The sequence below is a fragment of the Clostridium sp. C8-1-8 genome, assembly GCF_009928445.1.
Lineage (GTDB): Bacteria > Bacillota > Clostridia > Clostridiales > Clostridiaceae > Clostridium_AR.
On the sequence record NZ_JAABNO010000011.1, the window covers coordinates 57,672 to 115,342 of the forward strand.

Sequence of the window (57,671 nt, forward strand, 5' to 3'; positions counted from 1 at the left end):
TATGATAGCTCCATCACTTTATATAACATATCTTCTTTCAACTGCAACTTCAATAAAGAAGAGAATAATAAACCTGATAGTAAGTACTTTTATACTTATAGCAGTTTCTTTATCCTGGGCAGTAGTTGTAGATTTAGTACCTGCAAGCAATAGACCATATGTGGATAGCAGTACTAACAACACTGTTATGGAACTTATAGTAGGGCACAATGGATTAGAGAGAGTTAGTTTAAGTAGCAGTAGCAACGGAAATGGTGGTCCAGGAGGTGGAACTGGCAGAAAAGGAGAACGACCTTCAATGCCACAGGGTAATTCAAATTCATCTTCAGGAACAACCAACAATCAAAGTGGAAATACTACAAATTCTACACAAAACAACCAAGGTGAAAATACTTCAAGCAGCAATAATCAAGGTGCCGATAGTAATGATCAGGACGGCAATGGTCAGATGGGGCCAGGAGGAAATGGACAGTTTACACCGCCAAGTGGAGGTATGGCACCAGGAGGTAACATGCAAGGTGGAGGAGGAATGGGCGGAAGCTCAGGACTACAAGGATCTTTCGGAGGTCAAACTACCTCTAGCATAACAAGATTATTTTCAAAGAACATACTTTCAGATCAAATAGTTTGGTTTATACCACTGGCTATATTTGGATTCCTAGCAGCTGCTATCAAGGAAAAGTTAAGCTTCAAATTAGACAACGATAAAAAACAACAACTAGTTCTATGGGGAATGTGGTTCTTGCCAGTGTTTGTATACTTTAGCTTTAATACCGGAACTTTTCATCCATACTACTTAACTATGTTAGCGCCACCAACAGCTGCTTTAGCTGGAATTGGAATAACTTATATGTGGAAGATGCATAAAGAAGGCGGATGGAAATCTTGGTTCCTGCCAATAGCACTTCTTGCTAATGGATTGGCTCAAATGCTTATGCTTTACTACTTTGTAGATACCTCAAGCATAATAAAGATATTGGCAGCAGTAGTTATAGTATTATGTTTTGGCTCTTCAATAGTACTTCTAATATTGAACCTTATGAACACAGGTAAGAAGGAATTAGAAGATGAAGCTAGCAGTAAAAAGCATAGCAAGGTGCTTAAGTTAAAGAAAGTTTTAGTGAGTTTAGCAGTAGCAGGTCTTATGGTGACGCCTTTTGTAGGGTCGGCAGCAACTTTGGTTTATCCTGTAAACAACTCCTTCCCAGCAGCAGGCTTAGAGCTTTTATCTGGAAGTTCATCAGGAGAAGGAATGATGGGTAAAGGTATGGAAAACAGCAAGGATTCATCTTTAGTTAGCTTCTTAGAAAAGAACAAAACAGCTAATCAAAAATACTTACTTGTTGTAGCTAATGCAAATTCAGCATCTGAGATAATAATTCAAACTGGAGAGCCTGTTATGGCAATAGGTGGCTTCTTGGGCAATGATAAATCAATCACTCTAGATCAATTTAAGGAATTGGTTAAGAAGGGTGAAGTAAGATATGTAATGACTGGTGGAATGGGTGGTGGAGGAAACTCAAGTGCTAGCAGTGAAATAATGAGCTGGGTACAACAAAATGGTACAGTAGTTTCTTCTAGCGAATACAGTAGCTCTACCGATGAAAATGCACCGATAGACAACAATTCTACTGTTGATCAATCAAGTAATTCAAAAGCTAGTAGTGAAAATAACAGTGCTTCATCAACTCAAGATGACCAGACTAGTCAAAGAGATGGAGGTTTTGGAAGAAACTCTGGAACTCTATATGACTTAAAAGCGTATACAGATAGCGTGTCATCAAAATAATATAAAGAATATAGTGACATAATAAAAATAAAACATACATGTAATAGCAGTAAATTGCTACTTGCATGTATGTTTTTTTGATGTTTTAGCATATATTCTGACATGAATCATAGTAATTACTAAGTATTTTTCAGATAATAATTTGGCGCCATTAATGTAATTTATAAAAATTTTAATGGGCTATATGAAAAAATATGTCTAATAGTGTAAGAAAATGTTAGTATATAATAAGGTAGAAAGGTAAGCTTATCTACAATATAATAAATTACTAAATTACATGCTATGATTTTGGAGTACAAAGGGATGAAAATACTAATTGCAGATGATGAGAGTTTAGCGGTAGAATTACTTAAAATGATATTGAGTGATTTTGAATTTGTGGAGCTAGTTGGGGCGTATACTGATATTATTAAAGCTATTGAGTTTACAAGACATAATGAGGTTGATGTTGTATTTTTAGACATAGAAATGCCTCAGATTACAGGAATTGATGCAGCTAATGCCTTTAGGAACATTAACCCTGATATAGAAGTGGTTTTTGTAACAGGTCATAGCAAGTTTGCAGTAATGGCTTATGAAATAGATGCCATAGACTATATATTAAAGCCAGTATCAGAGTCAAGAGTTGAGAAAACCTTAGAGAGGATAAATCGTAAAGTTAATTTAATCTCAAGTATCTCCTACAGGAGATTAAAATCAATAAGATGTTTTGGAGACGTAGGTATTATCTTTAATAAAGGTACAAATGATAATGTAAAGTGGAGGACTTCAAAGACTAAAGAACTATTTTGTTTTTTAGTCCATAACCGAGATACTATGGTTTCAAGAAATAGAGTATTAGAAACTTTATGGCCATATATGAGCAAAGATAAGGCAGCAGCCTTATTATCTACAACAATTTATAACATGAGACAACTTATAAAAAACTTAGAGATTGATGATTACTTCGAGTTTTCAAGTAAGGGGTATAAGTTCTTAACTAATAATGTTAAATGCGATTTTATTGAGTTTGAGGAAGTTATAAGTAGTTTTGATGAAGTTGATAATAACAATATTAATGCTCTAGAGGATGCTATAAAGTTATATATTGGTGATTATTTCGAAGATAATGATTTTGTATGGGCGATTTTTGAGAAGGAAAGGTTAAAAAACTTATATATTAATACTTTGAAAAAGATGGCTTATTATTATGTTAATAAGACAGATTATAATAAGGCCTTAGTTAGCTTAAAAAGTATACTAATCAAAAATCCGCTTCTAGAAGAAGTTAATGAACTTGTTATGGAAGTTTACGCCTTAATGGGAGACTTTAAAGCGGCGGAGAATCAATACAGAAGTTATTATGATATTTCTATGGAGGAACTTGGCATTGAGCCAAGTCTAAGAATGAAGAAGTTATTATATGGATTGTTTCGATAATTTACAAGAGCATTACTATAATTTGATATTAAATATCAAGTTACAGTAGTGCTTTTTTACTATCTAGAAAGTTATGTTTTTTAATTAAGTCTAATAAGGCCAAGGCTTTGGATTAGCTGTTTGGAGCCAACATTAAAAGATAATGTTATGTAGCTTGCCATAGTTTTCTAATATACATTGCTAAAGTCATATCCGCAAAAAGTTCTGATGAAGGAGGTCACTTTATCAGAAAATTTAGTTGCTTTTTCATATGTTTAGATTTTGTTTAGATGAAGTTGATAAAATTTATGTATTAATTATATTTTTTGTAAATTATTAAATGGGGGGAGAAATATTATGAAGAAAAGACTTAAACCAATAAGTGTCTTTTTAAGCTTCTTATTTGCTTTTCAGATTATTTTATCAAATGCAAGTACTGTTGCTTATGCACTTACAAATCAATTGATAAGTTTTGCTTATCAAGATTTCAATGCCTTAGCTAAGAACAATATGCTTACCTTACAAAGTGATGCAGCACTTGTAAATGGACAAATAAGACTTACTAGAAACGCTGGCAATTTAGCAGGAAGTGCTTTTTATAAGCAAAAGGTTTCGGTAGCTAATGATAAATCCTTTAGCTCATTCTTCACTTTTCAGATGAAGAGCACTGGGTCAAGAGCAGACGGAATAGTATTCGTACTTGATACAAATACAAATAGTATAGGATCTACTGGAGCAGCTATAGGATATGGAGGTATTCAAAATAGTATAGGTATTGAATTTGATACTTATCAAAATACTGGCTATTATGATGTAACAAAAACTGCAAACATGAATGATCCTGACAATAATCATATAGGCATAAATGTAAATGGTAGTCCTGTATCAGTAGCTTCCAAGAGCTTAGGACCATTGGGGATAGATTTAGCTGATGGTGCTACCAAGTATGCTTGGGTTGACTATAAAGGAGATACTAATCAGTTGGAGGTCAGAATAAGTAAGACTAATTCAAGACCAGAACTACCAACACTAGCTTATACAATAAATCTATCTCAGACTCTAGGGTCTAATGAAGTTTACTCTGGCTTTACAGCAGCAACTGGTGGAAGTTATGAAGAACATGACATAGTATCGTGGTATTTTGATTCAAAATATAATCCTATAGATACCACTAAAAATACATATATATCAGCACCTACAACTGTTTCTGTTTCTGCGACACCTTCTACAGCGGTTACTAATAATAGTACTGTAAATATAAATGTAAAGAATGCAGATGGAAGTAATGCTGCCAATATACCCGTTACTCTTACTGCTGACTACGGAACATTAGACAGGTATGAGGTTATAACAGATGGCAATGGAAATGCTACAACTATATTTAATAATAGTAATTATAGCCCAGGAAATGCTGTAATTAAGGCAGTAGCTCAAGGAGGAGCGTATAATTATTGTACTATTAGTTACACAGGGGTTCCTAGAATAAGTAACTTCACCAAAAATGGTGTTGGAGATACATTAATGAACTTTACTAAAAATGATTTTTCAGTAACTTATACTGGAATGTTTAGTAGTTTGACTAGTGTAATAATTAAGTCACTTCCAGACAATGGTGTACTTGTTTATGATGGAATACCTGTAGGTGTATCACAAGAAATACCTATTTCATACATAGACAAGTTAACCTTTATGCCTAATAAGTATTGGCATGGAAATACATCATTTAACTGGGCAGCTAGAGGTTCTCAAGGAGCTATCTCTAATACAGCTATAGAAACTTTGGCTATTTCAGCTGTAAATCACGCACCTGAAACACCAGAAGGGTTTACAACAAGTCTTTTTGATCAGCATCATAAAGCAGGGGATATTGTAAAACTTAAATGGGCAGCTTCCGTTGACCATGATAATGATCAATTAACTTATGTTTTAGAATATGGTGATGGGGAAAATTGGAGTCAAATATATTCTGGTAATGCTTTAGAGTATAATTATACATTACCTAGTGGATATTCATCGCAATTCTCAATGTTTAGAGTAAAAGCAGTGGATCCAGGTAAGCTAGAATCTGGTTATACATATTCGGAACCATTTGCACAAGATAGCGAAAAGCCTGTTATTAGATTAATTGGAATGCAGTCTAGAACAATACAAGTTGGATTAACCTATACGGAAGAAGGTGCTACTGCCTTTGATAATTTCGACGGAGATTTGAATGATAAGCTTGTTAAAACAGGATCTGTTGATACCAGCAAGATAGGCGATTATGCTATTACATATACTGTGTCTGATGCTGCAGGAAACACTTCTACTGTAGTAAGAGATGTTCATGTAATAGATATAACTAAGCCTATAATATCCTTAAAAGGTGATTCAGACGAGACATTGGAAGTTAATCATGATTACATAGAAAAAGGTGCAACTGCCACTGACAACTACAATGGAGATGTTTCTAAGGATATAGCTATTAGTGGAACTGTTGATACTCATAAGCTTGGTGATTATGTTATATCTTATGATGTTAAGGACTCATCAAACAACAGTGCAGACACTGTAAAAAGAACTATACATGTAGTAGATACAACTAAACCTGTTATAACTATCAATGGTGACTCTGAAGTAACTTTAGAAGTTCATAATGACTATGTGGATGCAGGTGCTGTGGCAAGTGATAATTATGATTCGGAAATTGCTTCAAGACTTTCGGTAACAGGAACAGTTGACCCAGATAAGCTTGGAGATTATACGATTTATTATAACGCAAAAGATGGATCAAATAATACCGCTGACACAGTAAAAAGAATAGTGCATGTAGTAGATACAACTAAGCCTGTACTAAGTATAAATGGTAAGAAAGATATTACTGTAGAAGTTCATAGTAATTATTTGGATGAAGGTGTAACAGCTGAAGATAATTATGATTCTGATATAGCATCAAAGGTAATAAGATCTGGTGAAGTTAATACAGACAAGCTTGGAGATTATGTTATATCCTATGATGTTAAGGACGCTTCAAATAACGTTGCTACTACAGTAAAGAGAAACATACATGTGGTAGACACTACGAAACCTACTATTAGTTTAGTAGGAAAGTCTGATATAACCTTAGAAGTTCATAGTTTATATGTAGATCTAGGGGCTGTTGCAAGTGACAACTATGACAATGAATTAAGTTCAGCAATAGATGTAAATGGAAACTTAAATACGGATAAGCTTGGAGATTACACTATAGCTTATAATGTGAAAGATAGCTCAGGAAATAAAGCAGATACAATATTAAGAACTATCCATGTAGTGGATACAACAAAGCCTGTTATAAAGTTAAAAGGTGAGGAAAGCCAAACTATAGAGGTTCATAAGAGTTATGAAGAAGCTGGATTCATGGCTAATGATAATTATGACAATGATTTGACTTCTAAGGTTTTAGTTTCAGGAGCAGTTAATACAGATAAGCTTGGTGATTATACTTTAAGTTATGATGTTAAAGACAGCTCAAATAACTCTGCTATAACTTTAAAAAGAATAGTACATGTAGTAGATACAACAAAACCTGTAATTACCTTAAAGGGTGAAGCTGATATAAATGTTGAAGTTCACAAGAGTTATACTGATGAAGGGGTAAGTGCAACTGATAACTATGATAATGATATAACTCCAAATGTAACTACTAGTGGAAAAGTTAATGCTGATAAAATTGGACAATATGTTATAAGCTATGATGTTAAAGATAGCTCAGGTAATGTCGCTGATACAGTAAAAAGAACTATACATGTAGTAGATACTACTAAGCCTATTATAAGCTTAAAGGGAGAAACCGATAAGACTATTGAAGTACATAATTCATATGTAGACCCAGGGGCTACTGCCGCTGATAACTATGATGAGGATATAACCTCTAAGATAACTAAAACTGGAGAAGTAAATACAGATAAGGTTGGAGATTATAGTATAAGCTATGATGTTAAGGATAATTCAAATAATGCTGCAGATACAGCTAAAAGAGTTATACATGTAGTTGATACTACCAATCCTATAATAGCCTTAAAAGGTGATTCAGATGAGATTCTAGAAGTTAATCATGATTACGTAGAAAAAGGTGCAACTGCCACTGATAATTATAATGGAAATATTTCTAAAGATATAGTTATTAGCGGAAGTGTTGATACTCATAAGTTAGGTGACTATGTTATAACTTATAACGTAAAAGATGAAGCTAACAATAGTGCTAGCACTGTAAAAAGAATAGTACATGTAGTAGACTCAACTAAACCTGTTATAACTGTCAAAGGTGATTCAGAAGTAAGTTTAGAAGTTCATAATGACTATGTGGATGCAGGTGCTGTGGCAAGTGATAATTATGATTCGGAAATTGCTTCAAAGCTTTCGGTAACAGGAACAGTTGACCCAGATAAGCTTGGAGATTATACGATTTATTATAATGCAAAAGATGGATCAAATAATACCGCTGACACAGTAAAAAGAATAGTGCATGTAGTAGATACAACTAAACCTGTATTAAGTATAAATGGTAAGAAAGATATTACTGTAGAAGTTCATAGTAATTATTTGGATGAAGGTGTAACAGCTGAAGATAACTATGATTCAGATACAGCATCAAAGGTAATAAAATCTGGTGAAGTTAATACAGACAAGCTTGGAGATTATGTTATATCCTATGATGTTAAGGACAGCTCAAATAACGTTGCTGCTACAGTAAAGAGAAACATACATGTGGTAGATACTACGAAACCTACCGTTAGTTTAGTAGGAAAGTCTGATATAACCTTAGAAGTTCATAGTTTATATGTAGATCTAGGGGCTGTTGCAAGTGACAACTATGACAATGAATTAAGTTCAGCAATAGATGTAAATGGAAACTTAAATACAGATAAGCTTGGAGATTACACTATAGCTTATAATGTGAAAGATAGCTCAGGAAATAAAGCTGATACAATATTAAGAACTATCCATGTAGTGGATACAACAAAACCTATTATAAAGTTAAAAGGTGAGGAAAGCCAAACTATAGAGGTTCATAAGAGTTATGAAGAAGCTGGATTCATGGCTAATGATAATTATGACAATGATTTAACTTCTAAGGTTTTAGTTTCAGGAGCAGTTAATACAGATAAGCTTGGTGATTATACTTTAAGTTATGATGTTAAAGACAGCTCAAATAACTCTGCTATAACTTTAAAAAGAATAGTACATGTAGTAGACTCAACTAAACCAGTTATTACTCTAAAGGGTGATGCTGAGCAAACAATAGAAGTTCATAGTAAGTATGTAGATCCTGGAGTAACTTTAATTGATAATTATGATAATGACATAAATTCAAAATTAGTGATTTCGGGAGCGGTTAATACTGATAAGCTTGGAGATTATACAATAGTTTATAATGTTAAAGACGGATCAGGTAATACTGCTGATACAGTAGCAAGAACAATTCATGTAAAAGACACAACAAAGCCAGTTATAGATATAGTAGGAGATTCAGTCGTTACAGTTGAAGCTCAAAATACTTATACTGATAGTGGTGCTACTGCTACTGATAACTATGACAGCAATCTTACAGCAAGTATTAAAGTTAAGGGATCAGTTGATACTAATAAAATTGGTGAATACACCATATCATACGATGTGTCTGATTTATCTGGCAATAAAGCCGATACAGTTAAGAGAACAGTAAAAGTTGTAGATACGAAAAAACCAATCATAGAGATGAAGGGTGATTCTGATATAACTTTAGAGGTAGGAACTGAATACAAAGAACAAGGTGCCACTGCTAAGGATAACTATGATGGAGATATAACTGGTAAGATAGTTATGGATAGCAACATTAACACAAATGTTAAAGGAAACTATTTTGTAAAATATAATGTTATGGACACAAGTGGTAATGCTGCAAAAGAAGTTGTAAGAAACATTCATATTATAGATAAAATAGAGAGTATTACCCTATCGGGTCAAGTATTTAAACAGGAAGATAATTCGTTAATTGCAGGCGCAGATATAAGTCTTTATGATTTAGAAGAAAAACTTATATACAAAACTACTTCTGATTCAAAGGGGATTTACTTATTACCTAATGTTAAGTTAGGTCAGTATATATTAGAAGCTCATGATAGTAATAACAACGTTACATCAGTGCAAATTGATGCTAAACCAAACAGCGTTTTGGATACTACTATGAAAAAGGATATAGCTCTAGTTAATTACAAGATAGAGATGGATTCTAATCCAAATACAATAGTTGGAGATGGTGTTTCAACAACGAAGCTTAGCGTAGTTGTTAAGGACAAGAATGGAAACACTCTAAAAGGTCTAAAGGTTGATTTTGATGCATCAAAGGGTAGCTTCCCTAATGGAAACTCAGCTGTTACAGATAACAATGGTACAGCTTATGTAGATTATAAATCTGATAAGATAGAAAGCACAACAAGTGAAGTTATACCTGTAAAGGCTACTATCACAGATGCTAAAAATGGATTAAGCACAAGCAGACAGATTCTTGTAACCTTTGAACCTGGAAGTATTCAAGGTATCGTTGTGGACAATGAAACTGGAACTCCTATAAGTGGAGCAGTAATTGTTGTTTCTAAGGACTTCAATAATGATGGAATAGTAGACTTCTATGCTAAAATGGTTACTGATGAAAGTGGAAAGTATAAGATAGCAGTACCTAAAGGTAATATTAGCTATGATGTTAATATTACAAAGCCAGTAAAGATAGGCGATACTGTGCAATTAAAGACTTTTAAACAGAATTGTGTTGCCGGCGACATAAATGGAGATAAAAAGGAAACTTATGCTTCAAACAATACTGTAGCTGGACTATTACTTACTAAAGATACTAATGGAAAAACAAGTGTACTTACATCTTATAATGGTTTAAGTATGGCTGTGTTTGACAGTTCTAAGACTGATGTAAAAAAAGGACAAGATATATCAAATGTTAAGCCAGAGATGCTAGCAAACATAGATAGTAGTCAAAATGGAGGAGCATTCCAGGCTGAAGGACTTTCTGTTGGGAAGGAATATGTTTTAGCAGTTTACTATACTTTTCCTAGTGGTCAAAAGTTAATTGTGGGTACAGCAAGTGTTAATGTAGCAGAAAGTGGACAGATTAATATAACAAATGTATTAATTGACCCATATGGAACAATCACTGATAGCGCTACAGGAAAAGCAATTGATGGAGTACATGTTGTACTTTACTATGCAAATACGGCTAGAAATATTGCTCAGGGAATAAAGCCGGATACAATAGTAAATCTGCCAGAAGTTAAGGGCTTTAAACCAGCAGACAATGCTAATCCACAAGAAAGTACTGTAGATGGTGAATATGCATTTATGGTATTCCCAAATACAGATTATTATGTAAAAGCAGATAAAGCTGGTTATGATACATTTAAGAGTCCTACTATATCTGTAAATAATGAAATAGTAAGATTTGATGTGACCATGAATAAAACTACTAAACCTGTGGTGCCTACAACACCAGATAAAAGTGAAGTAGTTAAAGATACACCAAATACAGTTGTAACTAACAAAGCTGGTACAGATAAAACTATAACACCGGTTAATACACCAGATAAAGCTGTTAAGCAAACTAACCTTCCTAAGACAGGTGGTTTAGTAGATTCTAATCTGCTATTTGTTATAGGAGCAATTGTTATTGTTATCGGTGGAGTTGTACTAGCAAGAAGAAAAAGAAGATAAGAGTATATATTAGAAATTACTTTTAAAGAATTATAGCTATAACATAAATATATTAAGAGGTTGAAGTTAGATGTAAAAATCTATGCTTCAACCTTTTTAATATATTATGCTTAAATAAACTTAAACCTCAAATATTTCTATCACATTTATTTGTATATAGAAGAGGTAATCTATTTTAAAACTCTAAGAGCTTCAGCTACTTTCTTGGCAAAAGCTAAGGGATAATCTATAGATTCAAAGTGAATATACATGAGTCTTGGGTCCTCAAACAACCAGTGATTGTGTAAGGCTGTTACCATTATTCCATGCCTTCTAAGAACACTGATAAAATCATTAATTTCTTTTTGTAAGATAACTGTTTCACCTAGGTTAAGTGCTTTACCTTCTCTATCCATAGATTCGAAAGAGAACAGGGCAGATAGAGCTAATGGTGAATGAGTTGGTCTTCCTAGTATTTCTGCATCTATATCTCTCATAAAGGTTACAGTACACAATCTCCTATTAGATACTAAGATTTCTGCACCAAGAGTTTTAGCAAATTCTTCACAAAGATTGCATTTTTCCATAGTATTTAAATCCTCCTATAATTTTTTAGGAAATCTAATTAAGTAATTTTTAGGTCAAGGTATTACTTAAGATGGATTCCCTATGTAACATAGGAGTTTATATAATATTATATGAAGGATAGCAGGATATTGGTACAAGCGTTTTGAATAAAAGCAAATTAAAATCAATCTATAAATATTTAATGAGTGTAAATTAATACATAAATTTTCCTAACTAGTAAATTATAAATGTAGTTTATTAATATTAAGATATTAGTTTGGAGGATTAATATGAGTAACAATAATATGGATGTATTTTTAAGCAATCATGAGCCTTATTGGATTGCGTCAGTTGATAAAACTGAATATCCAGCTTTGGCTGAAGATATTAATGTAGACATTGCAATAATAGGAGGAGGTATGGTTGGGATAACCTCTGCATTTCTTTTAAAAAGAAAAGGCTTTAAGGTAGCTATTTTAGAGGCTAATAATATTGCACATGGTACTACTGGGCACACAACTGCTAAAATAACTTCACAACATGGATTAATTTATGACAAGATTACAAAAAGTGTGGGGCATGATAAGGCTAGCCAGTATGCAGAAGCAAATGAGTATGCTATTCATTTCATAGCAAATTTAATTAAGGAAAAGAATATAGACTGTGATTTTGAAAAAAAGCAATCTTATATCTATACTCAGTCTGATGAATATATAAAGAAAATTGAGAATGAAGTTAAGGCAGCTTCAAACTTAGGAATAAAAGCCACGTATCTAGATAAAGCTCCATTACCTTTTGATACAAAGGCAGCTGTTCGCTTTGATAATCAAGCACAATTTCATCCATTAAAATACTTACTTACATTAGCTAAGGATATACCAGGAGGTGGAAGTAGTATCTTCGAACACACAAAAGTTGTTGATGTTGATGATAACAGTGACAAATGTATACTTAAAACAGATGCTGGCAAAAAGGTTTTTGCATCTAAAGTTATAGTGGCTTCACATTTTCCTTGCTATGATGGACTTGGATTGTATTTTGCGCGAATGCATTCTGAAAGATCATATGCAATAGGTGTTAAAGCAAATGTACCATCGCCTGATGGAGTGTTTATAACAGCAGAAAAGCCGCTAAGATCTATACGATCTCAAAGGTTTGAGAACAGTGAAATATTAATAATAGCAGGGGAACACCACAAAACAGGTGCAGAGAATAAAACTAATATTCACTATGAGAACTTAGGGAATTTTGCAAAGGATAACTTTAATTTGCAAAGTATATTATATAGGTGGTCCACTCAAGACTGTATAACCGTAGATAATTTGCCATACGTTGGTTTTATCAATTCTAACACCTCTAGAGTTTTTGTTGCAACAGGCTTTGGTAAATGGGGTATGACTAACGGCACAGCTGCAGCAATAATTATTACAGATTTAATTGCTGACGGAAACAATAAGTGGCAAGAGGTATATAGTCCTTCAAGATTTGATATATCTTCAGTACCTAAGATAGTAGAAACAAATTTAGATGTGGCTAAGAATCTTATAAAGGGAAAGCTTGAACAATTACCTGAAGACCTTGAAGTGAAGAATGGAGAAGCTAAGGTAGTAAAGGTGAAGGGTGAAAGATTAGGTGCATACCGTGATGAAGATGGTAAACTGCATGTAGTTAATACAACATGTACTCATCTAGGCTGCGAATTAGAGTGGAATGAAGCGGAAAAGACATGGGACTGCCCTTGTCATGGTTCTAGGTTTAATTATGATGGGGATAATGTTGAAGGTCCTGCTTTTAATAAGCTAGGTAATAGTTATAAAAATGAGAACAAGGTAGATGCAGATATACTGTGATATAAATATAAAGAATAAAAAATAAGAAATAAGAAATAAGAAATAAGAAATAAGAATGTATGTCCTACCAGAAGTTTTTCACATAGGTTCGGAAAATGGAGATACATAAAAAAATTACTAAAGTAATTCCCTTTAGTAATTTTTTTATTAAAAAGTCTATAGATTAAACTCTTCTCCTCTACGGCTAATTGTTTTTACATCAACAGCAGAGTCAGCCATTTTTTCTTTGAACTTGTCAGTTGTAGCATAGTCTTCACCAAAGTGCATTGGGATAAAGACTTTAGGTGAAAGTTCTTTTATAAAGTATTCTCCACCTGCACAGTAGTTGTGTTCTAGTCTTGGATCTACTGGGAAGAAAGCTATATCTATCTGATTGCCTTTTATCTTAGAAATCTCTTCTTTAAATAATCTTTCTCCTTCAGCTATATCTTCCTTAGTGTCATCCCACCAATACCACCAGTTTAAGTCTCCAGAGTGGAAGATACTTACTCCATCTACTTTAATTAGGAAAGATATTCCAAGGTCTGTAGAACCAAAACTTTTTATTTCTAGTCCTTGAAGGCTTAAGTTTTCATAAGGATTCATAATATTTATATTTTTACTATTGCTATTTGGTTGGATGTCACTGCTTAGTACGTATTTTATATCTGGTCTTATTGCTTCCCATTCGAGGATTATTGGATTGAAATGATCTGCATGGCTATGGGAAGAAAAAACTATTAATTTTTTTGAAATTTGTAGATCTTCTTCACTTATAGCTCCAGTGGTTCTGTTTTTCACATCACTATCTACTGTGTCTTTAAAGTAGTCAAAGATTAGAAAATAGTTTTCTGTTTCTACTGAAAAACCACTATTATAAAGGTAATTTGCTTTTATATTAAATTTATCCATATATATCACTCTTTCCTATAAATTTTGCTTTAATTTTATTATGCATAAAAATTTTTAAATTAAACACATTGTGTACCATATTATAACATTGTGTATAATATATGTAAATAAGTGCATGCTACTAATTATCGAGTAATACCTAATGTACAAAAAGAATAACTTCAGTGATTTTTTGTACAAAAAATTTAGATTTTAAAGCAAACAAAAATTAATAATAAAAGATAATTAGTTATTTTTACTCATCATAAATATTTATTACCATTAATTTTTATAATATAATTATAATTAAGAAAGTAAATTTATATATTGAAATAGTTATTATTTTAATTTTGGGGAGGTTAACATAATGAATTTTAGATTTGATCATAATAATATAAATGTATTAAATCTCGAAAAAAGCTTAGCGTTTTATGAAGAGGCATTAGGATTAAAGGAAGTTAGAAGAAAAGTTGCAGCAGATGAAAGCTTTATATTAGTTTATCTAGGTGATGGAGTTTCAACTCATACTTTAGAGCTTACATGGCTTAGAGATTGGAAGGAACCATATAATCTTGGAGATAATGAGTTCCACCTTGCATTAAAAGTAGATGATTTTGAAGCTGCTCATGCACTTCATGAAAAAATGGGATGTATATGTTTTGAAAATAAAGCAATGGGTATATATTTTATTAATGACCCAGACGAATACTGGATAGAAATAATTCCAACAAGATAAAATAGAACTTCAGGTTTATTAATATAAATCTGAAGTTTTGTTTCATGATTGATATAAACAACTTATTTGCTAAAGAGCTATGTTGAAATTAAAAACAACATAAATTTTTGTTGAAGTTAATATTCTAGATAACTTTGATTATTGTGAAATAATAAGGCTTTAATTGAAAGAGTTATATTAGCTGATTTCACCATGCTTATAGTAAGGAGGATTAATAGATATGTACGAATTAACTAAAGAATATGAAACTGGAATAGATAAAATAGACAATGAACATAGAAAGTTATTTGAGATAGCTGATAAATGCCATCATATCGTCAATGGAGATTTCTATGAGGATAAGTATAAGGAAATACAATCAGTAATAAATGAATTAAAATATTATACTAAATTCCATTTTTCTGAAGAAGAGAAGTTTATGGAAAGTATAAAACATAAACAGATATTTACTCACAAATTACAGCATGATTATTTTATTGAAAAGATAGAGAGTATAGACATTAACGAGGTAAAAGATAATCAAGATAAATATATAGCAGATATTTTAGACTTTATTGTTATATGGATAAAGCAGCACATACTTCACAAAGACAAACAGTATGTTAAGGATGTTCAATAAAGGACTTTTTGTATCGATACACTTTACAAAAAATAACAATCGCCTATAATTGTGTATAAGTATACTATTAGAGGTGATTTTATGAAAACAAGAAATGTAGTTTATATAGGTCTATTAGCTGCCTTATGTTTTGTAGCTACTTATATCAATATACCACTGAACTTAGGTGGGGCAAAAACTATGATACATCTAGGAACTACAGCTATTTTTATTTCTGCAGTAATAATAGGGCCAGAAGCAGGCTTTGCTGGAGCTATAGGGTGCGGCTTGTTTGACTTATTAGATCCTGCCTATGCATCTTATGCAATATTTACGTTTATAATAAAGGGGCTTCAAGGTTATAGCGCTGGGAAAATAGCCTTTTTAGGCAGCAAAAAGGGTGGGAGTCCTATCCAAAATCTTTTTGCTTTCCTTGTAGGAGCTATAGTTTCTTTAGTAGGATATTTCTTTGTAGACTGGCTAGTTTTTTATAACCTTCCAGTAGCCCTTCAGCATACGGTAACATCTATTGCAACTTCTGTAATAGGAATAATATTTTCCATAGTGGTAACATCAATAATAAAACCAATAACCAAGAAAGCTAATATTGGGATATAAGTTTAAGGAGTACAAGTGATGAGAAAAAGGATAGCTGTAATACATGATTTACCATCCTTTGGCGGTGCGGCTTTAATGAATACAATTCCTATAATGTACAATATGGGCATTGAGGTTAATCCTATTCCAACAGCACTTTTCACAAGCCATGGTGGATTTAAAGGTGTAAAGAATGTTGTAAATGATACTTTCTTAGAGGAATATCTTAATCAGTGGGATAAACTAAAACTAAGCTTTAATGGCATATACTTAGGATTGTTCACTACCTTAAATCAAGTTGTTTTCGCTAAGAAGTTTTTGAATAGGTTCAAGATAGAGGATAATATTGTTTTATTAGATCCTATAATGGGGGACAATGGAAGATCATACAGCTTTATAAGCGATGAAAGTATAGAAAATATAAAGTCTCTTCTGCCATATGCAGATATCATAACTCCTAACCTTACAGAAGCGTATCTTTTGTTAGGAAGGGAATATAATGAAAATCCAAAGGATAGTGATATTTTAGAGATTTTAAGCAGACTATCTTTATTAGGTCCTCAAAAGATTGTTTTAACTTCAGTGTTAAGGGGAGAGAAGATAAGTACCTTCTTATATGATAGTAATTCAGAGTCGGTAAAAGAATATCTCAGAGATGCTTTAGATGGATACTATCCTGGAACAGGAGATGCTTTTGCATCTGTACTTATAGGAAGTATTATTCAAGGAAAAGATTTAGAAACATCTGTTTATAAGGCTATAAACTTTGTAGAGAAAGCTATAAGTATAGTAATTGGACAGGGTCTGAATCCAATGGAAGGTTTGCCTTTAGCAAGTGCTGATTTGATTAGAGAACTTCTCTAAACTTAATTTAACAGTGCCTAAGCCTAAATTAGAGCTAGTAAAAAGATTTTATTAGGTTACGGAATAAATTATTTCCTGAAAAATAAAGAAAGTAAGCTTATTATATTAGCCCAGATTAGTTTAATTAATCTGGGCTAATATGCTATCATATGTGAGCGCTTTGTTTAACTTGGTTAATTATATCAGGGTTCTCCACTTCTTCTAGAGATTCATTCCAATGTTTATCAAAGTTTATCTTATATATCTCTACACTACTTTCATCATTAACAGGACACATAAGAACATACTCAGCAGAGTTTACTAGAACTTGATCTAAGATTTTATACTCTACCTTGTTGCCATCTTCATCAGTAAAGCTCATTATTCTATGTTGTGGCATAATAAAATGCTCCTTTCTATATAAAGTTATAAGATTATTATTTACATAAATCCGATTTATATGAGAGATATAAAAATAAAATAGAATTATATATTGTTATAAAATTTAGACTAAACCATGATTTTTATGACTTAAATATTAATATTTAGGGCATCATTATATTGAAACTTATAATTGAAAAGAAATAATTTATTTTAAAAATATGGTCAATAAGTTTGAAAGGAGCTGAAAAACCGTTGAAATAAGCACACATATTAAATAATGCTTATATGTAGGGTGAGTTTCATCCGAAGTTACGCCTTTGGAGTGTCAGACCATACGAAAATAGTATTAAGAATACTAAATCGGGCACGTTGAATAAGGAAGTAAAATTGAACTCTATAAGTTGTTTACAGAGTGTCTTGGTTTTGCAAAACGGTAGATATGAATAGAAGTGTAGGAGTAAATCTTAATAAAGAATTTAGACATCTTATGAAGTATAAGAGAGCACCTTTTCCAAAAGAGGATTTAGAATCAGCATACATGGAGTATGATCATTGCGAACAAAAAGAGTATGATCATCATTCCAATAATGCAAAGCCTCATAATATGTTTGAAGATTGGGGAATGAAGGAGTGCATATACGCTAGTGTTGGTTTTGCCGTATCAGTGGCTTCATTGGCCTACGTGCTTACAAAATCTAATCACAAGAAATTCGGAATGTTTTAATAATATATTAAAAAAAACTTTCTTTTTTAAAAGTTGACTGATTGTTTATAAATTATTAGAATTTGGAGATCTTCAGATATATTATCATTTTCAATAAAAGCCTGTGTGATTATTAAAGAGATATACCGTCTCATTGTTTGAGGCGGTATATTTCACCTAAGGGGTGATTATATGGAGTATAATATTTTATTAAGTTTACTGGATACCCACAATGAAGCTAGCATAATAGCAACTAAGAAATTTAAACCTAAAGAAGTTGTCTTTATTTGCAATAAGGATAAGGATACTGAAATTCAGTTAGAAGGGTTAAGAAAATATTATTCTCAGAACTTTCCAAGTATAATATTTGGAACTAAAGTAATAGAGAATGTCCATATAGAATCAATGAAAACCATAATTGAAAAATATAAAAATAACAAGGTGATAGTAAATGTCACAAGAGGGGAAAGACTTAATTCATTAATGCTTTTACATTTGGCAAAGCAATATAATTTACAAAGCATATATTTAGATATTGAAAATAAAAAGCTTATCAGCTTTAATGGAGAAACCATAAATATAGTAGATGAAGAATTTGAAGATTTAAATATAAAGGATATGATTGAAAGCATAGGTGGATCAATAATAGTTGATTCTACTGAGAATAATGGTAATGAAGTGGTAGAAAAGTTAATAGATTTAATATCAAGTAATCTAGATATCTGGGAAAGGTTAAAGCAAAGGCTTTATGATCCAAAGGCTTTTATCCACAATGAAGCGGATCCTATGCTTATGGGCCTGGATATGAGCGTTCTTACAGAAGAAGAAATAAATATATACAACTCAATATTAGAGCTACTTAAAAGTAAAAAACAAATCGAGTATATTGTGGAGAATAAACAGTATGTAAATATAAAGTTTTTAAATAATTATATAAAAACATTTATTTTTAAAAGCGGATCTTGGCTAGAGAGCTATACTAGGAAGGTAATAGAGAAAATTCAGCAAGTTAATGATGTTAAGAGTGGTGTTTTGTTTTTATGGGACGATGAGCAGATAAAGGTAAAGAATGAATTAGATGTGGTTGCAGTAAAGGATACTGTTTTGATTTGTATTTCTTGTAAGGATTCAGAAAAGTACGATGAAGTTGCTTTAAATGAACTTAATGTTTACGCTCATCATCTCGGTGGGGAAGAGGTTATCAAGATTTTAGTTGCCACAAAGGTGCCATTTAAAAAGCCTGTACTAGAAAGGGCTAAGGATATGGGGATTTCGGTAGTGATATTTGATGGACATAAAGATAAGTTTGAAGAGAAACTAAGAAAGATTATTTTAAGATAAAAAACCTCTCATATATTTTAGTGAGAGGTTTTTATGTTCTTTAGAAAGTTATATTTTACATAAAGTTGTTGATAACTATACGAAAATGGCTTAAATACATCTGTTTATATGTTACAGCTTTATGCCTATAGTTTCACCCATAGTTATCTTAGTTTCAAAGCCAAGTTTAGTTTGTTCTATTATATCGTTATGAACTTTAGCTACACCTTTCTTTAAGAAGAGTATAGTAGTAGAGCCACCAAACTTAAAGTACCCTTTTTCTGCTCCCTTTTCTACCTTTTTGTTAGGAACATAGTTTTGAATTATCGTACCAACACAGGTTGCACCAACTTCTATATGAAGTATGTCATCGAAGTTTTCAGATTTAAATAAAGACCATTCCCTCTTATTTTGACAGAATAGTTTTGGTATTTTTTCTAGAGCTATAGGGCTTACTGAGTAGTAAGTACCATCTATTTTCTTTGTTTCACCGCAAGTTCCATAATCTATAAAGTGAAAGCGATGATAATCGGTAGGACATAAACGAAGCAATATACAGGTTCCGCCGTCATACTCCTTTGCCACAGCATCATCACTTATTAATTCCTTTAAAGAATACGTAAGACCTTTTACTTGAACTAAATTATCTAAGTCTATATTTTCATATACAAACAGTCTTCCATCGCCTGGAGATACTAATGCATCTTTATTCATATCTATTGGACGAGCCTCTGACGTTAACTTTCTACAAAAGAAGTCGTTGAAGCTTGTAAATTCAGATTGTTTTTTTACTGCCAAGTTAGTATCTATATTAAATTCATCTATAAATTCATTCACTTTTTTCTTGCTTAAAGGTGAATCACAATAATAACCATATACTTTTGAGAAAAGCTTTCGTTTTATGAAGAGCTCAGTTAAGCTTTTTCCTACAGGCGATTCATAGCACCATCTCAAATAGTTTAATCCAGCTACCTGTTCTTCCTCATAGTTTTTTGTTTTTCTATCATAGATCTTAATCATATTTTTACCTCACCTTTTAAATATATATTTGATATACATTTTTAGCTAAATATATACCATATATTTTCACTTAATTGTATCATATCAATTTTTTTGGTCAACAATAATATCTTGAAATAGATATTGTTAATGCTATCTAAATATTGTATATTTAAGATAAATAAGTATGTATAGAAAATGTATAAGATGTTTAGATATAATTAGTTTACCTAAATTTATATATTTTTATTGGCTGGTCAATAAAAATTACGGAGTGAGTTAATATGAATAAAACCAAAAGAATAATCTTTGAAGCTGCAATAAGTATATTTTCAAAAGCTGGGTACAATGGTGCTACCATGGATGAAATAGCACTAGAAGCAGGAGTTGCAAAGGGCACATTATACTATCACTTTAAGAGTAAAGAAGAGATATTTAACTTTATAATCACTGAGGGTATAAACCTTATGCACGAAGAAATAGATCAAGTTAAAGACTTGGAAGGGGACGCATTATTTAAGCTTAAGGAGGTCTGTAAGATACAACTTTCCTTCTTATATAAGAATAAAGAGTTTTTTAAGGTTATAATGAGTCAACTATGGGGGCAAGAGCTGAGACAGTTGGAATTGAGAAATCAACTACAAAAGTATGTATATAGTATTGAAATTTACATAAAGGAAGCATCAGATACAGGACTGATAAGAAAGGGAGAGACAGCTTTCTTAGCATATGCTTTTTTTGGAAGTTTAATATCTGCTGCTATATATGAGATATTGAATATAGATAAGATAAATTTAGAGAATATTATTGATAACTTAATTGATTATAACTTTAGAGGATTACAAATCAATAAATCTTAAATTAGAATAGTTATTGCTGTTTAAGGCTGCTGACACTTGTCAGCAGTCTTTTTTTACTGTCTAGGAATACGTCGTGAAGACTAAAGCCATAACAAAAGTATAATGAAAAAACTTGTCTTTTTTGTAGCAAAGTATAAAGGTTTTTATTAGCTCAACCTAGCAATTTCAAGAGATTAGTATTGTTGTTTAAGGTGAAAAGTAAAAAATAGAATTACGTCACCTGCCAGAAATTCTTCACATACGTTCAGAAAAGTTAGATGCTCAAAAAACTAATTAGACAAACGTTAGAACTGGATCTTATTGAGCAACTAGATTTTTTGGCATACCTTATGAAAGGCTGATGGGTAAAGAACTCACTAAAGATTTAATATAGATACAAAATAGGTATATTTAGGATATTTGGAGTTATACTGAGATTTACGTAGTATAAGTGACTTAATCTTATATGGATAAAGATAATGGACTTTGAAAAAAGTTATACTATATAGTATAAATAAAACTGACCAGTCAGTACAAAACTTATGAAAAGTGGGGTGGAAATATGAAATTTGCTAAAATTGCTTGGAAAGACATTTCTAGCATATTTAGAAACAGGCTGATAAGAGTTTCTGTAGTAGCAATCATCATAGTACCTTTATTATACAGCTTACTTTATCTAGCAGCTTTTTGGGATCCGTATTCAAGATTAGAAGATCTTCCAATAGCTGTTGTCAATTTAGACAAGGGTTCTGAAAATGATGGTAAGGCTGTAAACTATGGTGATGATATTGTAAAACAACTGAAGGATAACAAAGAGGTAGGGTGGAACTTTACTACTTTAAAGGATGCAAAGGAAGGCCTAAGTGGAAGCAAATATTATTCAATGTTTGTAATTCCAGAGGATTTTTCTAATAAGATAATAAGTTCCAAGGATCACAAACCAGAAGCACCAGAGATTAAGTTTGTGCCTAACGATAAAAAGAACTTTCTTGCTTCACAAATTGGAGGAAAGGTTGAACTAGCAATTCAACAAAAAATTTCATCTAATATATCAAAAGAATTTACGAAGGTTACTTTTGATAGTATGTATGAACTAAAAGATGGGATGCAACAAGCTGCAGATGGAAGTAAGAAACTTTATGACGGTATAAATACTTTAGGAAGCAGTGTACCTACTATGAAAGAAGGAATTACTCAACTTAATGATGGGTCTACTGCACTAAAGAATGGTATAGGTCAATTAAAAGATAAGACATCTGCTATGCCAAGCGGAGTATCTCAACTTTATAATGGATCAAATCAAATAACAGATGGTCTTGGACAGTTAAAAGCATCAGCTGGAGTACCTAAGTTGCTTGATGGTTCAAGCCAGATAACTAATGCACTAGGACAAATAAATGATAAGGTTAAGCAAGGACAAGAAACAATTGTAAGTCTAGGTCTTGATAAGCTTGATCCTAGCAAGGTCCTAAATGTTGAAAATCTACAAAAGGTTAGAGCTGTAATAGCAGCAGGAAAAAAGGTATCTAATGAAGATCTTTCAATACTTAACTCTCTAAATGCTACTAACGTTAAGTTAGTGCAAAGCACTATGGCTGATGTACAGCAACTGGCTAGTGATGAAGGCATAAAGACTATAATGAGCAAACCTTCAATACAGCTTGTCTTATCTCAAATGGACTTCTCAAAGGCTGAAAATCAACAAGCCTTACAAACTAGAGTTGCTAATGCTACAAAGTTAGTTAATGATGCAAACAAGCTTCAAGCTATGCTCACTGGAGTACAAAGCAAATTGCCTAAAGAACTTTTAGGTGTCATGTCATCAAGTGATGCTATGAAGAAAACTTTCTCTGATTTGAGAGCTACAATAGACAATGTAAACAAGCTAAATACAACAATAAACTCTTTTGGAACTATAAACACTGGTGCAGTAAGTCAAGCACTAGGTAATGTAGCTTCAAACAAAGCACAATTAAGCTCTCTTCTACAAGCTTCAGCTGCCTTTGGTAAAGATACTAGTGCTCAACAAGCTTTACAAAATACTATGAATGACTTACCAAACTTAGAGCAAAGCTTAGAAGACATACAAAACATGCAAAGCCAAATTAATGCAGATACATTTAAACAACAAAAGGATGGTCTTTTAAATGGACTTGATGCGTTAGTTACAGCAGGAAAGTTAACTGATAGCCAAGCACAACCATATAAAGACTATATAAACAAGACTGCTCCAGCAATCCTTAAGATGAGCAGTATGAATGTAAAGCCTTATATAGATAATATAAACGCTTTGAAAAAGTATAGCCAATTGGTTCAAGGATTAGCACAAGCTTCTGCTCAAAATGCTAACAATTTACTTAGCCTATCTAGTTCACTAAATAATATTAGTGCGCAGCAAGTTCAGGCTATTCAGGGGCTATTGTCTAATTATGGAACTTTAAAAGTTGATTTAGATAAAAATTTAGCTTTAGCAAATAATATTAAGCCTTTATTGACCGATGATAATGCATTAGCTTTATATGGGCTTACTCAAACAGCTAATGAACTTCAAGGTGATTTGGCAAAGAATCAAGATAACTTAAACTTAATAAATGATTTAATATCAAGCACTCAAGATCCTAAGGTTCAAGCATTACTTCCAAAGCTAGCAAAAGTTAAGAATGATATTGACACAGCTAAGCCTCTTATAGCTCAGCTTAGTACACCTCAAACTTTAGCTATGCTTGAAAAAGCTCCTGAGCTTGCAAACCAAGTTAAGGGACTTCAACAGGATTTAAAGAACAATGCAGATATATTGGAAATAGCTAATAGAACTTTAACAGAGGGAAATCTTGAAACAGCACAAAGCTTGATAGCTTCACTTCCACAGCTAACACAAGGTATCCAAAAGTTATATGATGGATCTACTCAAGTAACTGGAGGTATCCAAACTGTAGATGGAGCAGTAAATAAATTATATGATGGATCAAGCCAAGTAGCTGGAGGTCTAGGTCAACTTAATGGATCAGTTCCTACATTAATAAGTGGTGTAGGCCAATTATATGATGGTTCAGTTAAGCTAAATGATGGATTAGGACAGCTAAATGGTAAGATGCCAGAGCTTTCAGACGGTGTTACTAAACTTACAGATGGTTCTAAGGAATTATCAGACAAGTTAGGAGAAGGTTCTGAAAAGCTAAATACTAAGCTTAAGAATTCAAGTGAAGATATGGGTGCATTTGTATCAGAACCAGTTAAGGTGAGCACAGATGCTATAAATACAGTTAAAGACTACGGTAGTGGATTTACCCCATACTTTATCCCATTATCCTTATGGGTTGGTGCAATCATGATGTTCTTTGTAATATCACCTAAGGTTGCCGATGGAATGAATGCAGGCTCTGCTTCAAGAGTTTTGGGTAAATACTTCTCATATACCTTTATAGGTTTCCTACAAGCTGTATTAGTAAGTGTTGTAGTATTATTCTTGGGTCTTAAGCCAACGAATATGATAGCTTATTTTGGATTCAATATACTATTATCCTTTACCTTTATAGCCATAATACAAGCACTTATTTCCTTACTAGGAGATGCAGGAAGATTACTTGCAATAGTATTGCTTATATTTAACTTAACAACTTGTGCAGGTACATTCCCATTAGAATTAGTACCTAAATTCTTCTCAATACTAAATCCATACCTTCCATTTACTTATGCGATTTCAGGCTTAAGAGAAGCTATAGCAGGATCAGATGTATCAGTTATAATCCATAGTTCCTTAGCCATGTTAGCATATCTAGTAGTATTTATAACAGTAGCTGTTCTCTTCATAGAAAGAGGAGAAAAGTTCGTTAAGCTAATAGAAGGTAAAAAGGAAGAATTAGCAGCATAATAATCTTTAATATAAACTGCTGATGGAGTTTTCTATCAGCAGTTTTTTTCATATCTTGACTTTAATGTTAGAAAGGTTTAAAATTAGTATGTATTTTTCATATAACTAAATATGTCCTCATAGTTAAATGGATAGAACAGTCCCCTCCTAAGGGACAGATGTAGGTTCGATTCCTACTGGGGATACCATGTATGGTGAGAAAATGGCTTAACTGTTAAGGTTAAGCCATTTTTGCTTACTTTAAATCTTAGTATAAAGCTAAAGTTAGAGCTTAATTTAAATAGCCACATGATTAAACTCTATAATAAATACTTAAATTTATATAAATATGAAAAGTTATAAATAAAACTTTAAAACAAGTAAACTTGTTAAGAATTTATAGTAATAATGCCGTATTCCTAACTTTTTATTAAGATATATTACTTTGAGATAAGTATATACTTTACTTAAACGCTGTGCTATCATATTTATGTGAAAGTAATCATGTTAGTAAGTAAGAGGTGATGGTATTGAAATTAAGATTAGCTCCAATTTTTTCTGACAATATGGTCCTTCAGAGAGATTCTGAGGTTGTTGTTTGGGGTGAAGCTGATGAGAATGAAGTAATTTATGGTAAACTATGCGGACAAGAGGTAAAGACTTTAGCCAAAGGTGGAAGGTTTAGATTAACTTTTAATAAGCTTGAAACAGGAGGTCCTTATGAGCTTAATGTTTTATCAAAGGATTATGAAATAGTTTTAAGAAACATCTTAGTAGGCGAAGTTTGGATTGCTGGTGGACAATCAAATATGGAGTTCAATTTGAAGGACTCTATAGGTGCAGAAGAAGAAATTGATGAATCTAGTTATTCAGATATAAGGTATTACAATGTACCAGATATAACTTATGAAGATGAAAAATGTACAATCCCTGAGGGAATTGTTGATAATGGTTGGAGTATAGCTTCACCAGATACATCAAGATATTATTCAGCGGTTGCATATCATTTTGCTAAGAGCTTATATGGTGATTTAAAGGTTCCAATAGGTATAATCAATTGTAATAAAGGGGGAACCTCTGCTTCTTGCTGGATGAATGAGAAGTATCTAATAGAAGATAAAGAATTATCTGAAGCATATCTAGAGCCCTACAAAAAGGTTATAGATAATCTTTCAGAGGAAGAAGAAGAAAAATTAATAGCTGAGTTTCATAAATCTCAAGAGGATTATGTAATAAAAGAACAGCAATATATGAGAGATTACCCTGAGAGATCCACACAGCAGTTGCAGGCGGATATAGGGTTTGCTCCTTGGGAACCTCCGTTTGGCAGAAAGTCATATCTAAGACCTAGTGGGTTATATTATACAAAGTTCAGGAAGATAACCCCATTTACAGCAAGAGGCGTTATCTGGTATCAAGGAGAACAAGACTCTTCACATGCTAGTCTATATAAGAAGCTTTTTAGTTCCTTAATAAAAAGCTGGAGAGAGGATTTAGAAAATCCTGAGCTTCCTTTTGTATTCGTCCAATTACCTATGTTTAATGAAGAAAAGGTTGATACTTGGCAGATTCTAAGGGATGCTCAGCTATATACTTATAAGAATGTAAAAAATACTTCTATGATAGTAACGGTAGACTGCGGGGAGAAGGAAGATGTTCATCCTAAGAATAAACAGCCTGTAGGTGAAAGATTGGCTTTAGTTGCAAGACAGGATATATATAAGGAAGACATAAATGGATACTCTCCTATATATAAATCTTATAGTATCAAGGGTAATAGGATAGAAATAAGTTTTGACCATGTGAAAGCTGGGGATTTAGTTATAAAGGACGATGAGGAACTTAAGGGATTTGAAATTTGTGGAGAAGATGGAGTATTGGTTGCTGCAAAAGCTGAAATAGTAGAAGATAAGGTTGTAGTTCATAGCGATAAGATAGATAATCCTATAGGTGTTGCCTATGGGTGGAAAAACTATGTAGAGATTAATTTATTTAATTCAAAAGGGCTACCAGCATCTCCTTTTAATACCCTTAACCAATATTAGAAATAAAATATATATCTTATTAATCAATAGGGGAGTGTTGTGTTATTTGGCTAATAACATAGTGCTTCCCTATTATAAAAGTATTCTATTAATAAATCCTTATATATGAAGATACTGGAGTATATTTAGAGATGATAAATACTTCATAAGTATATATGTATAAGTTATGTATTGAGCCTCAAGGCTAGTAATTTGGCTAATCTTATAATTATACTAATTGATTAATATGAAATATGCTTCAAAATATAATATATTTTTTAAATAAAAGTATAGACATTTAATTAATATATTTATATAATGAAACTGTGAAACGTATACAAAAATATTAAATGCTTAATTTAAAAAAATAATAGTTTAGAATAATAATAGAGATGGGGGATATAATTTGAAACATAAGTTTCCAGAGAACTTCTGGTGGGGGGCAGCTACATCCGGTCCTCAATCAGAAGGTAGATTTAATAAAAAGCACAGAAGTGTATTCGATTATTGGTATGATATTGAGCCAGATGCATTTTTTGATAGAGTAGGGCCTAATGTAGCCTCAAATTTCTATAACAGCTTCCGTGAAGATTTTAGGCTTATGAAATCAATAGGCTTTAATTCCTTTAGAACATCAATTCAGTGGACACGTCTTATAAAGGATTTTGAGACAGCAGAGGTTGAAGAAGATGCAGTTAGATTTTATAACGAAGTAATTGATGAATGTATAGTTAATGGTATGATACCAGTTATGAATCTTCATCATTTCGATCTTCCTATAGAGCTTTACGAAAAGTATGGTGGATGGGAATCAAAACATGTAGTTGACCTATTTGCTAAGTACGCTAAGGTTTGTTTTGAGCTTTTCGGTGATAGAGTAAAGCATTGGACAACCTTTAATGAGCCAATAGTAATCGTACAAGGTGAGTACTTGAATCAGTTCCACTATCCTAATATAGTAGACGGTAAGAAAGCTGTACAAGTTTCTTATAATTTGAACCTTGCATCAGCTAAGGCTATAGATGAGTTTAAGAAAAGCGAAAACAGTAAGGGTGGAAGAATAGGAATAGTATTAAATCTTACTCCTGCATACCCAAGATCTAACTCACAAGAGGACTTGGCTGCATCAGAGTTCGCTAATAAGTTCCATAACAGAATGTTTTTAGACCCAGCGGTTTTAGGATACTTTCCAGAAGGCTTAGCAGAAGTTTTTGAAAAGGATGGAGTACTTTGGGAGTCAAGTGCAGAGGAAATGGATCTTATAAGAAATAATAAAGTTGATTTTCTTGGAGTAAACTTTTATCAGCCATTAAGAGTTAAGGTTAGAGAACATGAATTAGATGAGTCAAAGACTGGCTGGCTTCCAGATAAGTACTATGAGTACTATGAGATGCCAGGAAGAAGAGTGAATCCACATAAGAATTGGGAGATATATCCTGAGGCTATGTATGATATAGCTATAAATATAAGAGATAATTATGGTAATATTCCATGGTATGTATCCGAAAATGGTATGGGTGTTTATGGAGAAGAAAAGTTCAAAGATGAAAATGGAATGATCTTAGATGATTATAGGATTGAGTTTGTAACAGAGCATCTAGAGTTTCTTCATAAAGGCATCGAAGAAGGTTCAAACTGCTTTGGATACCATTTATGGACGCCAATAGATTGCTGGTCATGGATGAATGCATATAGAAATAGATATGGATTCATATCTTTAGATCTAGCAACTCAAATAAAGACCATAAAGAAGTCAGGTTATTGGTTTAAAGAAGTAGCTGAGAATAATGGCTTTTAAGTAACTGTAATATAGTACTTAAATATTTCTGATTAATAGTGCCTAGGTAGCAGTGACTAAAATTATAATAATATTTTTATATAAAGGTTAAAACTAATTTAACACATATTAAGCACATAATTATAAATAGTCCCAAAAGTTGATTACTTTTGGGGCTAATATAAAATAAAAAGATAATTATATATTAGTAGAATTATTCCTATGTGCAAGTATATCTTACAAAGACTATGATAGAAGATTAAGTTGATTATTTTTATAAAGTAGGTGAAATAATGCATATATTAACCTTTGATATAGGTGGAACAGCGGTAAAGTATGGAGTTTTAGATAGGTCTGGAAATATACATGAAAAAGGAAGGTTTAAAACTCCAAGTGATGACATTGATGCACTGATTTCTAAAATAGTAGAGGTTAAAGATAGTTATAAAGATAAATATGAATTTGAAGGTATAGCTATGAGCTGTCCTGGAGCTGTTGATGATATAACTGGAGTTATAGGTGGAGCTAGTGCAGTGCCTTGTATACATGGATTTGATATCAAGAAAAAGATAAAAGAAGCGACAGGCTTAAGTAACATAAGAATGGATAATGATGCAAACTGTGCAGCTTTAGCAGAGGTTTGGATTGGAGCAGCAGAAAATAATAAGGATGTTTTATTTGTAATATTAGGATCTGGTGTTGGAGGAGCTGTAATAAAGGATAAGAAAATACATAAAGGCGCAAATCTTCATGGTGGAGAATTTGGTTACATGATTATATCAGAAGATTATGCCACTTTAAGCACAGTGGCCACACCTGTCCATATGGCAAATAGCTATGCAAAAGTAAAGGGACTTAGTGAAGGTTCTATTGATAGTGAGCAGGTATTTAAGCTAGCAGAGGCTGGAGATGAATTGGCTTTACAAGCAATAAAGAACTTCTATAAAAATATAGCTATAGGCATATATAATATTCAGTATGTGTATGATCCTGAAGTCATAATTATAGGTGGAGGAATAAGTGTAAGAGAAGAACTTCTTCAAAACATAGAGTTAGCTATGGATGAGCTTATGAATTCTATAAGTATAGCAAAGGTTAGACCTACTATAAAGAGATGTAAGTATTTGAATGATGCAAATCTAATAGGTGCAGTTTATAATTACATTAATTAATTTAAGGTTAGTTAAATGATACAAATACCATTTGTTCATATATGTGGATTTTATAATTATTGAGAACTGTTATAGATCAGTCATATAACCAGTATGCGAACTAATAAGATTATTATTCTGTTAACATATATCTAAAATAAATAAAAGTATATATTTTTATTAAAAAGTATATAGACATTTAAAAGAGGCTAGTATATAATAATGTTGTAAGATATATGTAAACGATATTAATAAATCTACTAAGGTATAAAAACTATGGAATTATGATTTTAAATCATAAAATCAAAGGGGGAATTTATAAATGAATAAAAAGACATTAGCTTTAGTGATGAGTTGTGTTCTAGCTGCAGGGGTATTTACAGGCTGTGGTTCAAAGGGAGATTCTAAGGATGGAGATAAGATAACACTTACGATCCTTAGCCAGAAAACAGATTTTGTTAACTCAAAGTTTAAGGACTACGCAGAAGCTTATAAAAAGGATCATCCAAATATAGAATTAAAGTTTGAAGCTTATACAGACTATGATGCTCAAACTCAAACAAGAATAACTTCAAATGAATATGGCGATGTATTAATGATTCCTAATACACTTCCTATAAGTGAAAGACCAAACTACTTTGAATCTCTTGGAAATGAAAAGGATTTAGCTAGTAAGTACTATGGACTTGATGGTGTTGGAGATGAATTTGGCGGTAAGATATATGGTATACCATCAGATATGAATGTAAGTGGTATGGTTTATAATAAAAAAGTATTTAAGGATGCAGGGATTACAGAATTACCTAAGACACCAGATGAATTCTTAAGTGATATGCAAAAGATTAAGGACAAGACACCAGATGTTATACCATATTACACAAACTATAAGGATGGATGGCCACTAGTACAATGGGAGCCTGATACGTTATCTGTATTCGGAAAGAACACATATACTAATCAGGAAATGGTTAATTCAGATGACCCGTTCTCAGCTGGAAAGCCTCACTATATAGTGTACAAGCTTATGTATGATTTAGCTAATAAGAAGCTTATAGAAAAGGATCCAACTACTACAGATTGGGAACAATCTAAGACTCTTTTAGCAAAAGGAAAAATAGGAGCTATGGAACTTGGAAGTTTTGCTATAGCTCAAATACAAGCTCAAGCTTCAAATGCAGATGATATAGGTTATATGCCTTTCCCTTATCAAGTTAACGGTAAATTCTATTCTAATCTATCTGCTGACTATCCAATAGCAGTAAATAAGAACAGCAAGCATGTTACTGAAGCGAAAGAATTCCTTACTTGGTTTGTAGAAAAATCAGGATATGCTCAAGATTGTGGTACAGTGCCAACACTAAAGGGAGCTGAGATGCCAAAATCATTACAAGCATTTAAAGATCTAGGAGTAGAATACTTAATGCCAGCTTCTGCTAAACAAGGTCAAGCTGGATGGAATGATAAGATAGATAAAGCTGCTGAAGTTGGTTTATGGCAAGCTGATTTTAGAAGAAGAATTATTGAATCAGCTATAGGAAACTCAAAGGAAACTTACGATCAAATAATGAATGATTTAAATTCTAAGTGGAAAGCAGCAAGAGCAAAAATTGCTTCAAGCAAGTAGGCAATAAAATTCGATCTTAGTAAAACCCCGTAATGTAGGGTTTTATTAAGATAATTACAATAGAGTTAGAAGATAGGTTTTAAATATTTTATTAAAATAGGAACTTTGTAGTAAAGAATACAAAGTTCTTGTTTTAATAGATTATTAGAAGGGGGATATATTATTGTTTAAAGTCAGCAAGATGAGTTATAGTGCTCAGAAAAAGTTAATAATTGTACTATTTTCAGTCATACCAGTGGCTCTACTATTGGTTTTTTGTTATTATCCTCTAGTTAGAATGTTTGAATATAGTTTTACTGATTGGAATGGAATCTCAAAGGACTTTAATCTTGTAGCCTTTGATAATTATAAAACTATTTTTTCCAAGCCAGAGTATTTTAAAGTTTTCAAAACTAGTATTTACTACTTCCTAGCTACATTTATCCAAATGGGGGTTGCCCTCTACTTTGCTACAGTTTTAAGCTTTAAGGTTAAGTTCAAGAACTTCTTTAAGGGTGCAATCTTCTTCCCATATCTATTAAATGGCGTTGCCATAGGATTTATATTCTTATATTTCTTTCAACCAAACGGAACTTTAGATACTATACTGAAAGCTGTTGGATTGGGTAATCACACTCAATTGTGGCTTGGAAACCCTAATATAATAAACATATCATTAGCATTCACTTCTATTTGGAGATATATGGGCGGTAACTTTATCATATTCCTTGGTACTATCCAATCTATAGATGGAGAAATATATGAAGCTGCAGAAATAGATGGAGCAAATAGATGGAGACAATTTATAAGCATAATACTACCAAATATAAAGAGAATAGTTGTACTTAATATAGTATTAGGTATAAATGGAGCATTAAGCGTATTTGAAATACCATATATAATGACTCAAGGAGCTAATGGAAGTAAGACTTTCGTTATTCAAACGCTTGATACTGGATTTAAATATCAAAAGCTAGGTCTTGCTTGTTCCATGGCAATAGTATTATTAATCATATCAATAAGTGTAACTTTGATCCAAAAGAAGTTTTTAAGTGAGGAGGATTAGTTTATGGTAAATAATAAAGCTTTAAGCACAGCAACAAAATCACCTAAAAATGGAATGGACTTAAAATACAAAGTTAAATATATTGCTTCAGACGTATTTAAGTATGCAACGTTGATTTTAGGAGCAGCTATGACTATAGTTCCTATATTAGTAGTACTTTTTACGTCATTTAAAACAAGTACAGAATATCAGACTACAGGACCTCTTACATTGCCTTCAGGACTAAACTTCAGTAATTATGTTACTGCTTTTACTAAAGGCAATATGATTACAGGATTTAAAAATACAGCTATAATATTGATTGTTTCATTATTCGGTAAGATACTACTTGGAACTATGATAGCTTATGTATTACATAGGTTTAAGTTTAGGGGTAAAGGCATAATTTTAGGCTTGTTTCTTTTTGCTATGCTAGTGCCAACAGTATCTAATCAGGTAGTTGTATTTAAAATAATTGCTAAGATAGGATTATTTAATAAATTAGGTTCAATACTATTACTCAACCTTGGAACAGATGTAATATCAATGTATATATTTCTGCAATTTTTGGATAAGATTCCAGTAGCTTTAGATGAATCTGCTATGCTAGATGGAGCATCCTACTTCACAATATATACGAGAATAATATTACCTCTTCTTAGACCAGCTATTGCTACAGTAGTAATACTAAGTGGAGTAGGTATATACAATGACTTCTATACACCATTCTTGTACATGCCTGATCCAAAGCTTAGGACGATATCTACAGCATTATTCAACTTTAAGGGGCCAATGGGGTCACAATGGGAGATAATTGCTGCTGGTATAATGATAGTTATAATACCAACATTAATCATTTTTATATCATTACAAAAACATATCTATAATGGAGTGCAAGGATCCGTTAAGTAAGGTAGGTTAACCAAGTTAAGTCTATGCATGACTTTTCTCTTTAAAATAAGGGACATGAGTGTATAGACTTAATTTATTCTTCACAAAGTATTATGAAAAAGGCCTGTTTATTTCGTGGACAATTATATTTTAGATGAAGCTGAGAGGAAGTATGAGTAGATAGCTTAAATGAATATATAGTGTAAATAAGGACTTGGATAATATATATCAAAAAGTATAAGGAGATTAGTATGGATTACATAAAGGGCTTTACCTTTGGATTTATGGATAAAAGTTCAGATTTATCCTCTAGTAAAGGAAAACAATCATTAAGATTACTTAAAGAAAGAACAAATGCAAGTCATGTGATTTTAGCAGTAGGAGCTCTTCAAGAAAACCCACAATCAACAAATATTTACTACAATGATGACGAGACTGTAAGAGATGCTGATTTATATAATATAATTCACTATGCTATGGAGTTAGGACTTAAGGTTATTTTAAAACCCATACTAAACTGCAAAGATGGTACTTGGAGGGCACACATAAACTTCTTCGATATAGAAGCTCCGTGTGAGCCTAAGTGGAGTGATTGGTTTAGAAGCTATAGTGAGTTTATGCTTCATTATTCAAAAATAGCGGAAGAAACCAAGTGTGAGATGCTAATAATAGGCTGTGAGATGGTCCAGACAGAAAGAAAAGATAAGTACTGGAGAAATCTAATTAAAGAAATTAGAAAACAATATAATGGACTAATTTCATATAATACTGACAAGTATCAAGAAGGGAATGTAAGTTGGTGGGATGCAGTAGATGTTATTTCATCAAGTGGGTATTATCCTATAGATAAGTGGGATAAAGAACTAGATAGGATAGAAGCAATAATAGGTTCTTTTAATAAGCCATTTTTTTTTGCTGAAGCAGGATGCTCAAGTAGGAAGGGGGCAGCGTTTTTGCCTAATGATTGGACTCTTAAAGGCGATATAGATCTTAAAGAACAAGAGACTTTTTATAAGATTATGTTTGAAAAGGCTGGTAAGAGAGACTGGGTAAGAGGATTCGGCTTATGGGATTGGAAAGCTAGACTTTATGGAGAAAATGATGCTATTTATAATGCTGATTATAGTGTTTTTGGAAAGCCATCAGAAAAGATAATATTTGACTTCTATAAAAGAAAATAAAATATCTTAAACTTGTTAGAAGCGTAAGTTTAGATGCTTCTAACAAGTTTAAAATGTTAAGCTATATATCATCAAGCTTAATACTTTAAACAATTGCTATTAAAATGAGGTTAACGAACGATTACTGTTTCAAAAGCAAAACCATCATATCTATGGATAGAGATTGAATATTCAAATGCGCTACCGCTTTCAAGGTAAGCAACTTGTTCAACTACTGCTACAGGATCATTTGGTTCTAGCTTAAGATGATCTTGTTCTATATCGCTTGCTTTTCTAACCCTAATTGTTCTGTGTGAACTTTGAACTTTTAACCCGAGATCATTTTCTATGTAGGAATATATGGAATCTAGCGCGTGCTGCCTCTTAAGTCCAGGTATTAGACTAATAGGCATATATGTATTTTCCATTACAAAGGGCTTGTTATCAAGATATCTTACTCTTAATATGCTATACACAAACTCTTCGTTATCAAGATTAAGCTTTGACTTTATTTCTTCATTACTGGCTATGACCTCGAATTTTAGAAGTTCGCTTGTAACCTTTCTATTACTGTATAATGCTGTAAGCCCTCTAAATTGGTTCGAAACAAGAAGCTTACTCATATCAGTACTGCTGATACTTTTTACAAAGGTACCAGAGCCTCTTCTTTTAACGATTAAGCCTTCAGCTACCAAGATATCTAAAGCTTTTTTTACAGTCATCTTACTAGCTTCATACTTTTCGCATAAATCTTTTTCAAAAGGTAGTTGTTCGTTGGCTTGAAGAGAACCTTGAACTATTTGATTTCTTATATCATTTGCTATTTGCATATATTTAGTCATAATACTCTCCTAAATTATAAAAGTTTATAGGTATATACTTATATGATAACACATTATACCTAGTTAATATATACTTATTTAATGAAATTTTAACAGGTATGAAGCCTAGTGTTTGTAGTGCTTGGCATCTATGTGGTGAAAAACCCCGTTAGTTTTATGAGTATACTTTTCTATTGTAATAAGATACAAATTTGCTGTTGAAAATGTGTGTAATAGATACAAATTTGTATTAATTAATACTCTATGTTTTAAGTGGATTATGCAAGGTTGAAGTATATTTTATATTATATAGAAAATAATTTATATGCTTATAGATATTTTTTTATTCATTAAGTATAATGAATTTAATAGAAAAGAAGGATAAATAAGGGGAAATTTAAGCTGGATAATATTTTTTCAGACTTATGGGAGGAAATATGTCAAAAAAAGAAAAAGTTTTGATAGCAACAAACATAGTAGTTGGAATAGGTATAATTTCAACTATAGCTATAGGAGTACATAAATATAAGAAGGAATCGAGCATAGAAGCTAAGGCAGCTAAAGTAGAAACTACATCAGTAGAAAAAGAAGAAAGTAAAGAATCATATGAAAGAGTAGATTTAGAATCAAGTAAAAGTGACCTATCAAAAAGTAGAGAAGCTACTAATCAAGCTTCAAACAACAAAAAAGATGATAATGTAATAAACCCTGCTTCTACAGATACTAGTACTCAAAATACATCTACTACTAAAACATCAAGCAACAATAAGAAAAGTACAAATACCAACAAAGCTACTTCAAAAACGAACACAAGTACAGCCAATACAAGCAAAACTAATAGTTCATCAGATACTAAAGCAAATGCCGATCCTAAACCAAATAATCAGCAAAGCAGTACTATAGAGAACTCTAATAATAATGTGAGCAAGGAAATAGAAACAAAAACTGAATCTGACCAGGCTATTTTAAATCAGACAATGGAAATAAAGACTGAACCGCAACAAACTACTCCAGAAAAGATAGCAAATCCCAAAACTGATATTCCAGCAGGCACAACTTCTAGCAACAGTGATACAAAAGCAGATCAGCCAACTAGTACTAACACTGACACTAGTTCCCAAGGACAGGATAATAAAAGCCAAACTTCTGATCAAGGAAGTACACCTTAGAAAAGGCAAATGCTCAAAAAGGGGCACTGAAGAAATTAACTTCAGTCCCCTTTTTTCATATTAAATTATAAATTAGCTTTAGATATAGACTTTTTCTTTGATAATAGAAGAGTAAATACAAGCCCTAATAGAGCAATTACTGCTGCACCAATAAATAGCTTCGCAAAGCCATTATTTAAAGTGCTTTGAAAAACATTTTCTATAGTTGATCTTGAATTATCTATTTGGGAAAGATAATCTGTCTTCCATTTACCTATTAATGTATCAGCTGTAACACCTTTAGGTAGTTTACTGCTCTGCATCTGCTGTTTTATCATAGGAGAAAACTTATCTATCATTGAACTGCTAAACTTCTTAAGTGTATCTGTAATAGTAGTAACATCAGCATTTTGCAGTGCTGATAGCTGATCTGGGGATATTGAGGATGAACCACCTTGAGTCATAGATATAGCTGTATTGCTACCAGGTACAGTTATCTTTGGCAGCACATTCATTAATTTAGGCGCTAAGTCCTTTCCAGCTTCAGATATAAAGGCAATTAGTATATTTGGAGATATAGCTACACCTATAGATCTAATCAAAGATAAGGTTGATTGAGCTGAAGCAGTTTCACTAGCATCAACATTGGTTTGCATTAGGTAATTCAACGGAGTTCCCATGCAAAACCCCATTCCAAGACCTATAAAGGCTAACCCAATCAATAAACTTATAAATGAAGGATGACTTGCCACTACAAAGGCTAAAGTAGAAGAACCTATTAATGTAGATACAAATCCCATACTTAAAACCAGTTTAGGAGAGTATTTATCTACAAGTTTTCCTCCTAAAGGAGCAGAGACACCTGAGAATACAGCCATGAGAGTTACTAAATAACCGCCAGAACCAGTTTTTAGTTTTAGTACATTTTCTCCAAACTGAGGTACAAATACTATTCCCATCATTCCTGCACCAGTTATAAAGGCTATAAAAAGAGTTAAGGCAATTTCTCTATTAGTAAAATATTTTAGGTTCAATACTGGATCTAAAGCCTTTTTCTCAACAACTATAAAAATAGGTAAGAGAATTATAAAGCTTAGAAGGTAAGGCCATACCTTAGTGGAAGTTATGCTGTTTGTAAAATCATGAAACTGAAGGTTTGTAAGTGCGTACATTAGTGAAAGTATCAGCAATGTTACTATAATACTACCTAGAACATCCATTTTCTTAGGTGCTTTGACAATCCCTTCATCCTTAACTAAAACAGCTATTACTATTACAGCTATGCATATTGGAATATTTATGAAGAATAACATGCCCCAATTTGAATTTCCAACTAAATTAAGTAGTGCTGATCCAGCGGTAGGGCCTAGAGTAGTAGATACTCCGTATATAGCGCCTACCAATCCTAGAGCGGAGCCTCTTTTTTCAGGTGGAAAGCTTTCGCCTATATAAGCTGTAGCTACTGGCATAATACCTCCACCTCCTAAGGCTTGAATTACTCTTGCTGCTAATAAGAAGGAGAAGCTTCCGGTATAGTCTGATATGCCACAAAGAAGAGAACCTATACCAAATAAAGCTATGCTTAAAGTAAAGATCTTTTTCTTTCCATAACGATCAGAGAACTTACCTGCTATTGGCATAGATACTGCATAGGCAAGAGTGTATATGGTTACTATCCATACGCTGCTACTGGAGGATATTGAAAGCCCTGAAGCTATTACAGTTCTAGCAGGGGACACAATACCAGTATCAAGAGCACCTATGAATATGCCTAATAAAAAGATTATTAGTAATACAGTTTTGTTGTTTTTATTCATAAAAATCTCCTTTCTGAACTATGTTCATTTAAAATTTAAAATAAATCATTTAGTTATTTACAACTAAATGATATTAATTACATGTTTAATGAATAATATATTTCATCAAAAGTTATGTCTTTTTGTTTTATGGCAAAGGTTAAAGCATTAACTATTATCTTTGATAATTTTCCAGGAGCTATTATAGGATTAATTTCCCCTTTTTCTTTAGAAATATTAATAGATTTTTCCAAGGCTTCATACATAGGATCATATATAGAGTACTTAGGACAATCTTTAGATCCAGCAGCAGCCATCATCATAAAGGTATCAATGTACATAGATAAAAATTTATCTATTTCAGAATAAATAAGAAACAATTTGTCCTTTATATGAATATCTTTATATACAAGGTCTTCAGAAAGTTTAATAACTCTGTCCCAGTCACTAGATATTATTTGTATAATTAACGAATCCTTGTTAGAAAAATAATTATAGAAAGTGCCAATACCTATATTACAGGATTTAGCTATATCTCTTATATTAAAGGCATCGTAGCCAGCATTTGAAAGTACAGTTCTTCCTTCTTCAATTAGTTTATCTCTCACATCTAGTAATATCTTTGGCATAAGTATAGGCTCCTTGTCTTTTACTGGTAGAAAACTTTATTTTTATGAACGATGTTCATTTATATTTTTATTATATTACATCTAAAATAAAAATCAATAAAAAGTTGATTTTTTAGTAATATTTATGTTTCAAATAATATATATATGGTTTATATTTAATCTATGTACATACATATAATTGGAAGCGAGGGATGCGTATGAGGCAAACTCGTACTGAAAAAATTAAGATTAAGAAAAAAAAGAAAATAATAAAGTTTATAAAACATACTGTAACTTTCATAGCAGCAAATTTAGTAATAGGACTAGCTTTATCTGTACCACTAGTATACTATGGGCCTTTTACTAATATAAAAGAAATGTTAGTAACTACTGCAATGACCACCTTAAGACATCAATTTTTAGTTACTCCATTTTTAAGTAAGGCAGAAATAGATAGAATAATGGCTAAACAGAAGGTAGAAGATGATGTTAACAGCGATACTTCCCAAATAGCTGTACAAGCTGTTGCTACTCCAGTTTCTGCTATACCAGATCAATCAGAGAACAAACAAAATAATAGCATTGACCCTTATAATGGCATAAAACTTATAGATATAAGTAATGATAGATACAAAGGATACATAATGATAATAGACGATCCTAAAAGAGTTACTGTGGCTACATCCTCAAAGCTTGGGAGTACTGGTATGAGGTTAGACCAATTAATAAAAGAGGATAATGCTCTTGTAGGTATAAATGCTGGTGGTTTTGAAGATGAGAATGGTAAAGGAAATGGTGGAAAGCCTTTAGGTGTAGTAGTTCATGAAGGTAAAGTTCTTTATGGTAAAGAAGGTACTGAATATTCAGTTATAGGTTTTAATAAAGATGGTGTTTTAGTACTAGGCAAATACACCTTGGAAGATATAAGAAGGAACAACATAAAAGAAGCTGTATCCTTTTCTCCTTTCCTAATAGTTAATGGAGAAGCTACCATAAAGAGTGGTAACGGTGGGTGGGGTATAGCACCTAGAACTGCTATCGGTCAGAGAAAAGATGGGTCTATAGTTATGTTGGTTATAGATGGTAGACAGGTTAAGAGTGTTGGGGCTACCTTAAGAGATGTTCAAGATATATTACTTCAGTATGATGTATATAATGCTGCTAATCTAGATGGAGGAGCGTCAACAACTATGTACTACAAGGATAAGATAGTAAACAGTCCTTCATCTTTGGCTGGACCTAGAACTTTGCCTACAGCATTTATAGTTAAATAATTAAATTGCCATAGCTTTATTTTCAATAGGGATTAGTATAAAGATATAACTTCTTAGTAGAATCTATATTCTAAAAGTATCCTCTTAAAATCAGAGGTGTTTGAAAATAGATTTAGGATGTAAGGTGTACATCTTTAATAAAATGGGCCCTAATATGATATAATAGAGTGTATGGCATTTTTTGTACTATATGGGAGAGTGATGCTTTTTGGATTCTAGTATTATGTGGGACTTTTTAATCTTAATAATATTACTAGTACTATCTAGTTTTTTTTCAGCTTCAGAGACTGCTTTGATGTCTCTTAGTAAGATAAGGATACGTCATCTTGTCGAAGAAAATATAAAAGGGGCAAAGCTAGTAGAGAAGCTTACTGAAGAGCCTAATAAACTTTTAGGAAGTATTTTGATAGGCAATAATGTTGTTAATATTGCAGCGTCCGCAATAGCAACAACATTAACCGTAAAACTTATTGAAAGTGATTGGGGTGTGGCTATTGCTACAGCAGTAATGACTATATTAATATTAATATTTGGAGAAATAACACCTAAAACCTTAGCAAAGCAAAACTCTGAGTCAATATCTTTGAAGGTTATAGGACCTATAGCCATTGTTGTAAGTATACTTAAGCCATTTGTATTAGTATTTAATAAAATATCTTTATTTTTTGTTAAAGCACTAGGTGGAGACAATCAGATTAATCATCCTTTTATAACTGAAGAAGAATTGAAGACCATTGTAAATGTTAGCGAAGAAGAAGGTGTCCTTGAGGTCGAGGAAAAAGAAATGATATATAATGTATTTGAATTCGGAGATCTTCAGGTAAAAGATGTAATGGTTCAGAGAGTGGATATAATAGCTGCTAATCTTGAGGTTACCTACGATGAAATTATTCAAATAATAAAAAATGAACAATTTTCTAGAATACCGATATATGGAGAAACCATTGATGATATAGTTGGGGTTTTAAATGTTAAGGATTTAATTTTAGCTGAGGATGTAGATAATAACTTTTCTGTAGGGTATTATATCAGAGACCCACTATATACTTTTGAATTTAAAAAGATAACAGAGCTTTTCAATGATATGAAGAAGAGTAGAAATCATATGGCTATAGTTCTAGATGAGTATGGCGGAACTGTTGGCATAGTAACCATAGAAGATCTTGTAGAAGAGATCGTTGGAGAAATTGAAGATGAGTATGACGATGAGCCAGATAAACCTGTTGAAGTTATAAAAGAAGATGAGTATATAGTTGATGGAAGTATGAGAATAAATGATCTAAATGAACTACTTAGCATAAAAATAGAATCAGAGGAGTTTGATTCTATCGGTGGTTTTATAATAGGTCAGATTGGGAAGATGCCTGAGGAAGGTGAAGAAGTTTCATATTTAAATATAAGATTTGTGGTAGAAGAAGTAGAAAGAAATAGAATAAAAAAGGTGAGGATATACACCTAAATAGTTGGTTAAGAATCTATATAAGGGCTGTTGAAAAATTCATAAGAGCTCTTTATAAAAATAAAAGCCGTGTATAAAAAGCGAGTAGTGTTCTTTTATGCATGGCTTTTATTTATTAAAATTTATAAATAGTAGTTTTACTAAATAACATCTTTTACATTTATATGTCTTATTATAGGAAACACTAAGACTGTAGATAGCAAAGCTATGCCCAGAGGAATTAATCCATAAGGCCATAATTGAGTTATATCATTATTTGAAGTTGCATTTAAAATTAATATGCAAGATACTACCATAAAGAGAATAGATACCTTAACAGTGGAAAAGAAGGAATATATAATAGAAACAAATGAATTAAAGATAGAGTAGAAAACTACGGATAAAACTATTTTTATTAAAATATTACTACTAAAGGCATCTGTAATTGCTGGGTGTACATGGTTTGATATACCAGAAACGGTGAAAAATATAACAGCGCCTAAAGCAGATATAATCATGCAGTATAGGCAGTTAACAGCTAGTTTTGCAAAGTATATCTTTGTTCTACTTATAGGATAAGTAAACATTATATTTATAGTTTTTGTTTTGTATTCCTCCATAAAAAGCTCTCCACACAGTATACAAGTGAATATATTAGTTATTATGCTTATTATTCCGAAAGAGACCCTATTTATATCATTCCAAGTATGAAACCCGTTATCCGAATAAAGTACTGGGAGTATGATGAATGCTGATAATAATAAGGTTATTAGTATACCTATAAATTTGGTTCTTCTTTTTAATTTAAACAGTTCAACCTTTATTAGATTAAGCATTTTTATTTCCTCCTATAAGTGATATAAAGTGATCCTCTAAAGAATCCTTTTTTATGGATAAGGATTGCACTTCTACTTCGTTCATTGTAAGAAGTCTGTTGATAGCCACACTATCATCTAATTTCTCATATATTCTTATCTTATTTGGGCCATCAACTATGAAGTTAGTTATATTCATTTTTTCAGTTAATAAGAATGAAGCCTTATTAACATCATTTACAACAACTTCTATGGAATGCTTATTTTTTGATTGAATAGCTTCGTAATCAATCTCTTCAATCAGTTTTCCTTTGTGAATTATGCCTATGGTATCTGCAATCTGTTCTATTTCACTTAAAATATGGCTGGATATAAGTATCGTAATACCATGTTTTTTTGAAAGTGTTATCAATAAATCTCTTATATGCTTTATCCCCATTGGATCAAGTCCGTTTATAGGTTCATCAAGTATCAAAAGTTCAGGCTTTGTGAGAATAGCTCTAGCTATGCCCAATCGCTGTTTCATGCCTAAAGAGAATTCCTTAACAAGTTTTCCTTCAAAGTTATCTAACTTGACCATATTTAGTGCATTGTCAATGCAGTTCTTATCTTCATAGCCCATTAGGGTTTTATGAATTTCTAGATTCTCTCTAGCTGTAAGTGTTTCGTAAAAGGCTGGATATTCAATCACGCTGCCAATTCTTTTAAAAACCTCATTTCTATTTAATTCTATAGGTTCACCAAAAAATTCTATGGAGCCAGAAGTTGGTTTTAGAAGATTTACTATTAGTTTTATTGTTGTGGTTTTTCCTGAACCATTTTCTCCTAAGAAACCATAGATTTCGCCCTTTTTTATATTAATGTTTAAGTTATCTAGTATTACCTTATTCTTAAGTTCTTTCGTAAGGTTAAAAGTTCTCAATGCATATACCATTATTAAAGCCTCCATAATATTATATTAATTTTTTATTAGTTTCTAATGATTTAAATTATTCATAGATGTTATTACTTCAGAGTAGAATATAAGCTTTCAAGACCACCTATCTAAAATTAGATGAGATTTTCTTGAAGTATTAACCTTTAATAACAGTATAGGTAAGATACCTTTAAAATTTTTAAAATAAATCTTACAAATTTCTTAAATAAAGAAATAATATTAGCGTGTTTTTTTATTTAAGTAGAACTTAAAGGTTGTCTTCTTGTAGGGCAAACTTTCCACAAATATATCACCATTCATTTTTTGTACCAATGTTTTTACGATTGTTAAGCCTAGGCCACTGCCACTATAATCCTTGTTTCTAGAATCTTCTACGGTGTAAAGTCTTTGGAATATCTTTTCCTTATCTGATAAGTTGATGCCTTTACCATTATCCCATTGCTCGATCCATACTAAATTCTCTTCTTCATATACTTTAATGCCTATTGAAGTTCCACCAAATCCATATTTTAAGGAGTTAGTTATAAGGTTTTCTAATATTCTTGTTAAGGCTTCTTTATTTGCAAGACAGTAGATATCTTTATCGGGGATGAATATTTCTGTAGAAAGGCCTTTTTCAGTTAATATATCATAGAAGTTTAGCACTACTTCTCTGATGGTTTCTGATATGTTTATGCTGCTTAATAGTATCTCTTTATCTCCCGATTCAAGTTTAGAAAGTGAGAAAAATTCGTTGATTAAATTAATGACTTCATTTGTTTTATTTCCTAACTTTAATAAATAATTTTTTTTATCTGGTTCTGGGAGGTTTTCATTATAGTTTATCTGGTCTATATATCCTAGCATGACTGTTAAAGGAGTTCTTAAGTCGTGAGAAACATTTGATAACATCTTCTTCATTGATTCTTTAGCTTCAAGTTCACTGACTTGAAGTTTATGAAATTCATTTAGCATATTATTTATAGAGTTGCACAGCGCTCTCTCTTCATAAGTAGTGTTGCTCAATCTTAATCTTAAGTTTATATTTCCGGAAGAAACCTTATCACATATAGATGACATATAAGAAAGCTTCTTCTTGGTTCTAATGATTTTGCTTATTAGATAACAAATAATTATTATCAATATAACTACTATAGATAGTAATATTCTTATCATACGATATCTCCTAGCTTATACCCTATGCCCCAGATGGTTTTTATGTATTTTGGCTCTGAGGGATTGTCCTCTATCTTTTCTCTTACTCTTCTTATATGAACCATAACTGTATTTTCATCATTCATAAAATCATCTTGCCAAATAGATGAAAATATCTGAGCCTTTGTAAAAACCTTTTTTGGGTTTTCTAAAAACAACTTTAATATCTCAAACTCCTTTGAAGTAAGATCTATAACTGTATTATTTTTTATTATCTGATAGTTATCTATATCTAGTATAAGATCTCCTCTTTGTAACTTTTTTTCTTTTACTACAGTATTTTTATAGTAGCCTATTCTCCTTAAGGCTGCATTAATTCGAGCATTTAATTCATTAAGTGAAAATGGCTTTGTGATATAGTCATCAGCACCTAACTCTAAGCCAAGTATCTTATCAAGCTCACTATCCTTAGCGGAAATTATTATTACAGGAACAGTACTATTTTCTCTTATTTTTCTTAAGACTTCTTTACCGTTGACTTTTGGAAGCATAAGATCTAGTAGTACTATATCAAAGGCGTTTTTACTAAATTCCACTAAGGCTCTTTCACCATCTTTGGCCGCAGTAATAAGAAAACCTTCATTTGTAAGGTGTTTTAACACTAACTCACTTATTTCAGTATCATCTTCTACTAATAGTAGTTTGTATATTTTAATTACCCCCTATCTAAAAAACTTAGTGCCATATTGAACAATATAATATATACTATATTTTACATTAATAAACGAACTCTTTAAAGTAAGGATGATATGTTTATGAATTTTATGGAAGAAGCCATTAAAGAGGCTATTATAGCTAAAGAGCTAGGAGAAGTGCCAGTAGGGGCAGTTATAGTTAAAAACGATGTAATAATAGGAAGAGGACATAACTTGAGAGAAATAAATAAATCTCCATTAGCCCATGCTGAAATAGTTGCTATTGAAGAAGCTTGCAAGAACCTGAAGTCATGGAGGCTCAATGGATGCGAGCTTTATGTAACTTTGGAACCTTGTGTTATGTGCGCAGGAGCCATAATACAAAGTAGAATATCAAAACTTCATATAGGAACTTTTGATCCTAGTGCTGGCGCCTGTGGATCTGTTATTGATTTAGTACAGAATAGAAACTTGAGTTTTTTTGTAGATGTAAATTGGTGTTATGATGAAAGGTGCAGTACTATAATAACTGACTTTTTTAAAGAAAGAAGAAGGAAGTGATTTAGGTAAACAAAATGAGCATTTTTAAAACTTCCTTATTTATAAAAAAGAAAGTTTTAAAAATGCTTTTATTAAGGACTAATCAATATTCTTAATAATTGAGTTGAGCTTATCTATTGTAAAGATTATATCTTCTAAGGTGTTAAAGTAATTGAAGCTCAGTCTTAGCAATCCATTTGGGAATGTATTTATTAATTTATTATAGGATGAGTTGCAAAATAAGCCAACTCCTGTATAAATACCATCCCCTAAGAGTTTTTCATGAGCTTCTATAGGTTTTATGGAATCAAACTTTAAAGATACTATGCAACTTCTATCCTCTATGTCTTTATTTCCGATAATCTTTAAACCATCTATATTTAGAATCTCTCTTATAAATAGTGAAGTTAGCTCATCTGTTTTAAGCTTAATATTGTCTATTCCTATATTTAATAGAAATTTTAATGCAAGGTTTAAACCATATATGCCCATATAATTTAGAGTACCAAGCTCAAGGTTGTTATTGATTGATTCCATATAATTCGAAGAGCTTTCACTGTTAATACTGCTTATTGAAGACATATTGCTTATAAGCTTATCACTTCCGATAAAGCCGCCCACTCCTTCAGGTCCAAGTAAATATTTGTTACCACTAAAAATTATAGCATCTGCATGTACTCTTTCATTGTCTATTTTTACTGTACCAATGCTTTGAGAGGCATCTACTATAAAGAATAGGTTATACTTATCACAAATTTCTCCGATTTCTTCAAGTGGAAGGATTGTCCCAGATATGTTTGAAACATGGGATAAAATTATTGCTTTTGTATGTCTATTTATAAGTTTTGGTATTATTGTTGTATCAAGCTGCCCTGATTCATTACAAGGAATTTTTGATATGTCTAAGCCACTGTAGATCATAGAGTTTATTGGCTTCATAATAACATCATTTTCAATGGAAGAAAGAATAACATGGTCTTTTTTATTTAATATACCTTTTAGGATCATATTTATTGCTAGTGTGGAGTTTGAGGTAAATATTACATTGCCACTATTCTTATTATTCACTAATCTACATAAAAGATTTCTAGTTTCCTCTATCATTGATTTTATTTCGTCTATATATTCTATAAAGTTTCTATTAGACTCTAGTATTGTAAAGTATTTAAATATATTATCATATAGATTAGGAGTTTTTGGATAAGAAGAGAAGGCATTATTCAAGTAAATCGTTCTCATTTCATACCTCCAATTTTTAAAAAGCTCTTTGTATTAAATATATTAAGAAGTACCAGTTTTTATGAGGTTTAGATATACTTATTTTCAGGTTCTTACTTTTGAAAAGGTATAATTGTTAATTATTATTTTTAACCAATTTGTTCAAGTTTTGATACAGTTTAAATTTATAAGTGGTATAATAAAATATATACTAATTCAATATAAAGATTTTAACCTCTTATGGGTTTAAAGATGAGGTTTTATAAATATAAGCTTTGAGAAAGAGTATATACAATAATAGAATATATGAGGGGGAATAAGAGTGGATAAGGTTGAAATGTTAGTAGGGTATGATATGAATCTTTACTCTAAGAAGTTTGAAGAGAATTTTAATAAAATATCAGCTTTTATGTATAACTTTTTTAAGTCTACTATAGGTGATAGAGTAGCTGGTATGAATGTAGAAGAGAATGTTCTTCTCGCGTGGGCATATTATTTTGTGCAAATTGCTAATGAGAGTGATGAGAATGGAAATAAGATAATGCTAAGTATGCTAAACCATTTTGACTATCTAATAAATTCAAAGGATGAAGTTGAAATAAAAGGTATAGATGCAAACAAGACAAATTATCTTCTTCTTGATGAATCTTTTTGTGCAATTTGGTTTAAAGCTAGCACTTGCTCAATGTTAGGCTTTTTGTATGGTCAAGAAAATATGGAAAAGGCCCATGGTTTTTTGGAAGAAAACTTCTATAGTAAAAATGAAAGATATAGAAGTATGATGTTAAGGACTGAAGAAGAAGCGTAGGATATAAAATCATAAGCCATTCAGAGGAGATAAATTGAAGCTACCCTTATTTTGTTAAGGATACTATTGATTTGGAGAGATGTCCGAGTGGCCGAAGGAGCTTGTCTCGAAAACAAGTGTATGGGTAACCTTACCGCGGGTTCAAATCCCGCTCTCTCCGCCATTAGTTAAGAAGCTACTATACTTAATTTGTATAGTAGTTTTTTTACTGTCTAGGAATTCATCATGAAGGCTAAAGCCTTCACAGAAGTATAATGAAAAGCTATGTTTTTTTAGGAAAGTATATTCTTTTGCTAGCCTAACCTAGTAATATCAAGGAGTTAGAACTACTATTTAGAGAAGATAGTAAAAAATAAATCAAATTCGCCTGCTAGAGTTGTCTCGTATGTATTGGAAAAGACATATATACAAAAAAGATTCATATTAAGTGGAGTTGGTTAATATAAATATAACGTTGTGATTTGAAATGGCTATTATATTGGAAAAATAGTACAAGACAAAATGTAAATTTATGGTGGATAATATGGTTGACAGGTGATATAATCTTAAATGGTGGTTTAATAAATTATAGATAGAAAATTAAATTTATATAATAATAAATCGCTAAAGCGGTAACAATTTAAAATGTATGAGAGTATATTGTAAATAGAGAAAAATCAAAAGGGTAATATAATTATCCTGGGACGAATGAGCCCGTTAAATTTGGGACGAAAGAGCCCGTGAAAAAAGGCACCTACTGGTGCCTTTTATTACTATATTCCATATAGGTATAGTATATAGAATAGGACCTTATATTCCAAAGTTTTTTCTTAGCGCATAATGTACTATAAATTTTTCTGAGAAGTTTGGATTTGAAGAACCGCCTTCTCCATAACACCAAGTTATTTTATATTTGGGTTTTCTTAGACTTTTACTTATGTTTTTGGTGTTGCCTATAACTCCAAATTTGTATAAGAAGTTTAAACAATTATCTAGGCTTAGTATATTAGGATAGTTCGTTATATTCTTATTATAAAATTCTTTTATTGTGGCGTAATCGAAGGTTTGATATTTAAAATCTCTTATAAGATTTAGTGATTCTTGAACAACCTTAGGGGTGTTATGGATTGATAGCTCATTCTCAAGTTCGTTGAGAAACTTATTTGAATAAACAGACTTACAACTTGTAAATAGTTGAGAACCAAAGTACTTAGCATTAGGGTATGTGTTTTTTATTATATTCAAGTAATTGATTATATCCCTTGGTCTGCCAAAACTGTAATCCATAAGATAGTCGGAAGCTTCTTGATGATTTATCTTTTCAGGAAAAAGTCTTTGATAAAGGCACTCTTTACTCATATTTGAGAAATCTTTTACAGAAACAGAGATCTTAGATAGTATCATATCCATTAATGGGTTCTCCCAGGGTTCTTTACAAGTTATCTTTGGCCAATTTAAGTTTACTTCGCAATCTACAATTAATCTATTTAAGTTAGCTGAATATAAATGAAGGGTATTTAGTATGTCGTCCCTTAATAATATTAATATTCTACTGTTAGACGAATTGGCATTTATAAGTTGCAGGTTGATATCATTACTTACTGTTATTAGAGAAAGAAGAAGATCGATGTAGGAAGAATCATCCTCTATATTTCTTTGGAACTCATCTAAGTCATCATAGATTAAAATTACATTATAATGAGGAAGACATTTGTTAAGTAGAGTGTCTAGCTTACTTAATAGATTATAGTATTTGTTTTTCTGAAAGTTTTTTGTTATATTATAGGCAATCTCAGCAGAAGTATTTATTTCATTTAATGGAGAAGGAACTTTTAATAAGGTGTTTAACTTGTTATTATTACTTTTAGTAAAGGAAGTCATTGAAAATATTTTCTCTGAATATAAGCTACAATAAAAGTGTTTAAGCCTATTATGGTGAAACATCGTTTTAAAATTGTACGGTTCTGGCTTTCTAGATAAGATTAACTTACATATTTCAAGAAGGATTGTCCATTTCCAAAATACTGATATTTCACTTTTAGGAAGTACAGTTTCATTAAGGTCTATCAGTGTCTGAAGATTGAAATCACTAATCTTCCTAGTAGTACATACATATCCTTTATTAGAGTAATTCTTCTCGATATATTTAGCTAATATGGTTTTACCAGTGCCTTTACGTCCAGATATTATGAATTTGTTTCGGTTAGATATTATTTCTTCGTAATTATTATTTATATAGAATAGATTCAAGAAGTTTTTTTCAGTGGATTCGCTTTCACCGTTAGCATATCCGATAAAAATATCTTTTAGCTTAACATTATCATTAAAACAATTAGTATCTCTAGACATAAAATCACCCACTAAATTTAATATAAACAAAAGTAATAATACTATTATAATACAATTTGGAAATAATTCCAAATATACTGTTACTGTTGAAAATGTATAATGTTACTATAGTTTAATATATAGCTAAAGTGATGAAAACATTCGAACAAATGTGTAAAATTTAAAAAAAGTTGTTAATAAGTAGAGGCTATTTTGGTTAAATTAAAAACGATAAGATAAGAAAACATCTCCTTTATTGGTTAAGAAAATATTACTATTATTAAAAATGAATAATTTGCTTGACCGACTTGCATTTTGTACATATAATATTATTATGTAAAGTTGAAAAAGTAAATTATTTAGATGAACAATGGCGTTCTTTGAGGGGTATATTATACCCTTTGAAGAGCGTCTTTTAAAATACTAAGGAGGAATTTGTTATGTTAAAGAAGACATTAGCACTGCTTACAGCAGTTACTATTTTAAGCGCTACATTTGTAGGATGTTCAAAGGGAAATGAAGGAGGCAGTAAGAAATATGTCATAGCTACAGATGCAACATTTGCACCATTTGAGTATGAAAAGGACGGTAAGTATGTGGGTATTGATGTTGAGATACTTGATGCTGTAGCTAAAAGTGAAAATTTTCAATATGAATTAAAGCCAATGAATTTTAAAGGTATAATTCCGGGGATAACTTCGAACCAGATAGATGGAGCTATAGCTGGAATGAGTATAACTGATGAGAGAAAGAAAACTTTAGACTTTTCAGACGCTTATTTTAATGCAGGTATTTCTATAGTAGTAAAAGCAGATAACAATTCAATAAAGTCAGTTGATGATTTAAAAGGAAAGATATTTGCAGTGAAAAAAGGTACTGCAGGTTCAAAATATGCAGAACAAGTAAAAGACAAATATAATGCAAACATAAGATATTTCGATGATTCTCCATCAATGTTCCAAGAAGTTATAAACGGAAATGCTGATGTTAATTTTGAAGATTATCCAGTTATAGCATATAAGATTGCTACGGATTCTACACCTTCATTAAAGGTAGTTGGTGATAGACTTACTAAAGATACTTATGGATTTGCTGTTAATAAAGGAAAGAACAAAGAGTTGCTAGACAAATTTAATGCTGGGTTGAAGAAGATCAAAGATAATGGTGAATATGATAAGATACTAGCAAAATATATAAAGAATAAGTAGGAGATTTCTCATGGATAACTTTTCTATAATTAAAGATAGTTTGCCAAGTTTATTAAGTGGACTTGCTGTAACTATAAAACTTACTGTTATCTCGCTATTTTTTGCTTCTATACTTGGATTAGTATTTGGATTATTTAATATCTCTAAGAACAAGGTGTTAAAATCAATAGCAGTAGTATATGTTGATTTAATCAGAGGAACTCCTCTAATAGTACAAGCGTTTTTTATATACTTTGGACTACCAGGTGCATTAGATATAAAAATAAGCGCTATGTTTGCAGGCTCTTTAGCACTAAGTTTAAATGCAGGAGCTTATATGGCCGAAATCTTCAGAGCGGGAATACAATCACTAGATAAAGGTCAAATGGAGGCTGCAAGAAGCCTTGGACTTCCTTATTCGAAAGCTATGAGAAAAGTAATTTTACCTCAGGCTGTTAGAAGAATGACTCCGGCTATAATTAACCAATTTATAATATCTCTTAAGGATACCTCTATATTATCTGTTATAGGAATACAAGAGTTAACTCAAAGTGGAGAAATTGTTATCGCTTCAACTTATAAGTCATTTCAGATATGGGGAGCCGTAGCGGTGATGTATCTGATTATCATAACATTGCTTTCAATCGTCTCTAAAAGAATAGAAAGGAGCATGAATATATGATAAAGGTTGATGGTTTAAAAAAACACTTTGGAAAACTAGAAGTTCTTAAGGGAATTGATCTTAATGTGGAACAAGGTGAGGTTCTTTGTCTTATAGGTCCATCTGGATCAGGAAAAAGTACATTGCTTAGATGCTTAAACAGGCTTGAAGATATAGATGGTGGAAGTGTCATCATAGATGGTGATTCTATAAGTGATCAAAAGATAAACATAAATATGATAAGAGAGAAAATAGGGATGGTGTTTCAATCATTTAATTTATTTCCTCATCTTAGCGTAATTGATAATATAACTCTAGCACCAGTAGAATTAAAAAAGATGAGCAAGGAAGAAGCTAGGAAAAAGGCTGTTGAGCTTTTAGCAAAAGTAGGGCTTGAAAATAAGGCTAATGAATATCCAGATAGATTATCTGGTGGACAGAAGCAAAGAGTAGCTATAGCAAGGGCTCTAGCTATGAATCCTGAAATATTGTTATTTGATGAGCCTACATCAGCGCTAGACCCAGAGATGGTAGGGGAAGTTCTACAAGTTATGAAGGAACTTGCGAATGAAGGAATGACTATGGTAGTAGTTACTCACGAAATGGGATTTGCAAGGGAAGTAGCGGATAGAGTTATATTTATGGATGGGGGTTATATCGTGGAGCAGGGTGATCCAAATGATATATTCTCCAATCCTCAAAACCCAAGAACAAAGGACTTTTTAAATAAGGTTTTATAATTCGTAGATTTTTAAAGTGATACTATGATAAACAAAGTTTATTGTAGTATCACTTTTTTTTATAAGGTTTTGAATTGTCTCAAGGTTAGTGAAGTATAAATAATAAGCTTTTTAGAGATATAAAATTGAGGAATGTATCCAGTATATAGAACTTTGCATAGTAAATTTACTTGAATTAATTATTAGTAAAAAAGTTAGTAAAAATTAAGTAAAAAAATATTGTAATTTTACTAAAGATATTATAGAATTTAATTAATGATAATGTTTACTTGTTCATAAGGGAAGAAAAATATATTTTTAATAGGTTAATATGGGAGGAATGAGATATGGTTAATGATTTAAAGATCGATTTTGAGAGTGTTTTTGGTATTGAAGGCCAGGGGAATTATTTTGCACCTGGAAGAGTGAATCTAATAGGAGAGCATACAGATTATAACGGGGGGAATGTATTCCCTTGCGCTCTAACTTTCGGTACTTATGCAATTGCCACAAAAAGAGATGATAAAAAGGTAAGGCTATACTCTAAGAATTTTGATCAATTAGGAATAATAGAATTTGATATTGATGAAATAAAATATGAGAAGAGCCATGATTGGGCAAATTATCCTAAAGGAGTAATGTGGGCTTTTAATGAAAGTGGTAAGAAGATAACTAGCGGTATGGATGTGCTTTTTTATGGAAATATTCCTAATGGAGCAGGCTTATCTTCATCAGCATCTATAGAATTAGTTACTTCTGTAATACTAAAGGACCTATTTTCCTTTAATGTAGACATGATTGAGATGGTAAAGTTAAGTAAACAAGCAGAAAATATATTTATAGGCGTGAATTGCGGCATAATGGATCAATTTGCTATAGGAATGGGCAAAGAGGGTTGCGCTATCTTATTAGATACAAATACATTAAAGTATGAATATGCGAAGGTAGATATTGAAGGTGCATCAATAGTAATAGCTAATACAAATAAGAGAAGGGGCTTAGCTGATTCAAAGTATAACGAAAGAAGAAGCCAGTGCGAAGAAGCTCTAAAAGACTTGCAGGTAGGACTTGATATAAAAGCTTTAGGTGAGATTGATGAAGCAACTTTTGAAGCTAATAAGTCACTTATCAAAGATGACATAAATGTAAAAAGAGCTAAACATGCTGTTTATGAAAATCAAAGGACTCTAAGGGCAGTAGAAGCTCTAAATAAGAAGGATATAGATCTGTTTGGTAAGTTAATGAATGAATCTCATGTATCTTTACGTGATGATTATGAAGTTACAGGAATAGAGCTTGATACTTTAGTTGAACTTGCATGGGATCAAAAGGGAGTTATTGGATCAAGAATGACTGGAGCAGGCTTTGGAGGATGTACAGTAAGTATAGTAAAGAACGAGTTTGTTCAGGATTTTATAAAAAATGTAGGATCACAATACAAGGATAAAATTGGATATGAAGCTGATTTCTATGTAGCTCAAATTGGTGATGGTGCTAGAAAGCTATAGCAATAACTGATAAACTATAATATGAAAAGTAAAAAACTAACTATTAATATGTAGGAGATGATTTTGATGAGTATTTTAGTTTGCGGAGGAGCTGGGTATATCGGTTCTCACTGTGTATACGAGCTTATTGCAAGAGGAGAAGACGTAATAGTAGTAGATAACCTTCAAACTGGACATAAGGCGGCTTTGCACCCAGAAGCAAAGTTTTATGAAGGCGACATAAGAAATTACGATTTTATGGACAAGGTATTTAAGGAAAATAATGTTGAAGGGGTAATACATTTTGCTGCGAATTCTCTTGTTGGCGAAAGTATGCAATTACCTTTAAAGTACTATAATAATAATGTTCATGGTACTGAGGTATTACTTCAAGCAATGGTTGATAATGATGTTAAAAAAATAGTCTTTTCATCTACAGCTGCTGTTTACGGAGAGCCTGAAACAGTTCCTATAACTGAAACTGATAAGACAGAACCAACAAACACATACGGGGAAACAAAGCTTGCTATGGAAAAAATGATGAAGTGGGCTGACAAAGCACATGGATTAAGATATATAGCACTTAGATACTTCAACGTAGCGGGGGCTCATCCAAATGGGTTAATAGGAGAGGACCATACTCCTGAAACTCACCTTATTCCTCTTATTTTACAGGTACCATTAAATAAGAGAGAAAAGATAAGTCTTTTTGGAGATGATTATGATACAAAGGATGGTACATGTATAAGAGATTATATACATGTAAAAGATCTTATTGATGCACATCTTTTGGCCTTTAACAAGCTTAGAGATGGATGGCAAAGTGATGTATTTAACTTAGGAAGCGGAAGCGGATTTACTGTTAAAGAAATGGTAGATGCAGCTAGAAAGGTTACTGGTCATTCTATACCAGCAGAAGTATGCCCAAGAAGAGCTGGAGATCCAGCGGTGTTAATTGCATCAAGTGATAAGGCAAAGAAGGTTTTAGGTTGGGAACCTAAATATAATAATGTAGAAGAAATAATAGCATCAGCTTGGAATTTCCATGAAACACATGTAAATGGATTTGAGGAGTAAAATGCTGTTATAAGTATAGGGGATAAGAAAGATGGTTATAAATATTTCAAAAGAAATAGAGAGTTTATTAGACTATGCTATAGAAAAGGAACTTATAAGCCCTTTAGATAGAATTTATACTAAAAATAGATTGTTGGAAGTATTAGAGTTAACAGAGATAGACGAATATACGGATAATGACAAAGAAAAATCTTTAGAATCAATCTTAGAAAATATACTTTCTTTTGCTTCAGATAATGGAGTTCTTAAAGATGGTGGAGTAGTAGCAAAGGATTTATTTGATACTAAGATTATGGGATGCCTTATAGGTAGACCTTCTGAGATAATAGAAAAGTTTAATTCTTTATATGAACAAGATAAGAAGAAAGCAACTGATTATTTCTATAATTTAAGTAAACATTCTAATTATATAAGATGGGATAGAGTTCAAAAGGATTTGAAGTGGAAGGTTAACACTGAATATGGAAACATAGATATAACTATAAATCTATCTAAGCCAGAGAAAGATCCTAAAGCTATAGCAATGGCTAAAAATATGCCATCTAGTTCTTATCCTAAGTGTTTACTTTGTAGAGAAAATGAGGGTTATGCTGGAAGAATAAATCATCCAGCTAGACAAAATCATAGAATTATTCCTTTGGCTATAAACTCAGAGGATTGGTATCTACAATATTCACCATATGTCTATTACAATGAACACTGTATAGTATTTAAAGGAAGCCATGAACCAATGAAGCTTGGAAAAGAAAGCTTTATAAGGCTTCTTCAGTTTGTTGATAAATTTCCACATTACTTCTTGGGGTCTAATGCTGATTTACCTATTGTTGGAGGATCAATTTTAACTCATGATCACTTCCAAGGAGGAAATTATGAATTTGCTATGGCAACTGCAGATACTGAGAAAAGCTATGTTATTAAAGGCTTCGAAGGGATATCTGTAGCAAGAGTTAAGTGGCCGATGAGTGTGCTTAGACTTAGAGGAGATAGTATTGAAAGATTAGTTGAATTATCTAATCATATATTGAATAGCTGGAGAGGATATTCTGATGAGTCTGTAAATATAATTTCATTTACAGGTGAGACTCCTCATAATACCATAACACCTATAGTTAGAAAGAAGAATGGATTATTTGAAGTAGATTTAGTTCTTAGAAATAACCAAACTTCTGAAGAATATCCAGACGGAATATTCCATCCTCATAGAGAACTTCATCATATAAAGAAAGAGAATATAGGTCTTATTGAAGTTATGGGGCTTGCTGTATTGCCGGCTAGACTTAAAGCTGAACTTAAGAGTCTAGAAGCTTATCTAATAGGTGAATATAAATTCGACTCTATAAGCAGAGAGTCTGAGCTATATAAGCATAAAAGATGGGCTGAAGATATAATGAATACTTATGAGAATATATCTGCAGGTAATGTAGAAAGCATAATTAGGAAAGAAGTTGGAATTAAGTTTGCAACTGTTCTTGAGCATTGTGGAGTATTCAAAAGAGATGAAGTGGGATTAAGTGCTTTTGATAAGTTTGTAGCTTCATTATAATATGATGCTGTTATCTATGATATAAACTACTAGAGTAAAAAAAGGAACTAGAATGTCTAGCTCCTTTTTTTGCTTTTTAGATAATATGATCCTTTTTGTTATTTTAAAATGTAGCTTTTAAGGTATATTTTGTAGCAGTGCTGTAGTTACCGTTGTAGCCAAATACAAGGATATAATAGGTTCCTGAAGAAGATGGAGTATAGCTTATACTCTCTGAAGTAGTAGAACCATTTGTTGATTTTGCTACTAAAGTGCCACTGCTGTTATATAAATATAAATCATAGTCCTTAGGTAAGGTTGATAAGCTGATGCTTATAGTTTTTCCGCTTGTCGCACTTAATTTATAATAATCTTTATCAGTAGAGGTAGCTATATATGAGCTATAATCTGTTCCTGAAGTTATTGCATAAGCTTGAGCTGTAGTATCATTAGGTTCATATGGATCAGTAGTTGGTGTAGTTGATGAACCTATTCCTACGCCACTAAATGCATTGTTTACTGCTGTTACTTCAGCGCTTGAAGCACCATACAAATCTGTAGCAGCTTTTACTGCAGCATTTCTAGCAGCTAAGAAATCTGTAGAAGAACTCATATAAGTTGTAAGGGCTCTATAGTATATCTTTGCAGTTTTTTCGCAGCCTAGAGATTGAGCTACTAAATAAGCTGCTTTATTAGGTATACCACTATTTGTGTGAACTCCTCCATTATCATCACTAGTATTAACATAATTGCTGTAATTGTCAGGTTGATCATATAGAGTTGGGTT

At 31.9% G+C, this 57,671-nt stretch carries 44 protein-coding genes and 2 tRNA genes (2 of these 46 cut by a window edge); 32 read left to right on the top strand and 14 right to left on the bottom strand.

The window, feature by feature from the left end; genetic code table 11:
• The 3 genes from GXK57_RS12800 to GXK57_RS12810 form a co-directional block, all read left to right on the top strand.
• Positions 1 to 1,789, top strand: the 3' portion of a protein-coding gene (locus GXK57_RS12800) for a glycosyltransferase family 39 protein (RefSeq protein WP_160676804.1). It extends 554 nt beyond the left edge of the window; only the last 1,789 of its 2,343 coding nucleotides appear in the window; the start codon falls outside the window, past its left edge; the stop codon is at positions 1,787 to 1,789.
• Positions 1,790 to 2,092: 303 nt separating this feature from the next.
• Entirely contained in the window at positions 2,093 to 3,208 is a 1,116-nt protein-coding gene (locus GXK57_RS12805) for a response regulator (RefSeq protein ID WP_160676807.1), read from the top strand.
• Positions 3,209 to 3,544: 336 nt separating this feature from the next.
• Positions 3,545 to 10,906, top strand: a complete 7,362-nt coding sequence (locus tag GXK57_RS12810) for an immunoglobulin-like domain-containing protein (protein ID WP_160676810.1) — start codon at positions 3,545 to 3,547, stop codon at positions 10,904 to 10,906.
• 170 nt (positions 10,907 to 11,076) lie between these two features.
• On the opposite strand, the gene GXK57_RS12815 is transcribed toward GXK57_RS12810, so the two are convergent.
• On the bottom strand, positions 11,077 to 11,472 hold the full coding sequence (locus GXK57_RS12815; protein WP_160676813.1) for a DUF1259 domain-containing protein: 396 nt from the start codon (positions 11,470 to 11,472) through the stop codon (positions 11,077 to 11,079).
• 270 nt (positions 11,473 to 11,742) lie between these two features.
• Here GXK57_RS12815 and GXK57_RS12820 point away from each other — a divergent pair, with 270 nt between their 5' ends.
• Positions 11,743 to 13,302: an FAD-dependent oxidoreductase gene (locus tag GXK57_RS12820; RefSeq protein WP_160676816.1), complete on the top strand. Its 1,560-nt coding sequence runs from the start codon at positions 11,743 to 11,745 to the stop codon at positions 13,300 to 13,302.
• 156 nt (positions 13,303 to 13,458) lie between these two features.
• Here GXK57_RS12820 and GXK57_RS12825 read toward each other — a convergent pair whose 3' ends face one another.
• Positions 13,459 to 14,193, bottom strand: a complete 735-nt coding sequence (locus GXK57_RS12825) for an MBL fold metallo-hydrolase (protein WP_160676819.1) — start codon at positions 14,191 to 14,193, stop codon at positions 13,459 to 13,461.
• A 346-nt stretch (positions 14,194 to 14,539) separates the two neighbouring features.
• Here GXK57_RS12825 and GXK57_RS12830 point away from each other — a divergent pair, with 346 nt between their 5' ends.
• The 4 genes from GXK57_RS12830 to GXK57_RS12845 all read left to right on the top strand — a co-directional run bounded on the left by GXK57_RS12830 (position 14,540) and on the right by GXK57_RS12845 (position 16,967).
• Entirely contained in the window at positions 14,540 to 14,908 is a 369-nt protein-coding gene (locus tag GXK57_RS12830; protein ID WP_160676822.1) for a VOC family protein, read from the top strand.
• A 220-nt stretch (positions 14,909 to 15,128) separates the two neighbouring features.
• Entirely contained in the window at positions 15,129 to 15,527 is a 399-nt protein-coding gene (locus GXK57_RS12835; RefSeq protein WP_160676825.1) for a bacteriohemerythrin, read from the top strand.
• Positions 15,528 to 15,608: 81 nt separating this feature from the next.
• The gene (locus GXK57_RS12840) at positions 15,609 to 16,124 is read left to right on the top strand and encodes an ECF transporter S component (RefSeq protein WP_160676828.1); all 516 of its coding nucleotides are present in this window, start codon (positions 15,609 to 15,611) and stop codon (positions 16,122 to 16,124) included.
• An 18-nt stretch (positions 16,125 to 16,142) separates the two neighbouring features.
• Positions 16,143 to 16,967 carry a pyridoxamine kinase gene (locus GXK57_RS12845; RefSeq protein WP_160676831.1) on the top strand — a complete coding sequence of 275 codons (825 nt, stop codon included), beginning with the start codon at positions 16,143 to 16,145 and terminating at the stop codon, positions 16,965 to 16,967.
• Between the two features lie 145 nt (positions 16,968 to 17,112).
• Here the strand turns inward: GXK57_RS12845 and GXK57_RS12850 are convergent, their stop codons facing one another.
• Positions 17,113 to 17,346, bottom strand: a complete 234-nt coding sequence (locus GXK57_RS12850; protein WP_128210786.1) for a DUF1292 domain-containing protein — start codon at positions 17,344 to 17,346, stop codon at positions 17,113 to 17,115.
• Between the two features lie 423 nt (positions 17,347 to 17,769).
• Here GXK57_RS12850 and GXK57_RS12855 point away from each other — a divergent pair, with 423 nt between their 5' ends.
• Together GXK57_RS12855 and GXK57_RS12860 are read left to right on the top strand one after the other, a co-directional pair.
• Positions 17,770 to 18,054: a hypothetical protein gene (locus GXK57_RS12855; RefSeq protein ID WP_160676835.1), complete on the top strand. Its 285-nt coding sequence runs from the start codon at positions 17,770 to 17,772 to the stop codon at positions 18,052 to 18,054.
• Between the two features lie 171 nt (positions 18,055 to 18,225).
• Positions 18,226 to 19,374: a DUF1887 family CARF protein gene (locus GXK57_RS12860; protein WP_160676838.1), complete on the top strand. Its 1,149-nt coding sequence runs from the start codon at positions 18,226 to 18,228 to the stop codon at positions 19,372 to 19,374.
• A gap of 111 nt (positions 19,375 to 19,485) precedes the next feature.
• Here GXK57_RS12860 and GXK57_RS12865 read toward each other — a convergent pair whose 3' ends face one another.
• Entirely contained in the window at positions 19,486 to 20,373 is an 888-nt protein-coding gene (locus GXK57_RS12865; RefSeq protein ID WP_160676841.1) for a phosphatidylserine decarboxylase, read from the bottom strand.
• Positions 20,374 to 20,636: 263 nt separating this feature from the next.
• On the opposite strand from GXK57_RS12865, the gene GXK57_RS12870 reads away from it, so the two are divergent.
• The 10 genes from GXK57_RS12870 (at position 20,637) to GXK57_RS12915 (ending at position 34,713) form a co-directional block, all read left to right on the top strand.
• On the top strand, positions 20,637 to 21,212 hold the full coding sequence (locus GXK57_RS12870; RefSeq protein WP_160676844.1) for a TetR/AcrR family transcriptional regulator: 576 nt from the start codon (positions 20,637 to 20,639) through the stop codon (positions 21,210 to 21,212).
• Positions 21,213 to 21,753: 541 nt separating this feature from the next.
• The gene (locus GXK57_RS12875) at positions 21,754 to 25,062 is read left to right on the top strand and encodes a YhgE/Pip domain-containing protein (RefSeq protein ID WP_160676847.1); all 3,309 of its coding nucleotides are present in this window, start codon (positions 21,754 to 21,756) and stop codon (positions 25,060 to 25,062) included.
• 113 nt (positions 25,063 to 25,175) lie between these two features.
• Positions 25,176 to 25,250, top strand: a tRNA-Arg gene (locus GXK57_RS12880).
• A gap of 321 nt (positions 25,251 to 25,571) precedes the next feature.
• Positions 25,572 to 27,086, top strand: coding sequence for a sialate O-acetylesterase (locus GXK57_RS12885; protein ID WP_160676850.1), 1,515 nt, complete (start codon positions 25,572 to 25,574; stop codon positions 27,084 to 27,086).
• Positions 27,087 to 27,471: 385 nt separating this feature from the next.
• Positions 27,472 to 28,863, top strand: a complete 1,392-nt coding sequence (locus GXK57_RS12890; protein WP_160676853.1) for a glycoside hydrolase family 1 protein — start codon at positions 27,472 to 27,474, stop codon at positions 28,861 to 28,863.
• A 272-nt stretch (positions 28,864 to 29,135) separates the two neighbouring features.
• A complete protein-coding gene (locus tag GXK57_RS12895) occupies positions 29,136 to 30,014 on the top strand; it encodes an ROK family protein (RefSeq protein ID WP_160676856.1) in 879 nt (292 codons plus the stop codon).
• 301 nt (positions 30,015 to 30,315) lie between these two features.
• Positions 30,316 to 31,617, top strand: a complete 1,302-nt coding sequence (locus GXK57_RS12900; RefSeq protein WP_160676859.1) for an ABC transporter substrate-binding protein — start codon at positions 30,316 to 30,318, stop codon at positions 31,615 to 31,617.
• Positions 31,618 to 31,780: 163 nt separating this feature from the next.
• Complete coding sequence (locus tag GXK57_RS12905; protein WP_160676862.1) at positions 31,781 to 32,662, top strand: sugar ABC transporter permease; 882 nt, start codon at positions 31,781 to 31,783, stop codon at positions 32,660 to 32,662.
• A 3-nt stretch (positions 32,663 to 32,665) separates the two neighbouring features.
• A complete protein-coding gene (locus GXK57_RS12910; protein WP_243156427.1) occupies positions 32,666 to 33,553 on the top strand; it encodes a carbohydrate ABC transporter permease in 888 nt (295 codons plus the stop codon).
• Positions 33,554 to 33,783: 230 nt separating this feature from the next.
• Positions 33,784 to 34,713 (top strand): 1,4-beta-xylanase, encoded by a 930-nt coding sequence (locus GXK57_RS12915; protein WP_160676865.1) that lies wholly within the window; start codon positions 33,784 to 33,786, stop codon positions 34,711 to 34,713.
• Between the two features lie 110 nt (positions 34,714 to 34,823).
• On the opposite strand, the gene GXK57_RS12920 is transcribed toward GXK57_RS12915, so the two are convergent.
• Positions 34,824 to 35,534, bottom strand: a complete 711-nt coding sequence (locus GXK57_RS12920) for a GntR family transcriptional regulator (protein WP_160676868.1) — start codon at positions 35,532 to 35,534, stop codon at positions 34,824 to 34,826.
• A gap of 416 nt (positions 35,535 to 35,950) precedes the next feature.
• Between GXK57_RS12920 and GXK57_RS12925 the strand changes: the two genes are divergently transcribed.
• Positions 35,951 to 36,682: a hypothetical protein gene (locus GXK57_RS12925; RefSeq protein ID WP_160676871.1), complete on the top strand. Its 732-nt coding sequence runs from the start codon at positions 35,951 to 35,953 to the stop codon at positions 36,680 to 36,682.
• A gap of 65 nt (positions 36,683 to 36,747) precedes the next feature.
• Here GXK57_RS12925 and GXK57_RS12930 read toward each other — a convergent pair whose 3' ends face one another.
• Both GXK57_RS12930 and GXK57_RS12935 read right to left on the bottom strand, forming a co-directional pair.
• A complete protein-coding gene (locus tag GXK57_RS12930; RefSeq protein ID WP_160676874.1) occupies positions 36,748 to 38,478 on the bottom strand; it encodes an MFS transporter in 1,731 nt (576 codons plus the stop codon).
• A 77-nt stretch (positions 38,479 to 38,555) separates the two neighbouring features.
• Entirely contained in the window at positions 38,556 to 39,086 is a 531-nt protein-coding gene (locus tag GXK57_RS12935; protein WP_160676877.1) for a TetR/AcrR family transcriptional regulator, read from the bottom strand.
• Positions 39,087 to 39,283: 197 nt separating this feature from the next.
• Between GXK57_RS12935 and GXK57_RS12940 the strand changes: the two genes are divergently transcribed.
• Both GXK57_RS12940 and GXK57_RS12945 read left to right on the top strand, forming a co-directional pair.
• Complete coding sequence (locus GXK57_RS12940) at positions 39,284 to 40,339, top strand: phosphodiester glycosidase family protein (RefSeq protein WP_160676880.1); 1,056 nt, start codon at positions 39,284 to 39,286, stop codon at positions 40,337 to 40,339.
• A gap of 223 nt (positions 40,340 to 40,562) precedes the next feature.
• On the top strand, positions 40,563 to 41,798 hold the full coding sequence (locus tag GXK57_RS12945) for a hemolysin family protein (RefSeq protein WP_160677088.1): 1,236 nt from the start codon (positions 40,563 to 40,565) through the stop codon (positions 41,796 to 41,798).
• Between the two features lie 140 nt (positions 41,799 to 41,938).
• Here GXK57_RS12945 and GXK57_RS12950 read toward each other — a convergent pair whose 3' ends face one another.
• The 4 genes from GXK57_RS12950 to GXK57_RS12965 form a co-directional block, all read right to left on the bottom strand.
• Positions 41,939 to 42,613: an ABC transporter permease gene (locus GXK57_RS12950; protein WP_160676883.1), complete on the bottom strand. Its 675-nt coding sequence runs from the start codon at positions 42,611 to 42,613 to the stop codon at positions 41,939 to 41,941.
• Complete coding sequence (locus GXK57_RS12955) at positions 42,606 to 43,526, bottom strand: ATP-binding cassette domain-containing protein (protein WP_160676886.1); 921 nt, start codon at positions 43,524 to 43,526, stop codon at positions 42,606 to 42,608. The genes GXK57_RS12950 and GXK57_RS12955 overlap by 8 nt, the downstream gene beginning before the upstream one ends.
• A 222-nt stretch (positions 43,527 to 43,748) precedes the next feature.
• Positions 43,749 to 44,684: a HAMP domain-containing sensor histidine kinase gene (locus GXK57_RS12960; protein ID WP_160676889.1), complete on the bottom strand. Its 936-nt coding sequence runs from the start codon at positions 44,682 to 44,684 to the stop codon at positions 43,749 to 43,751.
• Positions 44,681 to 45,379 (bottom strand): response regulator transcription factor, encoded by a 699-nt coding sequence (locus tag GXK57_RS12965; RefSeq protein WP_160677091.1) that lies wholly within the window; start codon positions 45,377 to 45,379, stop codon positions 44,681 to 44,683. Before GXK57_RS12965 ends, GXK57_RS12960 begins: the two co-directional genes overlap by 4 nt.
• Before the next feature lie 93 nt (positions 45,380 to 45,472).
• On the opposite strand from GXK57_RS12965, the gene GXK57_RS12970 reads away from it, so the two are divergent.
• Entirely contained in the window at positions 45,473 to 45,919 is a 447-nt protein-coding gene (locus tag GXK57_RS12970; protein WP_160676892.1) for a nucleoside deaminase, read from the top strand.
• 78 nt (positions 45,920 to 45,997) lie between these two features.
• Here the strand turns inward: GXK57_RS12970 and GXK57_RS12975 are convergent, their stop codons facing one another.
• Positions 45,998 to 47,137, bottom strand: coding sequence for an aminotransferase class V-fold PLP-dependent enzyme (locus GXK57_RS12975; RefSeq protein WP_160676895.1), 1,140 nt, complete (start codon positions 47,135 to 47,137; stop codon positions 45,998 to 46,000).
• 301 nt (positions 47,138 to 47,438) lie between these two features.
• Between GXK57_RS12975 and GXK57_RS12980 the strand changes: the two genes are divergently transcribed.
• Both GXK57_RS12980 and GXK57_RS12985 read left to right on the top strand, forming a co-directional pair.
• Positions 47,439 to 47,924, top strand: coding sequence for a hypothetical protein (locus tag GXK57_RS12980; RefSeq protein WP_160676898.1), 486 nt, complete (start codon positions 47,439 to 47,441; stop codon positions 47,922 to 47,924).
• Positions 47,925 to 47,997: 73 nt separating this feature from the next.
• A tRNA-Ser gene (locus GXK57_RS12985) sits at positions 47,998 to 48,087 on the top strand.
• A 626-nt stretch (positions 48,088 to 48,713) separates the two neighbouring features.
• On the opposite strand, the gene GXK57_RS12990 is transcribed toward GXK57_RS12985, so the two are convergent.
• Positions 48,714 to 50,252 carry a FunZ gene (locus GXK57_RS12990; RefSeq protein WP_160676901.1) on the bottom strand — a complete coding sequence of 513 codons (1,539 nt, stop codon included), beginning with the start codon at positions 50,250 to 50,252 and terminating at the stop codon, positions 48,714 to 48,716.
• A gap of 419 nt (positions 50,253 to 50,671) precedes the next feature.
• Between GXK57_RS12990 and GXK57_RS12995 the strand changes: the two genes are divergently transcribed.
• The 6 genes from GXK57_RS12995 (at position 50,672) to galT (ending at position 56,905) form a co-directional block, all read left to right on the top strand.
• Positions 50,672 to 51,439 (top strand): transporter substrate-binding domain-containing protein, encoded by a 768-nt coding sequence (locus GXK57_RS12995; RefSeq protein WP_160676904.1) that lies wholly within the window; start codon positions 50,672 to 50,674, stop codon positions 51,437 to 51,439.
• A gap of 10 nt (positions 51,440 to 51,449) precedes the next feature.
• Entirely contained in the window at positions 51,450 to 52,100 is a 651-nt protein-coding gene (locus GXK57_RS13000) for an amino acid ABC transporter permease (RefSeq protein ID WP_160676907.1), read from the top strand.
• Entirely contained in the window at positions 52,097 to 52,819 is a 723-nt protein-coding gene (locus GXK57_RS13005; RefSeq protein ID WP_160676910.1) for an amino acid ABC transporter ATP-binding protein, read from the top strand. Before GXK57_RS13000 ends, GXK57_RS13005 begins: the two co-directional genes overlap by 4 nt.
• A gap of 326 nt (positions 52,820 to 53,145) precedes the next feature.
• Complete coding sequence (locus tag GXK57_RS13010; protein WP_160676913.1) at positions 53,146 to 54,306, top strand: galactokinase; 1,161 nt, start codon at positions 53,146 to 53,148, stop codon at positions 54,304 to 54,306.
• Between the two features lie 66 nt (positions 54,307 to 54,372).
• Complete coding sequence (galE, locus tag GXK57_RS13015) at positions 54,373 to 55,362, top strand: UDP-glucose 4-epimerase GalE (protein WP_160676915.1); 990 nt, start codon at positions 54,373 to 54,375, stop codon at positions 55,360 to 55,362.
• A 31-nt stretch (positions 55,363 to 55,393) separates the two neighbouring features.
• Positions 55,394 to 56,905 (top strand): UDP-glucose--hexose-1-phosphate uridylyltransferase, encoded by a 1,512-nt coding sequence (galT, locus tag GXK57_RS13020; protein ID WP_160676917.1) that lies wholly within the window; start codon positions 55,394 to 55,396, stop codon positions 56,903 to 56,905.
• Positions 56,906 to 57,008: 103 nt separating this feature from the next.
• Here galT and GXK57_RS13025 read toward each other — a convergent pair whose 3' ends face one another.
• Positions 57,009 to 57,671, bottom strand: the final stretch of a protein-coding gene (locus GXK57_RS13025) for a M4 family metallopeptidase (protein ID WP_160676920.1). It continues 1,377 nt past the right edge of the window; only the last 663 of its 2,040 coding nucleotides appear in the window; its start codon lies beyond the right edge, outside the window; its stop codon occupies positions 57,009 to 57,011.

Bases quoted from the DNA above. Each gene is read 5' to 3' on its own strand.
- GXK57_RS12805 (WP_160676807.1), top strand. From the start codon at position 2,093: ATGAAAATACTAATTGCAGATGATGAGAGTTTAGCGGTAGAATTACTT.
- GXK57_RS12810 (WP_160676810.1), top strand. From the start codon at position 3,545: ATGAAGAAAAGACTTAAACCAATAAGTGTCTTTTTAAGCTTCTTATTT.
- GXK57_RS12815 (WP_160676813.1), bottom strand. From the start codon at position 11,472: ATGGAAAAATGCAATCTTTGTGAAGAATTTGCTAAAACTCTTGGTGCA.
- GXK57_RS12820 (WP_160676816.1), top strand. From the start codon at position 11,743: ATGAGTAACAATAATATGGATGTATTTTTAAGCAATCATGAGCCTTAT.
- GXK57_RS12825 (WP_160676819.1), bottom strand. From the start codon at position 14,193: ATGGATAAATTTAATATAAAAGCAAATTACCTTTATAATAGTGGTTTT.
- GXK57_RS12830 (WP_160676822.1), top strand. From the start codon at position 14,540: ATGAATTTTAGATTTGATCATAATAATATAAATGTATTAAATCTCGAA.
- GXK57_RS12835 (WP_160676825.1), top strand. From the start codon at position 15,129: ATGTACGAATTAACTAAAGAATATGAAACTGGAATAGATAAAATAGAC.
- GXK57_RS12840 (WP_160676828.1), top strand. From the start codon at position 15,609: ATGAAAACAAGAAATGTAGTTTATATAGGTCTATTAGCTGCCTTATGT.
- GXK57_RS12845 (WP_160676831.1), top strand. From the start codon at position 16,143: ATGAGAAAAAGGATAGCTGTAATACATGATTTACCATCCTTTGGCGGT.
- GXK57_RS12850 (WP_128210786.1), bottom strand. From the start codon at position 17,346: ATGCCACAACATAGAATAATGAGCTTTACTGATGAAGATGGCAACAAG.
- GXK57_RS12855 (WP_160676835.1), top strand. From the start codon at position 17,770: ATGAATAGAAGTGTAGGAGTAAATCTTAATAAAGAATTTAGACATCTT.
- GXK57_RS12860 (WP_160676838.1), top strand. From the start codon at position 18,226: ATGGAGTATAATATTTTATTAAGTTTACTGGATACCCACAATGAAGCT.
- GXK57_RS12865 (WP_160676841.1), bottom strand. From the start codon at position 20,373: ATGATTAAGATCTATGATAGAAAAACAAAAAACTATGAGGAAGAACAG.
- GXK57_RS12870 (WP_160676844.1), top strand. From the start codon at position 20,637: ATGAATAAAACCAAAAGAATAATCTTTGAAGCTGCAATAAGTATATTT.
- GXK57_RS12875 (WP_160676847.1), top strand. From the start codon at position 21,754: ATGAAATTTGCTAAAATTGCTTGGAAAGACATTTCTAGCATATTTAGA.
- GXK57_RS12895 (WP_160676856.1), top strand. From the start codon at position 29,136: ATGCATATATTAACCTTTGATATAGGTGGAACAGCGGTAAAGTATGGA.
- GXK57_RS12900 (WP_160676859.1), top strand. From the start codon at position 30,316: ATGAATAAAAAGACATTAGCTTTAGTGATGAGTTGTGTTCTAGCTGCA.
- GXK57_RS12910 (WP_243156427.1), top strand. From the start codon at position 32,666: ATGGTAAATAATAAAGCTTTAAGCACAGCAACAAAATCACCTAAAAAT.
- GXK57_RS12915 (WP_160676865.1), top strand. From the start codon at position 33,784: ATGGATTACATAAAGGGCTTTACCTTTGGATTTATGGATAAAAGTTCA.
- GXK57_RS12920 (WP_160676868.1), bottom strand. From the start codon at position 35,534: ATGACTAAATATATGCAAATAGCAAATGATATAAGAAATCAAATAGTT.
- GXK57_RS12925 (WP_160676871.1), top strand. From the start codon at position 35,951: ATGTCAAAAAAAGAAAAAGTTTTGATAGCAACAAACATAGTAGTTGGA.
- GXK57_RS12930 (WP_160676874.1), bottom strand. From the start codon at position 38,478: ATGAATAAAAACAACAAAACTGTATTACTAATAATCTTTTTATTAGGC.
- GXK57_RS12935 (WP_160676877.1), bottom strand. From the start codon at position 39,086: ATGCCAAAGATATTACTAGATGTGAGAGATAAACTAATTGAAGAAGGA.
- GXK57_RS12940 (WP_160676880.1), top strand. From the start codon at position 39,284: ATGAGGCAAACTCGTACTGAAAAAATTAAGATTAAGAAAAAAAAGAAA.
- GXK57_RS12945 (WP_160677088.1), top strand. From the start codon at position 40,563: ATGTGGGACTTTTTAATCTTAATAATATTACTAGTACTATCTAGTTTT.
- GXK57_RS12950 (WP_160676883.1), bottom strand. From the start codon at position 42,613: ATGCTTAATCTAATAAAGGTTGAACTGTTTAAATTAAAAAGAAGAACC.
- GXK57_RS12955 (WP_160676886.1), bottom strand. From the start codon at position 43,526: ATGGTATATGCATTGAGAACTTTTAACCTTACGAAAGAACTTAAGAAT.
- GXK57_RS12960 (WP_160676889.1), bottom strand. From the start codon at position 44,684: ATGATAAGAATATTACTATCTATAGTAGTTATATTGATAATAATTATT.
- GXK57_RS12970 (WP_160676892.1), top strand. From the start codon at position 45,473: ATGTTTATGAATTTTATGGAAGAAGCCATTAAAGAGGCTATTATAGCT.
- GXK57_RS12975 (WP_160676895.1), bottom strand. From the start codon at position 47,137: ATGAGAACGATTTACTTGAATAATGCCTTCTCTTCTTATCCAAAAACT.
- GXK57_RS12990 (WP_160676901.1), bottom strand. From the start codon at position 50,252: ATGTCTAGAGATACTAATTGTTTTAATGATAATGTTAAGCTAAAAGAT.
- GXK57_RS12995 (WP_160676904.1), top strand. From the start codon at position 50,672: ATGTTAAAGAAGACATTAGCACTGCTTACAGCAGTTACTATTTTAAGC.
- GXK57_RS13000 (WP_160676907.1), top strand. From the start codon at position 51,450: ATGGATAACTTTTCTATAATTAAAGATAGTTTGCCAAGTTTATTAAGT.
- GXK57_RS13005 (WP_160676910.1), top strand. From the start codon at position 52,097: ATGATAAAGGTTGATGGTTTAAAAAAACACTTTGGAAAACTAGAAGTT.
- GXK57_RS13010 (WP_160676913.1), top strand. From the start codon at position 53,146: ATGGTTAATGATTTAAAGATCGATTTTGAGAGTGTTTTTGGTATTGAA.
- galE (WP_160676915.1), top strand. From the start codon at position 54,373: ATGAGTATTTTAGTTTGCGGAGGAGCTGGGTATATCGGTTCTCACTGT.
- galT (WP_160676917.1), top strand. From the start codon at position 55,394: ATGGTTATAAATATTTCAAAAGAAATAGAGAGTTTATTAGACTATGCT.